Source organism: Eubacterium sp. AF19-12LB, from assembly GCF_003479125.1.
GTDB classification, from domain to species: Bacteria; Bacillota; Clostridia; order Lachnospirales; family Lachnospiraceae; genus Eubacterium_U; species Eubacterium_U album.
Genome location: NZ_QUGP01000011.1, coordinates 1 through 57,671 on the forward strand (window position 1 = coordinate 1; position 57,671 = coordinate 57,671).

Genomic DNA, 57,671 nt, shown 5'->3' on the forward strand with positions numbered 1-57,671 from the left:
AGAATTAAAGGACACGGTCATAAACGGAGCAGCAAACGGCTACATGTTTGCAGGAGCAGGGCTTGGAGTGGCAGGAATACGAAATGCTGCAAAGAGTGGAAAACTAGCAGGGTTTATGGCAGATGAAGCAGGAAGTGTGTCGTATGAGGGTGGTACAGGTTCTACTAGAAGACAAGTATTTAGAGAGGCGAAGGAAGCAACAGGTATTCCAAAGTCAGCAGAATATAAAACTCACAAGTTTGTGTTTGATGGAACATCAGAAAACAGAATTGTGTATGAATTTGATGTAAGTGGAGAAAAGAAATATATTATAGAACATCCTTTTGATAAGATGGGACGTGGAAATCATTTTCATGGTGCAGATGCTACAAAAGGAAATCCGTTCAGTAAAGGTAGATATAATCAATACCCAGGACATTTCCCAGAGGATTTTAATGGGTTTAAATAGGAAATGGAGATATAAATGGATAAAACAAGATTGGTTGAAGCCAAAAGAAGAAATGGAATACTACAAATCTGTAAAGAATGGAGAAATAATGGAATAGAAATAGCTATTGATGATTTTTATGATATTCATACTACTTTACAATTACAAGAAAAAATAATTGCTAAGTTAGATGATTTGGATACTCAGAAAAAGTATTTTTTTTGTAAAAAAACATATGAAATAGAAGATTTCTTGAATTATACAAGTAAAGTAATATGTAAATCAATGAAATATGTTTTTTTTGTGGAAAACTCAACAAAGTTTGGAGCAATAAAATTACAAGGAGATATTATTTCTAATAATATAGAATATATAATAAGTAAATCGGAACTCTTAAATGGTGGATGTAGCATATTCATTTGTTCATGTGGTTTAGAAAATGGTGTGTGTTTATGGAGAGGAGAGTATGATAGTAGAGTTTACTGTTGGTAATAGTAGTTTATTCTTTTACTTATTTTTTGGAGATACTGAAGTGAAAGAAGAGTTATGCTAAAAGAGATGTAATTGAACTGACACATCCTCTCACAAAGATAAAGTCAAGACTAGAAAATACTAAAATATTAATGAATGATTGAATTTTTCTAGTAAGGTTGTAGGGATTAGGATTTATAGGCCTATTATGAGCATTTGTATGAGTTACATTAAAACCAGAATTTGAAATATTATGAAAGGCTACATTTAATAATTACTTCGTATAATAATATATGAAGTAATTATTAGATATTTTTCTTTAAAATTAGAACGCATTGTTTTCATAGCACTTGGTGCTGTGGAGATGATGCGATTTTGCATTAAATGTCAGCATATTAAAATGACGGCCTTGGAAACAGAACAAAAGAAACAATTACAACAGGACTAACCAAAAAGAAAAAAGAGGAAAAAGAGTATGTGTGGGACTACACAGAAAAGTAGCCTATACTGCTTGAAGAAAAGGAATCAGATGGTACAATTGTAAGGTATACATATGCAGGAAACAGGGAAAGAGCATATGCGGATGTAACAAAAAACTTGAAAATACTAACAGATATGATAAAATATAAAAGTTCTTAATAAATACACTAAGAATCAAAAAATTTTTTAAATCGGTGCGTGGCTCAGTTTGGTAGAGCGCTGCGTTCGGGACGCAGAGGTCGCAGGTTCGAATCCTGTCGCACCGATTTTTTCGTGCAAAAATAAAGACAAATTATAAATGTGTAGAAGCCCAAAAGAAGTCCAAAAGAGGGCTGTAATGTTTGTAATTTTATGCCATATATGGTATTATAAAAAATGAGTATGGGCTTACGTAGAATTTAGAAAAATTCAGTAAAAGAGGCAAAAAATGGATACTTTAATTGTAAAAATGAATTCAGAAAAGATTGATAATGAATCAATTAAAAAAGCTGGAGAAATAATAAGAGAAGGTGGACTTGTAGCATTCCCTACAGAGACTGTATACGGATTGGGTGCCAATGCATTAAATAAAGAGGCAGCTAAGAAGATTTATGCGGCAAAGGGCAGACCGTCCGACAATCCATTAATTGCACATATAGCAAATGAAGAGATGCTTAAACCGTTGGTAAAAGAGATTCCGGAAGTGGCAAAGAAACTTATGGATGCTTTTTGGCCGGGACCGATGACGCTTATTTTTAATAAAAGTGACATTGTTCCTAAGGACACGACAGGAGGATTGGATACAGTTGCTATAAGAATGCCAAATCACCCAATTGCACAGGCACTTATTAAAGAATCAGGTGTTAGCATAGCTGCACCAAGTGCAAATTTATCAGGAAAGCCAAGTCCTACATTAGGAGAACATGTTATTGATGATATGGATGGCAGAATTGATATGATTATTGATGGTGGAATGGTAGGAATGGGGTTGGAGTCAACGATTATTGACGTAACAGTTGAGCCGCCTATGATTTTGCGCCCAGGATTTATTACAAAAGAAATGTTAAAAGAAGTAATAGACCAAGTAGAAACGGATAAGGCGATTCTTACAAAGCCTACGGACGGACTTAGACCGAAGGCTCCAGGTATGAAATATAGGCATTACGCACCTAAAGCTGATTTTAGAATGTACGATGGAGAAGAAGAAAAGGTTGCGAATGAAATAATTAAAGTTGCCAATGAAAAGGATTCACAGGGATACGTTACGGGAATACTTACATCAGACCAGAATAAACATTTTTATGAAGGAAAGGTAAATGATGGAGTAGTTATAGTGTCACTAGGGGATTTGGACAAGCCTGAAACAATTGCAAATCATTTGTTTAAAGCACTGAGAGATTTTGATAAGATGGAAGCTCAGTTTATTTTTGGAGAAACATTTTCCAGAAAAGATGTAGGTGATGCGATTATGAACAGACTTACTAAGGCAGCAGGTTATAACATAATAAACTTATAGTATATTTGGAGGCATAATGGATTATTCAAAGATTATCTTCGTAACGAAAGATGATACATCAAGAGGTCCGTTGGCAGCGGCTATTTTAAGACAGAAGATGCCAATAGAACCAATTGAGATTGAATCCAGAGGCTTGATTGTATTGTTCCCGGAGCCGATAAATCAGAAAGTTGAGGCGATAGCAGCGGCAAAAGATTTAGACGTAAAGGGATATGCATCACAACAATTAAGTGAATCGGACTTTGGAAAAGATGTGTTAGTTTTAGTATTTGAAGAAAGTTTAAAGCCTACTGTATATGAGGAATATGCGGAGGCACAGAATGTTTACACATTCAAAGAATTTATAAATGAGTCAGGAAATATTGCGGACCCTTATGGTGGAGAATTACAGGAATATGGTAAGTTATACGACTCATTGAATGAATTAATGAGAAAATTGGTTTACAAATTAAGAGTACCAAAATTAAGTTAAAAAGATGGAGGAAGTAATAAATGGCAAAGACAATGGTAATGGATCACCCATTGATTCAGCACAAGATTGGAATTATCAGAAGAAAGGAAACAGGAACAAAAGATTTCAGACAGTTAATTAGTGAAATTGCAATGCTTATTACATATGAAGCAACAAGAGAACTAGAATTAACAGACGTTGAAATTGATACACCAATTTGCAAGACAACAGTAAAAGAATTAGGTGGAAAAAAATTAGCAATAGTTCCGATTTTAAGAGCCGGTTTAGGAATGGTAGACGGAATGTTAGCAATGATTCCATCAGCAAAAGTAGGACATATCGGACTTTACAGAGATCCTGTAACAGTAAAACCTGTTGAATACTACTGTAAATTACCTGAAGATTGTGAAAAAAGAGATGTATTTGTAGTAGACCCAATGTTAGCAACAGGTGGTTCATCTGTAGCAGCAATTCAGATGTTAAAAGATAAAGGTGTAAAAAATATCAAATTTATGTGTATCATAGCAGCTCCTGAAGGAGTAAAAGCAATGCAGGAAGCACATCCGGATGTTGACATGTTTATCGGAGCATTAGACGAAAAATTAAATGAACACAGCTATATAGTACCAGGATTAGGAGACGCTGGAGACAGAATATTCGGAACTAAATAAGCACTGCATCAATAAGTAAAAATACGTTTTCTTGTGCTAGCACAAAAGAAAACGTATTTTTGCTTATTGATATAGCGCGCATGCGCGCGACCGAAATGAAGCGAAGCGGAATTGAGGTGCAGTGCTTATTTAGAAAGAAGAAGGCGCGCGACCGAAATGAAGCGAAGCGGAATTGAGGTGAAGTGCTTATTTAGAAAGAAGAAGGACTACAACCGAAGCGAAGCGGAATTGAGGTGCAGTGCTTGAGGTATAGCTTATGACAACAAGGAGGTACATGTATGCGAAGTTATAAAAGAAAAGACTATATATCCTGGGATGAATATTTTATGGGAGTTGCATATTTATCATCGATGCGCTCAAAAGACCCAAATACTCAGGTTGGAGCATGCATAGTAAGTCAGGATAATAAGATTTTATCTATGGGATACAACGGACTTCCTGTGGGATGTGACGATGATGAATTTCCATGGAATCGTGAAAGTGACAGCCCGTATGACAATAAATATTTTTACACAACACATAGTGAATTGAATGCAATATTAAATTACCGAGGTGGAAGTTTAGAAGGAGCAAAAATATACGTGACATTATTTCCCTGTAATGAATGCGCAAAAGCAATTATCCAATGTGGAATAAAAGAAGTTATTTACGATCAGGACAAATATGGAGATACACCAGGGGTAAAGGCGTCGAAACGAATGATGGACGCTGCAGGTGTAAAATATACTCGCTATAAAAAATCAAATAGAATTATAGAAGTGGATTTATAATTTGCACATATTTTAACTGCATAGAAAAGAGATATGCGAATACAAAAGAGGGAATTATCCAAATTAAATGACGCAAAGTATAAATTGTTTTTCATTATGATAGATGTCGATAAATTTAATAAATTTTCTAAATTTGGTTAATATAAAAATAAAAAGGATTTAGAAAATGAAAAGTATTGATACAATAAAGTTGTTGCAGGAATGCGATGCCGGGACCAAAATGGCGGTAGCGTCAATAGACAATATGCTTGATAAAGTAGGAAGTCAGCAGTTGAAAAATGTCCTAGAAGAAAGCAAATCGCATCATGAAAGTCTAGGAAATCAAATTCATGATATGTTAAATGAAAGAGAAGCTTTTGAAAAAGAACCAAATCCAATAGCAAAAGGAATGTCTCGTGTGAAAACAGGTGTAAAAACAACAATGGAAAGCGGAGATGCTACAATTGCGGATTTGATTACAGATGGTTGCAATATGGGAATTAAATCTTTGCACAAATATTTAAACCAATATGAAAAAGCTGAAAAAAATGCTAAAGAAATGGCAAAACAAATAATAGAAATAGAGGAAAAACTCAGGAGTGAAGTCGCAGAATATTTATAGTGGCAAAATTAATAATAATTGCATACAATGTAAATAGGCAAGAATACTTGCTAGATTTAAGCACGTCGTTACTTTGAATGCAAACTTTTAATTTAAGTGCTTCACTACTTTGAATGTGAACCTTTATTTTGAGCACTTGGCAGCTTAAAATGCGAATCATTATTTTTTTAGGGAGATAAAGTTCTTATCTCCCTGTTTTTGTGTATTATATGAATTAAATTTTATCGCTTGTAAAAACAAGCACGTCATTTACTATTGATTTCTTCTTTGAATTTCATATAAAAGAAGAACCATAATTGTATCTTTTAACCAATCATCTTCGGGATATATTATGCAGACATCATTTTCGCAGGCTGCATTTTCCATATGAACAATCTCAAAAATTCTATCCCTGATACCTAAAAGTCTGGTTTTATCAGGATATTCGTCGTACATAGGACTGCCGACATAATCCATTTTATCGCACTCTTCTTCTATAGTACTTTGAATTTTTGCAAAAGCTTTAGGGTACATTTCCTTAACATAATCAATTTTGTTAGAAAAAGAAGAATCCATCTTGATAAAAAAGCCTTCACTAAGTGAACTTTGCTGTATATAAACGGGTATATAATTATAAATCATTTTCAAATCCGACTATTTTCTTAATATATCTATATGACAAAATAAAAAATAACGTGATTGAAAAATAGACAAAATTCACATTAAAGCGTCAGAAAATTATTGTGGTAACGCATAAAGTAAAATTGCAAAAAAATGAAGGATGCTTCCAAGTAAAATAAATAAATGGAAGATAGAGTGCATATATCTGTGGTTTTTTCCAAGCCCATATAAAACAGCACCAACAGTATAAGCAATTCCACCGGAAACAAGTAATACAACTCCACCCATTCCCATAACTTCAAATGTCTGTCTTATAAAGAATATGATGCACCATCCCATGGCTAAATAGCAAATCATGGAAAATACGTTATATTTCTTTAAATCTATAGCAGTAAGCGTACATGCAACTACTGCACAACCCCAGACAATACCAAATAAAACCCATGCGATAACAGGATATTTAGGCATCATTGCAACAAGTAGTACAGGAGTATAACTTCCTGCAATTAAAAAGTAAATAGTGCAATGGTCAAGAACCTGCATAACTTTTTTGGCTTTGCCCGGTTTCAAACCGTGATAAATACTGGACATTGCATATAGGTCAATAAGAGTAATTCCATAAATGATACTACTTATTACACCGATAGCACTTCCGTGTTTAGCTGCCATAATAATACATAATACCATAGCTGCTATGCCTAATGCTCCCCCAACAATGTGGGATACCATATTAAAAATCTCTTCCCCTTTTGTGTAATCAGGGAGTTCTCTGTCGTCTAATTTAATTCTTTTAGCCATTTGACACCTCCAAAACATAACATGTAGTATTCAATACTACATCAGTATAACACAGTGAAATTTATAGTCAACAGTAAAATTCAAAAAGAAAAATAGAAAAAATTATAAAAAGGTATAGACAATTTGAAAATATGCATATATAATGTGAGTACACTAAAAACAACAAAAAGTATATAGAAAGGAACAAAATAAATGAAAACAGGTATGCTGGGAATTTACGATGTTGATAGCAACTATGCGAATTCGCTTATGGAGTACATAAGTGACAAAAGAGGAATACCGTTTCGCACGGTTGCATTTACAGAATTAGAGGCACTTAAGGAATTTGCAAAAAAAAGAGAGATAGATATTTTGTTGATATCTGCAACTGCAATGACGCATGATATTGCTGAATATAATATTGGAAAGATAATTTTGCTGACGGATGGTAACGTATTTGCCGAATATATAAGTTATGCATCGATTTATAAATATCAATCTTCAGAAAATATTATAAGAGAAGTAATAAATTATTATGTCGATATAAGCACTGCGGAAGGCGTCGGGTCAGTTTTGGTTGATGATGTTGAAGTAATTGGAGTGTATTCGCCAATTGGCAGAAGTGGAAAGACCACATTTGCAATTACTTTAGGACAGGTTTTAGCGAAAGAGAAAGAAACCCTGTATATAAATATGGAAGAGTTTTCAGCATTGTCAAAGATTTTTAATAAAGAATACAGCGGAGATTTGTCTGACCTAATGTATTTTTACAAGCAGAATCCGGAGTCGTTACCATTAAAACTTAAAGCGATAGTTAACAGCATAAATGAAATGGATTACATACCGCCTTCGATGTTTTCTAATGACTTGAGAAGTTTAGATAGTAGTGTTTGGTTAGGAATGATACAGGCAATTATTAATTCAGGAATGTATAAGACGATAATTTTAGATTTAAGTAATATGGTTAAAGACATTTATGAAGTGCTGGAGTTTTGTAACGTAATTTATATGCCAATGAATGATGACAGAATGTCGCTTATGAAAATATCTGAATTTGAAGAATTTATATTTAAAACAGAGCAGGAAGAGTTGTTAGATAAGATTGTTAAGGTAAAATTGCCTATTTGTAATGAAAACCAATGGGATGAAGATTATTTTGATAAGCAGATTTGGGGTAGTTTAGGTGATTTTATAAGAAAACTGTTAAAAGAGGAAGTGGCTTGAAAACAAAAGTTGATTTAGAAGAATTGCGTGAAAAAATAATTGAAGAGATAGACATGACAAGAAATCCTAATGATGAAGAGCTTCATGAAATAATTGATTATGTTATTGCAGGAGTTGCCAAGTGCAGACTTATGCCACTTTATGACAGATGGGAGATACATAGACAATTGTATGATTCAATCAGAGGACTTGGAATTTTAGAGGAACTTTTGGCAGATGATAATATTTCTGAAATTATGATTAATGGAGTGGACAATATTTATGCAGAAAAATTTGGCCGAATTGTAAAAATAGATGGGAAATTTCCTTCGGTAGAAAGGTTAGAGGACGTAATTCAGCAGATTGTTTCAGCAACAAATAGAAGGGTAAATCAGTCTGATCCTATAGTGGATACAAGATTGCCTGACGGTTCAAGAGTAAACGTGGTTTTGCCCCCTGTTGCGATTGATGGAGCCGCAGTAACAATTAGAAAATTTCCGGCTGACCAGATAACAATGGAAGATTTGATTAAATGGGGTTCTATCACAAAAGAGGCAGCCGATTTTCTTAAAAAACTTGTAGAGGGTGGATACAACATTTTTATAAGTGGAGGAACAGGTTCAGGCAAGACTACATTTTTAAATGCATTGTCCAATTATATTCCGCAGGATGAGAGAATTATTACGATAGAGGATTCGGCAGAATTACAATTGCTCAATACTGATAATTTGGTACGAATGGAAACAAGGCAGGCGAATACTGAGGGTGAAAATGAAATAACAATCAGAGATTTAATAAAGACAGCTTTGAGAATGAGGCCGGACAGAATAATTGTGGGAGAAGTAAGAGGCGCAGAAGCGGTGGATATGCTCCAGGCCATGAATACAGGACATGACGGTTCAATGTGTACAGGTCATGCAAACTCTGCACAAGATATGATGTACAGACTTGAAAACATGGTTTTGACAGGAATTGATATACCACTTGAAGCAATAAAATCACAGATTGGAGCAGCAATAGATATAGTGGTTCATTTGGGAAGATTAAGGGATAAGACACGAAAAGTTATGACCATACACGAGATGGTGAAAGATGAAAATGAAAAAATAAAACTTCAACCATTATATGTATATAAGGAAACAGGTGAAAGAAATGGTATTGTGCAGGGTAGTTTGGAAAAAACAGAAAAGAAACTAAAAAATAATGAAAAATTAGCAGCACATGGAATAGAAATATAGGTGTATAAATGGATTACGAAAAGTATGTGTTTAACAGGAAAGAGCTGTTTAAGTATCTGATAATGGCAATAGGATGTGTGCTTATGATTGCCAAATTATTTTATGGCAAATATTTATATGCAGTGCTTTTATCACCTTTAATAATAGTTATTTTAAGAATTAAAAAATTGCAATTAAAAAGAAAGCGTAAAGAAGAATTAGAGGCACAGTTTAAAGATATGCTAATGGGAATGGCTGATGCGATGAGTGCAGGCGCATCTTCAGTAACAGCATTAAAAGAAAGTTATAAAGAGATGTTGGGAATGCATGGTTATAACAGTTATATTTGCCAGGAATTAAGGATTATATTATCAGGAATTAAATTAAATGTTCCGTTAGAAAAATTGTTAAAAAATTTTGCAGAGAGGGCAAATATAGAAGATTTAAATTTGTTTGTAGCCGTATTTGAAATAGCGCAGAAAAAAGGTGGAAATATGATTCATGTTGTAAAAAACGTAGCTGATAATATACGACAGAAATCAGAAGTAAAAGAGGAAATAAGAGTAGCTATAAACGGAAAAAAATATGAACAAAAAATAATGAGTACAGTTCCCGTTATTTTAATTGGATATATGCTGATTTCTTCACCGGGGTTTTTAAATGTTATGTATGAAACATGGATGGGAAAAGGCATTATGACAATCGGGTTAATAGCGTATGTACTGGCAATCGTATGGGCACAAAGAATTATGGATGTTGAAATTTAATTATTTTATTGAAGATTATTGAGGTTGAGATTTAATGATTTTGGAAAGATGGATTATGGTAATGAAATATAGATTGTTAGATATCAGGGAAAATGATAGCGAATGAAATTGGAGAATAGATGGCAGGTATAGTGTTATGTAGTAGTGGTTTAGTAATTTTACTTATACTTTTATTAGTGACAGGAAGATACAAAATAAAGTATAGAAAAAGACTAAAAAATAAGTTGGATAAGGACGAGCATCCTTTGTTAAAACTTTATGGATTATGTTTTTGGATAAATGATAAATTTGTTGTGAAAAAATGCAAAAACCTATATAAAAAAAGTGATTCAAAATTAAAGAAACTATATGTCAGGGAAGACATAGATGAATACCGATATTTGTATATGAGTAAAAAGATAGCGAATAGTATCGCTGTATTAGTAATAGTTTTAATTGTTGGATTGGGTATAGGTGTTAATGAATATGGAGAAGCAAAAAATAAATTATCAGAAATACAAAGAAATAATCCGGGTGAGGGAGAAAAAGAGTATTCACTCATTGCAAAAGGTAAAGATAACAGTGAAGAAATAACTGTTAACGCTGCAGAAAAAAGTTTGACTATTGATGAATGTTATGAACAACTTGATAAAAAAAAGCCGGAAATATTAAAAAAAGTTCTAGGTGAGAACAAAAATGTTAATAACATTTCGAAAAAACTGAATTTAATAACAACTGATGATGATAAGGAAATTGATATAAGATGGGAAATTGATAAAAAAGATGTTATTGATTCATCAGGAAAAATTATTAAGGAAATAAATGATAAGGGCGATGATGTAAAACTTACAGGTTATTTGTCTTTAGAGGATGTAACGATAATATATGAAATTCCTTTGCATATCACCGGGAATGATGAAATTGATTCAGTACAGGATAAGGTTCAGGAAATAGCAGATGAAAATCTGTATGAAAAAACTATAAAACTACCCCGAAAAATAAATGGTAAAAGTATTGAATTTTATAGTGATGTAGACACCGTTGCAGATAAATTTATAATTATAGGGCTGATTTTTGCTATTGCAATATTCTTTTTTGAAGACAAAAATCTGGACAAAAATTTAAAGAAAAGAGAAAGTCAGATGGTAAGGGATTATCCTGAAATTATTAGTAAGCTGCTTTTATATAATGGTGCCGGCATGTCGATACGAAATGGTTTGGAAAGAATTGTTGCAGAGTATAAAAGAAATTTGAATTTAGGCTATAGATATGCATATGAAGAACTGGATTATACATTAAATGCAATGAATAGTGGTATTAATGAACAGCAGGCTATTAGTGAATATGGAAAAAGAAGCGGAATTCATTGCTATATAAAACTGGCAAATATTTTACAACAGAACATTAAACGTGGAACAAGAGAAATGGCAGTAGCTTTGCAGGAGGAAATGGATAATGCGTTAATTGAAAGAAAAAATAAGGCATTAAAAGAAGGAGAGGAAGTCGGAACGAAACTGTTAGGACCAATGATAATAATGTTGATTGTAGCAATGGGCATTGTCGTGGCTCCGGCACTTATGTCAATAAAAATATAAAACAGGATAGCAACATAAATAATGTAGAAATGGGAGAAATATATGAGAGGTTTAATAGATAAATTAAAGAAAAATTTAGTAGATTTTGGACAAGATGAGTCAGGTATGGGTGTAATTGAAGTTATTTTAATAATATTGGTTTTAGTTGGACTTGCACTAATTTTTAAGAAACAGATAGGAGATATTGCAGATGGAATATTTACTTCAATAAAAACTCAAGTAGGCAAGTTTTAATGAGATTAAAAGCAAGCGTAACTATATTTTTAAGCCTGGTTATAACTGTGGTTATAGTTGTTGTATGTACTGTAATTGAGTCAGCAAGAATAAGTGTTTCGCAAATGGAAGGAAAAGCTGCAACATATATGGCAGTTGAATCCGTTTTTGCAGGATATGGAAAACAGTTATATCAGGATTATGGAATATTACTTGCATGGGAACAGGAGCCGTTAGGTAATCAGGTTACAAGATATATGCAGGATAATATAAATATGGCAGATTTAGATTTTAAAAATTATGATTTTTCAAATATGGAGATAGAAAGTGTAAATATTTTAAAACAAAAATACGCCACAGATAAAGAAGGAGACTTATTTGTAAAACAAGTAGTTGATTATGCAAAATATATTGTGGGAATTGATGCTGTTAATAAATTAATTTCCGATTCCGAAGAAGAAAATAATAATAAGGAAACATGTAATGAAATAAAAGAAAATAGTAATGTTACAAATATAGCCAATGATGTTTCAAAAGAAATGATAGGAATCGTAGAAAAAATAAACACTCAGATTGATGAACTAAAAAACACAGAAAAGTTAAAAGGAAAAATGTCAGCGGTGTTTCAGAAATTTAATGATTTAAAAACAAATGTAACGGGTCAAAACCAGAATCAAAATATTCACGATAAAAAGGTTAAGAAGTTTTGGAATAAATATAAGAAACTAAAAAATCTATTGAAAATAGAAGACACTTTAATATCAAAAACTTTAACAGATATGGATACATATGTTGAAAATAAAAATGCTATAGAAAAAGAAATGAATGGCGATTTTTCAGGATATGAGGATTATATAGAAGTAGATAGAGAAAGTTTGAAAACAATAAAAAATTCAATAGAAGAAATAATGACAGCTTCAAATGTGGATGCAGATATTAATCAAAGTAATATCGGTGAAATAGAAAAATTGCTTGATAAGGTAAAAAGCATTGAAAAAGGTTTATGGGATCTAAAAAAAGGAAATTCTAATGGCGATGCTAAAGAAGAAAAAAACTTATATGAAAGAGCAAAAAGTTTAATAAGCGATGGTGTATTAGGAATTGTTTTAGAGGATGTAAACAATATATCTACAATGCAGATAAGAAATCTAAATCTGCCAACAACATTAGAAACAGATGGTAATAAGAAAGCAGATTTAATAAAGGATATTACAAACAAAGGAATCTTTGTGAAGTATATAGAATTGTACTTTAACAATTATGCAAAAATTTCTGAATATGGAAATGATGATACAGCCTTAAAGTACGAAATGGAGTACATTTTAAATGGAAATTTAAATGATAAAGACAATCTTACAGAGACTATTAAAAAATTAGTTGAAGTTAGAAATTTATCAAATGGAGCGTATTTAATAACGGATGGCGAAAAGATGCAGGAAATAACAACTTTGGCTGAAACGGTAGCCACGGCTATTGGAATGCCATTTTTAACGCCGGTTGCTCAGGCAGTAATAATAGAGGCGTGGGCACTGACAGAAGCGGTTATTGATGTAAGGCAGTTATTAAATGGAGAAAAAGTACCGATAGTGAAAAACAGTGAAAACTGGAATAGCAGCATAAAAAATATCGGGACATTTGAAGACGGACGTAAAAACAATACAGGGTTAACTTATACACAGTATTTGCAGACAATGATTATGACACAGAAAACAAAAAATACTGTTTTTAGAACTATGGATTTAGTGCAGGTAAATATGCAAAAAAGATATAATAAGGATTTTTTAATTTCAGAGTGTTTTGGAATGTGTGAAGTTGAAGCAAATCTTAGAATAGAACCGGTATTTACGTCGTTACCAATAGTGTCACATTTAATAGGTAACAATAACGAAAGTTATGTTTATAAAACCAAGATGGAATATGAGTACTGATTTAAAAATAGCGTTGAATGTAGAACGCAACATTAAAAACAACGTTGAATATAGAACGCAATATTAAAAACAACGTCGGACATAAAACGTAACATTAAAAACAACGTCGAACATAGAACGTAATATTAAAAACAACGTCGAACATAGAACGTAATATTAAAAACAACGTCGAACATAGAAAACAATATTAAGAATTATAAATTTAAACAGATAGTTGAGAGTTTTGTAAAAATCTGATTAGCAGAATAAATGTGAGGTAAATAATAATGCCCTTTTTCATAAGAACAATAAAGCCAAATAAAACAATAATAAAAAATAAAAATAATAACAAATGTGCATCTCTCCAAGTGCAAAAGCGTAAATTTTATAACTTGTCTGGAAAAAGGGTATTTTTATTTGCCTTACATAATGTAAATAACTCATGTAATATAAAAAGTTCAAATAATTTAAAGGGCTCATTAGCGATTGAGGCGGCGCTTGCCATGTCAGTATTTTTATATGCATCTTTTGCAATGATTCATTTTATTTTGATGTTTAACTGGCAGGTTTCTATGCAGATGAATATAAATAATATTGCAAAGGATACAGCAAAGAAAATGTATTATTTGGAAATTGCCAATAATATTACAAATAATGACAAAAACGGGGAAGAAACACGGAGAAGCATTAACAGTAAGTTTAAAGAATATGAAAATAAAAAGGATGATGTAGACAATGACGAAATAGGACAGGACAATAATAAATTTTGTCAGGAAAATGTAATAGGTGTAGCTTATTTATATGGAAAACTGGTTAAAGAAATAGGCGTGAAAAATAGTGCTCAAAAGCTGGTTGATTTGAGTAAAAGTAAAGTGGATATGAATGATGGTCTGGTAGACATAATAGCTATTTCAAGGTATAAATATCCCTATTTTTCTAAAGACAATCAGATTCAAATTGTTCAAAGAGCAAGAATGAAGGCATGGACAGGACGTGACTTAACACAACAGTTGAACCTTGTTTATATGACGGATGGAGGAAAAGTTTATCACACAAATATTGACTGTACATATTTAAATTTAAACATAGAAAAAACTTCTTATTTGGAAATGACACAAAGAAGAACCGGTAGCGGGAGCAAATATAAAGCATGCAGTATTTGTGTGAATAAAAAAATAGCTGATAGCCAAGTGGTTTTTATAACGAAGGAAGGAAAGAAATATCACACGGACATAAATTGCAGAGGACTTACAAGAAGGGTAATTACATTAGATATTTCTCAGGTAGAAACGAAAAATGCATGTAGTAAGTGTGGAGCAACAGAATAGGATGTTAAACATAGTGTAAGTTGTTCGTATGTAAATTTTAATTCAGTGTGAAACAATAGAGTAAGATGTTAAATTGGATAATTAGTGGAGTGTATTTATGTGGATGCACGATAATGGATATTAAAAAGAAAGAATTAAATTTAATATATTGCACAATATTTTTTATAGTTGGTATTGCGTATGCTTTGCTTTACTTAAATGGAAATATGGAGGGGCTGATATTTGCATTAATGCCGGGAATAGTTCTTCTGATTTTAAGTATGCTTTTCTCGTCGCAAATAGGAATTGGGGATGGAATTATGATAATAACATTAGGATTATTTATGAATGTAGTGTATTTACTTTCAGCATTGGTATGGGCTTTTATTTTTGTTTCATTAATAGCAATATTTAAAGTTTTGTCTAATAAGAAAACAACAATTCCGTTAGCTCCATTTTTACTAATAGGACAAATATGTGTGATAGTAAATAATTTAAGAGGGTGAGAATGTAAGATGAAATATAAAAAGAGGGTGGAGGATAGGGTGGAAGTTTATGGAAAAATTATAAACTTAAAGCAAAAATTTATAGACTTAAAACAAAAACCTAAGTTAAAAGGTGAAATGACAATAGAAGCAAGCCTTGTAATGCCAATGGTGTTTTTAATGCTGGCGTTTACTTTATTTATGGCATTTTATCTTCATGACATAGTTGTTACAAAGGTATATGTTTATGGTAAATGCATAGAAATGTATGATAAAAATGAGAAAACAGAAATGGAAAGGTTAGCCACAAAAGCTATAGATTCGATACCGGTATTTGTAGCGGATAATAAGATAAAAAAGGTAAATAAAAGTGCGGTTACGATAGAAAGTAAATATAATTTTCAAATGAGATGGATAAAAAATATTATGGATAATGATGAAGATATAGAAATTAAAATAGAGAAAAATATGGATGAGCAAAAGATGTATATTTGCAAGGCAGTTATTGATTCTAAAGCAAATTGATAAAGGCAGGTAAAGAAAGTTGAGGGTGTGAATGGAAATATCTTATAAGAAAGACGGAATAAATAATTATATGATTATAAGAAATCAGAAGGACGTGGAAAATGACTACAAACTTCAGATGTTGATTAATAATAAAATAGAAGGAATTTTAAGTATAAATATAAAGAAGATTAATAATGAAAACCAATTCTATTATGATATAACGTCAAAAAATTCCATGAGAAGTTTATTTGTAAAAAATAAAGTAGGAGCCAAAGATATTGAACAGTTTATAAACAGTATGGCGATAGTAGCAAAATCTATGAAGGAATATTTGCTTGATATTAACAATATAGTTTTTGATATGGACATGATTTACTGGGATTCAAAAAAGAAAGTATATAATTTTTGCTATTATCCATTTACTGAGCAGGGAATGAAAGAAGGTCTGAACGGACTTTTTTTAGAATTGTTAGAACTTTTAAATCATAATGATAGGGAAGCGGTTGTAATAGGTTATGGACTGCAACAGAAAATAATATCAGAGAATTTTACAATTACAGAGCTAAAAGAATATGTAGCTGAAAATATAAAAATGCCAGGAAATAATATTAATAAGTATTCATATGAAAAGGCTAAAAAATCCAATTATTATAATGAAAAGCAAAATGATGACTTGGAAGATTTGGATAATATTATAGAAGAAGATGCAGACGAATATTTTGATAGTACAGATTTTGAAAATGACAATATAAATAAAAGATTCAGCAATAAAAACGAAAAGGAAAGAAAACAAAAAGAGAAAAGGGCAAATAAGAAAAAAGAAAAAGAGAAAAATAGAAAAAAGAATAAAGAAATAAAGGAAAATATAAAGGATAGTGCAAAAAATAAGAATGGAAAAACAAACACAAAGAGTAAGAAATGGTGGCAATTCTGGAAGAGAAGTAAACCAAAGAAAAGAGAAGAACTTTTAGAAAATAATTTTATAAAATTAGAGGAGACGGATGGATTTGATGATATTGAAAAATTTGTAGCAAGTGAAATGCCTGTTAAAGAAAGGGATTCTATTGATGAAGAGGCTACGGTTCTTCTTACATCAAATGTTCATAGTACAGGTATTTTACTAAGGAGTACTGACATAGAAAATCCTGTAACAATAATTCCAAATGGATTTCCATGCATTATAGGTAAAAGTGGGAAAAGTTCAGACTATAAATTAGAAGAGCAGTTTATAAGCAGAGTTCATGCAAGAATATATGAAGAAATGGATGGATATTATATAGAAGACTTAAACTCATCTAATGGAACTTTTGTTAATGGCGAAAAATTAAAGCCACATACGCAGGTAATGTTTCAGTTAGGGGATATAATAATGTTAGCTGATATGGAATTTGTTGTGGAATAATAAAAGAAAAATGGTATAATGGTCTATATTATATGTTAAAAAGTCAGGAGAACCATAAGATGGAGGATAAGGTTGTACAACTAAAACAAATAATTGAAGAAAGTGATAATATTGTTTTCTTTGGAGGTGCAGGAGTTTCAACAGAAAGCGGTATTCCGGATTTTAGAAGTGTTGATGGACTTTATAACCAGAAATACAAATTCCCACCGGAAGAAATTATTAGTCATTCTTTCTATATGAAGAATAAAGAAGAGTTTTACAGATTTTATAAAGATCGTATGTTATATGAAGGTGCGCAGCCTAATGTCACACATAAGGCTCTTGCTAAATTAGAACAGATGGGTAAATTAAAAGCAATTGTAACTCAGAATATTGATGGATTGCATCAGATGGCAGGAAGCAAAGTTGTATATGAACTTCATGGCTCTGTAATGAGAAACTACTGCGAAAAGTGTGGAAGGTTTTATGACTTTGAATATGTAAAAAATTCAGAAGGTGTTCCACATTGCGAATGTGGTGGAGATATAAAGCCTGACGTAGTCTTATATGAAGAAGGACTTGACGAAGAAATCGTTGAGAAGGCTATTAAAGCAATAGAGGAAGCAGACGTTCTTATAATAGGAGGAACTTCCCTTATAGTATATCCTGCAGCAGGGCTTATTGATTATTACAAAGGGGACAAGCTTGTATTAATTAATAAGACAATGACAATAAGAGATTCAAGAGCAGATTTAGTTATTAATGACAGCTTAGGTAAAGTATTTAGCGAAATTATGGATATGTAAAACAAATAATTTAAGCCGGGTATATTTGTATAGAGATTAAAAGAAATAACATTTAAGTCTCAAATAGTCGGGAATACATTAAACCATACATAATTAATATAAACATAATAAGAAAATGCGGTTGACAGTGATAAGCTTTTTATAAATAAAGGCCCCATCACAGTTAACCGCATTTTTTCGATGAATGTCGCAAAAGAATTTTTACATATATTTTTACAAAACCTAATTTGACAAATTGTGCTTTTTTCATGTGCTATATTCTACAAGAAATAAATGTAGAGGAGGGCTCATGATAGAGATGGTTTATAATGGAAAAGAATCCAAAGGACAAAGTGAAGTAAGGTTGCCAAAAAACATTCGCCAAATTGGTGACAACAATTCTAAAAAGAAAATATATGTAGAAGATTATGTAATGAGCAACTTAAAAAAGGAACCGGAAAATGAAGATAACATAAGATATGGTGTTCTTCTTGGTGAAACAAAAAAGGTAAAAGGTTATTCATACATATTTGTAAAAGGAATGGCAGAAGTAAACGACGTAATCGAAAACAGCATAATATTTAACGATGAAATTTGGACAAACATATATAAAGATATAAAAAGATACTTTGACGAATTTGATATTGTGGGCTGGTTCATATCTGTTCCGTACAGAGTAAAAGATGATATGTCAGGAATAAAGAAAATACATCTTGATAACTTCGCCGGAAATGATAAAGTCTGCTTTTTAAGTGATAGAACGGAAAATGAAGACGGATTTTTTGTGTATGAAAATGGAAATTTGAACAGACAAAGCGGCTATTACATATATTATGAAAAAAATGAGAAAATGAAAAAATATGTGAGGGAGAGGGAACAAAATAAAAATAGTATCAATGAAAATATTAAGGAAAATATAAAAAATAATAAAAAAACAGATGGTAAAATAATAAAGGAAAATGATGAACAATTAATAAAAGAAGAGGCAAATAAATATAATGGAGAAAATGAAAATCATAGCGTTGTAATGAATAAAGCTTCGTCTAAAAGTAAAAACCAAAAATCAGAAAACGATGAGGAGGCAAACACAAAGAGCGGGCAGACGATAGAAATGCCTGACATTTTAGGAAAAAAGAAAAAGGACATATATGCTAATAAGCAGGTTGATAACAAAACGGAAACACCTGAAAAATTAAATGGAAAAAATAAGCAGAAACGCATTGCAGAAAAAAACAGCAGAATTTCGGATTCGTTTCAGCTTAGAAAAGCTATAAGTGAAAGAAAAAAAGAAATTGAAAACCAACATAAAAATGGAAGTGAAAATTCAGGCAAAGTTAGCAAAGTAGCGGTTGGAATCAGTGGTTTGCTAATAATTGCTCTTTTACTGTCAACAATTGTTATGCTAAATAATTATGGTGAATTAAAAAATATAAAAACATCATTGGAAAATATAAATGACAACAAAAATTCTCAGGCAGTAAATCAGATAATAGATTCACTATCAACATCAGAAAGCACGGAGAATAACAACGAAACAAAATCTGATAGTAAGAAAGAAAAGAATGACAAAAAGAATACACAGCAAAAGCAATCTGAAAATGGGCAGAACGATGATTCTTCACAGACCAATCCAGATGATGGACAAAATTCATCACAACCTAAGACAGATGATATGCAGAATGATAATTTATCGCAGACGCAGCAATCTGAATCACAGGATAATAGCGGATTAACGCAGCAGAATAATTCATCAAACACACAATCCGATATACAGGATAATGCCCAATCACAACCAAATAATGATGGAACAGGAACGGAAACTGAACCACAAAACAAATCAACAAATGTACAGGCAGGCATATATGGAGGAGCAATTCATACAGTAACTCCCGGACAAACCTTATATGATATCAGTATGACATATTATGGAAATAGTGATATGGTTGACAGAATAAAGGCTTTTAACGGAATAGGAGACGATTACAAAATAATAGAAGGTCAGCAGATAAAATTGCCATAAAAAAATATATATTGTATAATCTGAATAAAATGTACATTGTGCATTGAAGTATAAAAGAATATAATTGAGGAAAACTGAAACGCAGATAAGGTACAGGAAGTAAGAAAAGTGAAGTTAGCAAAGAAAAGAAGAAAACTCAGAGTGATTAGACCTGATACAGTAATTGAGTCAGAAAAATCACGGGAAGATAAATCAAGAAATCTAAAAATAAAGGTAATAACAATAATTGGAATTGTATGCGCATTACTTTTAGCAATATATTTATTTTGTGTTTATCGCACATACAATAACTACAAAGTCAGAAAGACAATAAAGATAGAAACAGGAACAAACAGCCAGTATCAGGCGTTTGGCGAATTTGTAGTAAAATATAGTAACGATGGAATTTCGTACATCAATGGAACAGAAACCATTTGGAACGAAGCGTATGAAATGAAATCACCAATAGTAGACGTTTGTGGAGATTATTTAGCGATAGCGGATAAGAATAGTAATACTATTTACATTTTCAATAAAAAAGGAAAAGTCGGTGAAGTAAACACAAGTTATCCTATAATTAAAATTGAAGTGGCACAACAGGGTGTGGTTGCGGCACTTTTAGAAGAAGCAAGTGCAAATTATATTGAATTATATGATAAAGAAGGAAATCTTATCGTTTCACACAAATCATTGCTTAGTGAAAATGGATTCCCATTATCGTTTTCAAATTCAAATGATGGTGAGAAAATGATGACATCGTACTTATCAATTAAGGAAGGAAGTACTGAAAATCAGGTAATTTTCTATAACTTCTCAAATGTAGGTAAAGACGAAGTTGACAGAGTGGTAGGCACATTTAATCAATATGGAGAAACTATAGTACCTGCAGTATATTTTGTGTCAAATGAAGATGCGATAGCGATTGGTGATAATGTTCTTACTATATATAAGATGAAAGAAAAGCCAACAATTAGAAAAGAAATAAAATTTGATAAAGAAATACAAAAGGTATTTTATAATGAAAAATATGTAGGACTTATATTTGAAAACTCAAAAGGGGATACTCCATATAAAATGGAAGTGTATTCTTTGAGTGGAGAAAAAATCATGTCTAAGGAAATAGAGATGAATTTGGACCATGTTAAATTTGCAGGAAAAAACGTGCTAATGTATGACGACGTTACATGTGAATTGATATCCCTTAAAGGCGTGGTTAAATTTAAACACGTATTTACAAAACAGTTAGACGCGATAGTTCCTATGGAAAGTACAAATACATTTTTGCTTATGACAAAAAATAAGATAGAAGAAATCAGTCTCAGATATAGTTTGAAGAGTCCGGTTACAAAGAATAAACAGACAGCAGAAGAATAAATAAACTGTTACAAGTTACAGATGAAAATAAATGGAGGAAAAATGGAAACAATATTAACAGTTGCAGTAATAGTATTTATCGCACTTATGATATTTATTGGGCAACATAGAGGAATGATAAAGATGATATTTTCGTTGGCATCGATGTTAATAGTTTTAATTTTAGTTCAGATATTAACACCAATTACGAAAGATTTTATAGAAACAACTCCGGTGTATGATGCAATTTCAAAGCAGGTTACACAATATGTGGATGAAAAAATAGTAGATGTATCAGACAGCATTTCCCAGACCGGAGAAACAGCTCAGAAAAATACAATTAACAGTTTACCGTTGCCAAAAAGTGTAAAGGAATCGTTAATTAAGAATAATAATGCTGATGGCTACATAGAATTAGGTGTAGAAAATTTTAGCCAGTATGTAGCAGAATATTTGATAGATTCTGTGTTAAATGCATCTACATTTATTTTGCTATTTGTTGTTTTGACGCTGCTGGTTCAGCTGGTGGTTCATTTGCTTGATATAATATCAAAGCTTCCGGGAATAAATATGTTAAATAAAGGAGGCGGAGCTGTTATCGGACTTATAGAAGCAGTCTTTGTACTTTGGATTGCATGTATAATAATTACAGCATTTAGTGCAACAAGTTGGGGACAGCAGGCATGCGATGCAATTGGAAATAGCGTATTTTTAAGTCTGATATACGACAATAATGCAATTCAGATGTTTTTAAATAACCTCAATCTTCTTGCATAATATTTATGAAAATGAGAAGAATATCAGTAGATATTGCGGATAAATATTTATGGAAATGATAAAAATATCAGTAAGCGTCGTGAACAAATGAGAATAATATAGAAAATAAATATTAAAAATATTTAAAATAATACAAATATTGAAAATAATTGTTGACAAACACGATACTATTTGATAAATTAAAAAAGCTGTAAAAAGTGGATTGGAAAAATCCACTAAGGCTCCATGGTCAAGCGGTTAAGACACCGCCCTTTCACGGCGGTAACAGGGGTTCAAATCCCCTTGGAGTCATTCAAGAAATTATTCTTGACTGAAAAAAGAACAGTTGCTATAATGTAATAGTTCTATATTTTATGGCGACATAGCCAAGTGGTAAGGCATCGGTCTGCAACACCGCTATCACCAGTTCAAATCTGGTTGTCGCCTCTCTATTTAAAGAAATCTTAGCAATAAGATTTCTTTTTTTGTTATACACAATGAGCCAAATACTTTTAGCTTTTTGCTTGCAAAAAAAACTAAAAGTATTTGGCGAATGTTTAATCACCGAAAAGAAGCGAAGCGGATTTGAGGTGTTTAAACATGGCGAAGCCAAGTGTATAACAAAATACAAGACGAAGAAACGAAGCCGATTTGAGGTGTTAAAACATGGCGAAGCCAAGTGTATAACAAAATACAAGACGAAGAAGCGAAGCGGATTTGAGGTGTTTAAACATGGCGAAGCCAAGTGTATAACAAAATACAAGATGAAGAAGCAAAGCCGATTTGAGGGGGTTACACATGGCAAAGCCATGTGTGTAATACAACTAACTGGTATTGTCAATTACATAAAAACTGACTATTTATCTAATACCATATATTGATAAAATTGTTTAAATAAGAATTATATTAAAAGAAAAAGGTCAGAAATAAAGCAAAGACGTTCATATATGCTTGATGGATTTACAGATTTCTGATTAAAACAGGAGGAAAATTATGAACAATTCAACTGAAAAAATTGTTAAGTTAGTTTTAGCTGCAATGTTTGCTGCACTTGGATGCGTAGCAACAATGATTATCAGAATCCCTACTATTGGAACATCAGGATATGTTAACATTGGTGATACAGTAGTTTTATTAGCAGCATGGGTATTAGGAACATTTTATGTAGGCAACAAAAAAGGCAAATTAGTAGATGAAAATCTTTTCTTTGCAGCAGCCGCAGCAGGATTAGGACCGGCACTTGCTGATTTAATTGCAGGATACACAACATATGTACCTGGAACATTTATTATTAAAGCACTTATGGGTATTGTAGCAGTTCTTTTATTTAAGATAATTGCAAAGGCAAATAAGCATTTGGCATTTGCAGTTAGTGCAGTAGTAGCTGAGTTAGTAATGGTATTCGGTTACTTCTTATATGAAAGCACACTTTTAGGATACGGAATGACAGCAGCAGCTTCAATTCCAAGTAATGGAGTTCAGGGAATTACATGCCTTGTATTAGGACTTGTATTAGTTGAAGTTTTAAACGCAAGCAATGCATTTAAGAGCGTATTAAAAGTTAACTAAATAACAAATTATTAAGCTAATAATAAATATAAAAGGAGTTGCTGTAATTTTAGTTGCGGTAACTCCTTGATTTTTTATATAATAAAGGAGTACAATCACTCGTAGAAAACAGGAGGCGATTTTTATGTACGAGGAAATTAGAAAACAGGCAGAAAATGTTGCCAATGAAATATGTGATGCAGGTAAATTAAAAAAAGGACAAATCTTAGTAGTAGGTTGTTCATCAAGTGAAGTTTGTGGAGATAAAATAGGAACAAACTCAAATCTTCAGGTAGCTGAAGCAGTTTTTGAAGGAATTTATAAGGTCACTCAGGAAAGAGGAATCTATCTTGCTGCACAGTGCTGTGAACATTTGAACAGGGCGATTATAGTAGAGCGTGAGGCTGTGCCAAATGCATATGAAGTAAATGTTGTACCGCAGCCAAAAGCAGGTGGCTCATTTGGAACTACAGCATATAACACATTTAAAGATCCTATAGCTATAGAAGAAATTCAGGCAAATGCAGGGATTGATATCGGTGGAACTTTAATAGGAATGCACATAAAGAAAGTGGCTGTACCTGTTAAAATGGAAAATAATATAATAGGTCAGGCAAGGGTAATTGCTGCACGAAGCAGAGCGAAATTTATCGGAGGAGGAAGAGCTCATTACAACGAAGATCTAATGTAAATGATAAGAATAGTTTATTGTAATAAAGAATAAATAAAATACAGGAATAATTTATTTACTGAAGGTTTATATATATGGAGGAATATTTAATGTTGAAAAATTATACTGAAAAAACATCGGTTGCAAAAACGATTATAGCACTAATAGTAGTAGCAATATTAGAATTTATTGCGTTCTACATTTTGTTACCGCCACTTAACATACATGATATAGGAAGCTGGATTTTTCAGGGATTCTTTGTACTATTGTTTTTGATTGCAACATTTTTTTGCAGTAAGGAAAATAATATTGAGCAGCTAAGTGTAACAATAGTATCAAAAATTGTAACGGCTGTTATCACAATTGGCGTGGTTGTGGTAGTGATTGGCGGATTAACATCTTTAGAAATATTTAACGCTTCAAGATATTCAAGTCTTATCAAAGTGAAAGAATGCAAATTTGAAGATGAAATCGCCCAGACAGACACAGTCAATGATATTGCGCTTATGGATACAAAGAGTGCAAGAGTTGTCGGCGAAAGAGCAATTGGCTCATTATCAGACCTTGTAAGTCAGTATGTAATTAATCAGGATTACAATCAGATAGATTACAATGGCCAGCCAAAGAAAGTAGCAACGCTAGAGTATGCAGATTTTTTCAAATGGTTTAACAACAGAAAAAATGGTATACCGGGATATATTTTGGTAGACCCTGTGGAATTTGAAGCAGAATATATAAAATTAGACAAACCAATTAAGTATACTTCTTCAGCACGATTTAATGATAAATTACAAAGAAAACTTAGATTTGAATATCCTACAGCAATTTTTGAAGGATATTATTTTGAATTAGATAATGATGGAAATCCATATTATATTTGCCCAACATTAACTGCAAAGATAGGCTTGTTTGGTGGTAAAGACGTAAAAGGCGTTGTCATATTTGACCCTTGCACAGGCAAAAGCAAATATTATGATGTAAAAAATGTGCCACAGTGGGTAGACAGAGTTTATGATGGTGATTTGGCAACGAGAAAATTCGACTGGTATGGAACTTTGTCAGACGGATTCATCAATAGCATAATAGGTCAGAAGGATTGTAAAATAACAACAGAGGATTATGGCTACAAGGTAATGGATGATGACGTATGGATTTACACAGGCGTAACTTCTGTTATTGACGATTCATCTAATATTGGATTTGTAATGATAAATGCAAGAACCGGAGAAACAAGATACTTCAAGGCAGCAGGTGCAGAAGAATTTTCAGCAATGGACGCAGCAGAAGGCCAGGTCCAGAATTTAGGATACAAGGCTTCATTCCCTGCAATCATAAATATAGGTGGCGAGCCAACATATTTCATGGTTTTGAAGGACAAGAGCAACCTCGTAAAACAGTATGCCCTTGTAAATGTAAAAAAATACAGCATTGTTGCGACTGGAACAACGCAAAGAGATACGCTTTCTTCTTATAATAAACTTATGAAGGAAAATAATTTAGGCAACAAGCAGGCAATCGATGACATGAACAATGATTTGCCAAATGTAAATATACAGGTTACTGATATTGAGTACATTACAACAGACGGTGAAACTTATGTATATATTTCTGATGAAAATAACAATGTATATAAAGAATTGTTTGCTGAAGATGAAAGCCTTATTTTCATCAAGCCGGGCGCACAGATAACAATTTATTATGAAGAAGATAAGAAAGATGGCAAGAAAAATGCGGACGAAAGTCAGAGCACTACAGATGGTGAAAGTCAGGAAAATGGCTTGGATAATGCAAAATATGACAGCCAGAATATAAAGACAATTGTTAAATGGAAAGCTCAGGGAGAATAAATATAACACATTCTAAAAATTTGAAATTCACGAATTTTAAGAATATAAGATTATATTCTAAGACTGTTTAACAAATTTAATAAATTAAAAAACAGGGAGGCGATTAAAATGGATTACAAATTAGGCGATAAAGTTGTATTGAAAAAAGGTCATCCTTGCGGAACAAACGAATGGGAAATAATTCGCGTTGGTGCCGATTTTAAAATAAAATGTCTAGGCTGCAATCATATAGTAATGCTACCTAGAAAAACATTTGAGAAAAGTGTAAAAAAGTACTTGGGGAATGAGTAGGAAATTGGTTAAATAATGTAAATTATAATTTGAATAATTATCATAAAATAAGAAGATATTTCAGCAATGGAATGTCTTTTTATTTTTTCCAAAATAAAAAAGAATACTAATCCCACCATGTAGTTAATAAAATATTAAGAAAATCATTTAAAAGAAATAGTTGACATTATAAATATATATTGTATATTTGTATTAAGTAACTAATACAAATATACAATATATTAATTTGCGTTATATAAGGAGATGAGAGAGATGCCTTGGAAATTTGAGAGTGACAGACCAATATATGCTCAAATATTAGAGCAGATTAAGGAACGCATAATTGTGGGAGAATATCCGCCTGGAAGCAGGCTTCCGTCAGTAAGGGAATTAGCTACAGAAGCAGCAGTTAATCCTAATACGATGCAGAGAGCGATGGCGGAACTTGAGAGAGAAGGATATGTAGTAACTAATAGAACGACTGGTAGAACAGTAACAGATAATGTGGGAGTAATTATGGAATCTAAGAAGAGTACAGCAATAGAATTAACACATAAATACATTGAGAAGATGGAACAATTGGGGTTTAGCAAAGAACAGATTGTGAAAATTATAGAGGAGGGAAAATAATGAGCATAATATTTGAATGTAAAGATTTGACTAAAAAATATGGAGCTTTTACTGCAGTAGAGAATCTTAATCTTTCTATTGAAAGAGGAAAGATAATTGGCCTTTTAGGACCTAATGGAAGTGGAAAGACAACACTTATAAAGATGTCTAACGGTTTACTTACACCGACTAAAGGTGAGATATTAATTGATGGAAAGAAAGTAGGAGTTGAAACAAAGAGCATAGTTTCATATCTACCTGAGAGAACATATTTGAATGATTGGATGAAAGTTAAAGAAATGGTAGGATTCTTTGACGATTTTTATGAAGACTTTGATGCTCAGTGTGCTTATAAGATGTTTGAAAGACTTAATATTAACATTAATGATAAGTTGAAAACCATGTCTAAGGGAACAAAGGAAAAGGTTCAGCTTATTTTGGTTATGAGTAGAAAGGCTCAATTATATTTCCTTGATGAACCGATTGGAGGTGTTGATCCGGCTGCGAGAGATTATATACTTAACACAATTATAACTAATTACAATCCGGAAGCTTCTGTTATTATTTCAACACATTTGATTTCAGATGTTGAGCAGATATTAGATGAGGTTGTCATGATTAAGAATGGACATTTAGTTATGCATAAGACAGTTGATGAGATAAGAGAAGAGGAAGGAAAGTCAGTAGATGAACTTTTCAGGGAGGTATTTAAATGTTAGGAAAATTATTAAAATATGAATATAAAGCAACTTCAAGATATTTTATAGGATTATATATAGTTTTGGCGTTGCTTACAATTGGTAATAAAATTATGCTCATAATTGAGGACACATCAGATGTACAGTTGAGAGTAGTTGATATATTGTTTGGAATCATAATGGCAAGTTATGTCATAGCTATTATAGCAATCGCAGTAGCAACTGTTGTATTAATGTTAAGAAGATTTTATTTTAATATGCTTAAAGATGAAGGATATTTAACATTTACACTTCCGGCTACAGTAGGACAGCACATTGCAAGTAAAATGATAGTTTGTATTACATGGGTTATAGCAACAGTAGTATTGACTGGAGTTTCGATTTTTGTAGTAACTTATAGTAAAGATATCGATTATGCAAGAGGTATATCTTATAGTGTGCAGAAATTAACTCAATTAGGTGCATGGGGATATGTTGCTGAAGGCATAATTGCAGCAATAGTGACAGTAATAGGTATGCCAATACTTATGTATGCATGCTTAAGCATCGGACAGCTTTATACTAAGCACAGAGTAGTTGGTGCAATATTAGCTTACATTGGATATTACATAATAAATCAAGTTGTATCATCAGTATTTTTGGTTATATGTATGCATAGTTTAGGTAATAGTTACGATATTAGTGCATTTGCAAATCAGATATTTATATTTGGTATAGTTTTATCAATTGTGGTTTCGATTGCAAGTTATATAGCAACTTATTACATATTAAGTAAAAAGTTAAATTTAGAATAAAATTTTCTTGCATTTGCTCTTGAATTATGATAAAATGTCAATTCGTGATATATATTAATTTTCCTTGCTTTCCTAAATGAAATAGGGAGGCCAGAGACCAAAAGGAGGTAAGAAAGCATGAACAAGTATGAATTAGTAGTTGTTGTTAGTGCAAAACTCGAAGAAGAAGAAAGAGCCGCTGAAATCGAAAAGGTAAGCAACCTTGTAACACGTTTTGGTGGAACAATTACTGACGTAGAAGAATGGGGTAAGAAGAAATTAGCTTACGAAATTCAGAAGATGTCAGAAGCTTATTATTACTTCATTCACTTCGACACTGATAACACAGATTGTCCTAACGAAATAGAAGATCAGATTCGTATTATGGAAAATGTTATCAGATATTTGTGCGTAAAGGTTGAGGCATAGGTTTTTGAAACATAAAGAGGTATAATATGAATAAAGTTATTCTTATGGGTAGATTAACCCGTGATCCTGACGTAAGATATTCACAGGGCGATAGCCCAATGGCAATTGCCAGATATACATTAGCAGTTGATCGTAGATTTAGAAGAGACAACGACCAGCAGACAGCAGATTTCATTTCTTGCGTAGCATTTGGAAGAAATGGAGAATTCGCTGAAAAGTACTTACATCAGGGAACTAAGATTGTAGCAGAAGGTCGTATTCAGACAGGAAGCTATACAAACAAAGATGGTAATAAAGTTTACACAACAGAAGTTGTAGTAGAAAATCAGGAATTTGCTGAAAGCAAAGCAAGTGCTTCTAATAATGAAGGTGGTTTCCAGCCACAGGCACAGTCAGCTCCAACAGCTCCAGCCGGAGATGGATTTATGAATATCCCTGATGGTGTTGAAGATGTAGGATTACCATTTAACTTTTAGAGATTAGACGATTAACATAAACATAGTTAATTAGTATTATAGGAGGTCAAAACTATGGCATTTAATAAGAGTGAAAGACCTGATTCTCCAATGAGAAGAAGAGGCGGTCGTAGAAGAAAAAAAGTTTGCGTATTTTGTGCTAGTGAAAACAACGTAATTGATTATAAAGACACAAACAAATTAAAGAGATATGTATCTGAAAGAGGAAAAATTCTTCCTAGAAGAATTACTGGAAACTGCGCTAAGCACCAGAGAGCTCTTACAGTAGCAATCAAGAGAGCAAGACACGTTGCTTTAATGCCTTACACAGTAGAATAAGGTTATATAAAAAGACTTTCCATGTGGAAAGTCTTTTTTTGTCTTATAAAGGTATTTATATAGATAAGGTTTTTTTTATTTCATATCTCCTTAAAAGTCTAAATAAGGCGAAATGTTACAAATTAATATGATAATTTTAATGGTATAATTTAAAAGTAACATGAATAAAATGAAAGAGTAGTGCGTAGAAAAATAAATAATTATAGTGACGCATGAAAAAAATCAGAGACTAAAAGGAGGAAATATGAGAAATTTTAAACAAGTGGCAGCCATGACTCTCGCAGGAGTTATGACGGTTTCTATGGCAGGAGTTCAGACTCCGGCTGCAACAAATACGACATTTAGTAAAGCAGTATCAATGATGGACGTAAGTAATGCTACAGGCAGTGGAAATGTGGGTATTGATATTGCGGGGGACGAAGTGTCGGAGAAAATCAATGAGATTTTGTATAGTGTATACCGTGAGGCTCACAGAAATGACGATGATACAAAAGGTGAGGATGGAAGAACGGCATATAGGGCAGCATGGGATGATCATTCACAAAAACTAGGATTGCTTGAAAGCTATGATGAAAAAGAAGATACATATAAGTACACCGACAGATTTACAATTAATGCTAAAGTTTCAACAGAAATAGTAACTACAACTCAGTTTTCAGTTGAATTGGCAGGAAATATTGCAAACGGAAAAGAGATGAAACTCACAAAAATTGAATATAATAATGGAAATGTAAAAATTGATTTAGATTCATTTGTTAAATTCATGTCAGAATATTGTGGCATGACAACAAGCAAAGTGTGTGAAGCACTCGAAATTCCGGCGTTAAAATCAATTGAATTAGATTCTGTTGCAGAAATTAATAATATGTTAAAGGATAAATGTGGAAAATATTATCCTATTATCGGAGTGGAAGTTGTTGAACAGAAAGACATTGATAATAAATTATTTGAACAGGATGAATTAGGAAAAGTAATTGACTTAAAATATGGAGAGGAAGCAAAAGAAGCTAACTTTGCATTAACAGGTGAACAGGTTGTTAATACAGTAATGAATCTTGCAAAATTAGTGCTGAACACAGCAGATTCTGCATTTGCTAAATTTGAAACAACAAATGGAACGAAGACAACTTTTAAAGTTACAGATGAGCAGGCATCAGAAATTGTATTGGCTATTGCAGATGCCTTATCTTCAAATTCAAAAACTATAGTTGATTTGGTATTCGGTCAGTTAAAAGCTCTTCCGGGATTTGATGAAATATTAACAATGCCTGTAGAAGCAGAGAAATATATTTCAGACAATATGATTGAAAGCCTCAATAAATTTGCACAAGATATTAAAGATATAGCTACAACAGTTACAAAAACTGATGAAGATAATAACGAAATTAAATATAATCCTTTACAGGAAAAGTTAAAAGAAGAAGGAATTAAATTTGATGTAACGGTTAATTCTGATTTGACAGGTGAAAAAGGTTATAGAGATTATAAGGTTGATGGAAATTTTAATTATTCATGCCCGGCTGAAACTGATGGAGAAAGTGTAGAGGTGAAACCGGATACAGTTATAGCTGTTAAATTTGATTTTAACCTTAAAGAAAATGGTCAGCCGCCAGTTGAAAATCCAGCAAATAACGACGGAAAAAATAATGTGACTAATAACAATGCAAACAATACAACAAACAATGATTTGCAAAACACACTTATTATTGTAAAAGGTAAAAAGTATAAAGCTACATCAGCTGCAAATTCAAAGAATCCTACAGTAACATTTTTAGGAAATATAAATAAAAAGGCGAAGAATGTAAAAGTTCCTGCATCAATTAATTATAATAATGTTAACTATAAAGTTACAGCGATTGCACCAAACGCATTTAAAAACAACAAGAACATAAGAAGTGTTGTAGTTGGAAAAAATGTAAGAGTTATCGGAAAGAATTCTTTCAAAGGATGCAAAAATCTTAAAACTTTAGTTATTAAAGGTAAGAAATTGAAAAAAATTAAGAAAGGTGCATTTAAGAATGCTAATTCAAAAATTGTTATTAAATGCGCTAAAGGACAGGGAAAGAAATATAGAAAATTAGTAAGAGAAAGCCGTTAGGTAAATATAAATAATTAGTATAAAAGGCGTTGTACGAATTTAAATAATAGCTCCAGTCATGTTGGTAATAAAATATTTCCGACATGGTTGGAGCTTTTTGATTTGCACCAAAATGCTAAAATTGTTATATATTAACATGGTTGGAACTTTTTTATTGACTGGCTTAATTAAGTTTACCCAAATGCTAAAATTGTTATTTACTAATATGGCTGAAAATTTTTAAATTTGCACCAATGCTAAACTTTGTTTTTTATTAATATGACCGAAATTTCTTCTCTTATTTGACCTAAACAATATGAGAAGAATGTTTTAATTTATATGACTTATTAAGAGGGAAATCTCCCTTATAAATTGATAAAAAAATAACAATGTATCCAACTAAAAATAAAAACGTTTCAATTTAAAGATGATTGAACTGTTTTATAATTTGAAATGCCGATAAATAAAGGAAAGTAGCAAAAAAATTAATTAAAAGTCTATAATAAATAAAAACATTTTTATATTGCCGGAATATAGCAATTATAAATTCAGTATGTTATAGTTAAAAACAACAATAGTATGTGATTTCGGGAGGAATTGTAATGAGCACAAATATGTTTGGAGTGCCGGTAGAGGGATTTGCTCAGAAGAGTAAAGAGGCTGCCACAGAAGGTATTGTATTGTTAAAGAACGAAGGCGGAATGTTACCACTTACACAGGAAGATAAGATTTCAGTATTTGGTCGACCACAGATTGAATATTATAGAAGTGGTACAGGTTCAGGTGGTGCGGTTAATGTTGAATATGCTACTAACATCTTAGACGGATTTGAAAACAGCAATCTTAACATTGATGAAACATTAGTTGAAAAGTATAAGAATTGGTTAAAAGACCACCCATTTGATAATGGTGGTGGTGGATGGGCATGTGAACCATGGTTCCAGAAGGATATGCCTATCGATGAAGCATTTGCTAAGGAACAGGCAGCAAAGACTAACAAGGCGTTATACATTATAGGTAGAACTGCCGGAGAAGATAAGGATAACGCAATTTGGCAGGGAAGTTATATTTTAACAGATGAAGAAAAAGAAAATCTTAGAAATATAACAAAAGCATTTGATAATGTATGTATCGTTTTAAATGTGTCAAATATTATTGATTTGAGTTGGATTAATGACGAAGAATATAACGGAAGCATTAAGTCAGTAATTATTGTATGGCAAGGAGGTATGGAAGGTGGAACAGCAGTAGTTGATGTACTTTCAGGTGCTGAAACACCAAGTGGTAAGCTTGCAGATACAATAGCATACAGTATTGAGGATTATCCATCAACAAAGAATTTTGGTAATGAATTTAAGAATCTTTATGAAGAAGATATTTATATCGGATACAGATATTTTGAAACATTTGCACCGGACAAAGTTCAGTTTGAATTTGGTTATGGATTATCTTATACAACATTTGATATTGAAACACAGACTGTAAAAGAAAAGACAGATTCAATCGAATTGAATGTTAAGGTTACAAATACAGGTGACAAATTTGCAGGAAAAGAAGTTGTTCAGGTATATTATGAAGCACCTCAGGGTGAACTTGGAAAACCTGCAAGAGAACTTATTGCATTTGCAAAGACAAAGAAACTTGCACCGGGCGAAAGTCAGGAATTGACATTAGAATTTAAGATTTCAGATATGGCTTCTTACGATGATTCAGGTGTTACAGGACACAAATCATGCTATGTTTTAGAAGCAGGCGAATATAATATTTATGTTGGTAACAGCGTTAAGAATCTTACAAAGATTAATACATACAATGAGGAAGAACTTGTTCTAGTTGAAGAACTTCAGGAAGCAATGGCTCCTACAGAGGCTATAAATATTATGAAGCCTGGTAAGAAAAATGCTGACGGAACTTATGAAGTTACATATGTACCTGTTTCAACTCAGACAGTTGACATGGCTAAAAGAATTTCAGACAATCTTCCAATGGACATGCCAATAACAGGAGATATGGGAATTACACTTCAGGATGTTCGTGACGGTAAAGCAACATTAGAAAAATTTGTTGCTCAGTTGTCTATTGAAGAAATGGCTATAATCATTCGTGGTGAAGGAATGAGTAATCCACGAGTAACAAGAGGAACAGCATCAGCATTTGGTGGAATGAGTGATAGCTTATTTAACTACGGCATTCCGGCAGCATGTTGTGCAGATGGTCCTAGTGGTCTTCGCATGGAAGGAAAAGCAACACAGCTTCCAATTGGAACAGCTTTAAGTGCAACATGGAATACAGAACTTGTTAGAGAATTATATACAATGGAAGGTCAGGAATTATACAGAAATCAGGTTGATACTTTACTTGGACCTGGTGTAAATATTCGTCGTAATCCATTAAACGGAAGAAATTTTGAATATTTTTCAGAAGATCCTTTCCTTTCAGGAAAAATGTCAGTTGCTTCAACAGGCGGAATTAAAGATGGTGGCGCCTGGGGAACAATTAAGCATTTTGCATTAAATGGTCAGGAATCACACAGATTTAAGATTGATGCTGTATGTTCAGAAAGAGCAATCAGAGAAATCTATTTGAAGAGCTTTGAAATGGCTGTAAAGGAAAAAACAGTAATGTCCATTATGACATCATATAATCCGATCAACGGACATTGGGCAGCTTCAAATTATGACTTATGTACAACTATTCTTAGAAAAGAATGGGGATATAAAGGTTTTGTAATGACTGACTGGTGGGCAAAAATGAACGACGTTGTAACTGGAGGAAAAGAGTCAAATCAGGATACAAGAGACATGGTTCGCGCACAGAATGATGCTTACATGGTAGTAAACAACAATGGAGCAGAAATTAATTCAAATGGTGACAATACAGAGGCAGCAATAATCGAAGGAAGACTTACAGTTGGAGAACTTCAGAGAGCTTCAATGAACATCTTAAGATTTATACTTGTAGCACCTGTTATCGAAAGAGAATTAATAGATACAAATGTAGCTGAATACTTCGAATCAGCATCAGATGCAAAATATGAAGTTCAGAAACTTGCAAATGATGCTAAGATTAAATTTGAAGGAACAGATAATGCTACAGTTGAAATTGATGAAGATGCTGAGTACACAATAATTGTACATATTTCATCACCACTTCCAAATCTTTCACAGTGTACAGTAAATGTTCATGCAAATGACAAGGTTATGGTTGTTATTCAGACAAGTGGTACAGATGGAAAATGGATTACACAGAAACTTTGCAAAGTAAAATTAGACAAAGGTTTCTACAACTTAGAACTTGAACATGTAATGGCCGGAATGAATGTAGGCTATATTGAGTTCAAGAAGATTCCTAAGAAGAAAGCTAGATAATAACTTGGAATAATTGAATTTAATCGAATTAGAAATAAATTTGTTAAGTTAGAAATGAATTTACAATAGTTTGAATTTAATAAAAAATGGGATGTAAAAATTCCTTAATTAACAGAGGTGCATTGGCGATTGCCAATGCACCTCTGTTTTTAATCTTAAGTCAATCCAAAAACACTTCCGTTATGGCATAAATCCAGCTGAAAAACAAGCAATCACTGCTTATAAATTACAAGCTTAAACATCTTTTCCATTGCGCTCATGGATTCGGCTAAACTGTATTTTTTTGTAAAATCAAGATATTCTAAACTTCTTTCATTACGTTCTTTTGGATGGTCGAGCCAATAATCTATCTTTTCAGCAAGGTCAGCAGCATCGTTATAATTAAACAAGTTTTTTTCATCTATTGCATAAGCAGGAGCGGCGGAATTAGGTGAATCGTTTATGATAGGAACAAGTCCGCATGTGGCCGCTTCGAGGCAGGCAATGCCCTCAGTTTCTTCGTTTGCAGCATGAACATATAAATCGCAAGTCGCAATAACTTCTAATAATTCAGGCCTTGAATATGTACGAATAATAGGTTGATTTATAAGTCCGCAGGCGTCACGCTCAATTGAAGATTTGTAATCTCCATCACCCGCAAAAATAAGTTGAATTCTGTTTTTATATTTACTCATGTTTACAGCGTTAATTAGTACTTTGTGATTTTTGTGTTTAGATAAACGTGCAATATATATAATTCTAAAATTGCTGTCTACAGGTCTGTGGCATGATACTTTTTTGCTAAAATCAGAACTAATTCCCGAGGAAATAATATAATGAGGAGTGTATCCGATATATTTTTCAAAATCTCTGCATAAAAACGCAGATGGAAAATGTATAGCCTGACAATATTTGTATACCTGTTCATAAAATTGTTTGTAAATTTTCTTTTTATATTTATCTTTGGAACCAATTCGAATAGGACGAATAAGCGAATCTGCCTGACATTGAAAAGTCGCCATTACAGGAATGTGGTGCTCCAAAGCGTATTTTGTAACATATTTTCCAAGAGAAAATGGCGTAATTATTAAAACCCCATCTGTTCCCAAAACAGCCTTCCTAATAACAGAACGCTTTGGCTTCGCAAATACAAGCCCCTGATTGGCAAAACGCTTTTCAATACTAGTTAAATGCTTTTTTTGAGGAACAATAAAACATGAATTTATATCAGACTTGTCTTTATCCGGACAAATAATATTTACAGAATGTCCGTGTCTTGTTAACCATTCAATTAAATTGTAGCAAAAAATTGTGGTACCATTGTTTTCCTCACCTAAGAAATCGCAAACCATTGCAATAATCATAAAAACCCTCCATAAAACTAAATACATAATAAAGGTTTAGTTTCGAATAAATTAGTCACAAATAAACCAAACGATGAAACTAAGTATTATAAAACAAGAGTTTACCTCACAAAATAAAAGGACAAACTCTCTATTTAGACACCCCTTTAGAAAGTAATATAAAACAAAAACTGCTAATTTACAATATAAGAAATTCGACGTGAATTAGAAATGTGTCTATTATGGTTAAAAACATCAATTATTAATGCAGACAAACGTCCGTCGGCATTGCATAAAAGGCTAAAAAAATGTATAATAAACTGAAATACATTCTGAGATTGATATGTATATTTAATGGCATTTAGGAGGACGATAATGATTACATTAAGTAAAGGTGGAGCTTACCTTTTAAACGGTAACGAAGTAATTGAAGTTGGGGACGATTCTGAAGAAATTTTAAAATCAAAATTAGGCCAGAATTATTTAACAAAAGAAGAAGCAGCTAAGAATACAATGGCATATAACATTTTAAACAGCCATAATACATCTGGAAACATGGAAAAACTCCAGATTAAATTTGATAAACTGACATCACATGATATTACATTCGTAGGAATTATCCAGACAGCAAGAGCTTCAGGATTAGAGAAATTCCCAATACCATATGTACTTACAAACTGTCACAACAGTTTATGTGCAGTAGGTGGAACTATTAATGAAGATGACCACATGTTTGGACTTACATGTGCAAAGAAATACGGTGGAGTTTATGTACCACCTCATCAGGCAGTAATTCATCAGTTTGCAAGAGAAATGCTTGCAGGCGGTGGAAAGATGATTTTAGGCTCAGATTCTCATACACGTTACGGTGCTTTGGGAACTATGGCAATGGGAGAAGGCGGACCTGAATTAGTCAAACAGTTATTATCTCAGACATATGACATTAACATGCCGGGTGTAATCGGTATCTATATGACAGGAGCACCTGCAAAGGGAGTTGGACCTCAGGACGTTGCTCTTGCAATTATTGGTGAAGTATTTGCTAATGGATATGTAAACAATAAAGTAATGGAATTTGTTGGACCTGGTGTAAGCAACTTAAGTGCTGATTTCAGAATTGGTGTTGATGTTATGACAACAGAAACAACATGTCTTTCATCTATTTGGAGAACAGATGAAAAGATTAAAGAATTCTACGACATTCACGGAAGAGTAGATGATTATAAAGAATTAAATCCTGGAGCAGTAACATATTACGATGGAATGGTATATGTTGAATTAGACAAGATTAAACCAATGATAGCTATGCCTTTCCACCCAAGTAATACATATACAATTGATGAGTTAAATGCTAACCTTGCAGACATTTTACACGATGTTGAACAGAAAGCATTAGTATCATTAGACGGACAGGTTGAATACTCATTACAGGATAAGATTAGAAATGGCAGATTCTATGTAGAACAGGGAATTATTGCAGGTTGTGCAGGTGGTGGATTTGAAAATATCTGTGCAGCAGCTGATATCTTAAAAGGCAATAACATTGGCTCAGATGAATTTACGTTAAGCGTATATCCTGCATCAATGCCTGTATATATGGAATTAATTAAAAATGGATGCGCAGCAGACATTATGGAAGCCGGCGGTGTAATGAAGACAGCATTCTGCGGACCATGTTTCGGAGCAGGAGATACACCTTCAAACAACGCATTTAGTATCAGACATTCTACAAGAAACTTCCCTAACAGAGAAGGTTCTAAGTTACAGAATGGACAGATTTCATCAGTTGCTCTTATGGATGCACGTTCAATTGCAGCAACAGCAGCTAATAAGGGATACCTTACAGCAGCAACAGATATGGATGTTGAATATAAAGGAAGAACATATCACTTTGACAGCTCAATTTACGCTAACAGAGTATTTGATTCACACGGAGTTGCAGACCCTGATACAGAAATTAAATTTGGACCTAATATTAAGGACTGGCCAAAAATGGAAGCTTTAACAGATAATTTATTGTTAAAGGTAGTTTCAGAAATTCATGACCCTGTAACAACAACAGATGAATTAATTCCTTCAGGAGAAACATCATCATATCGTTCAAATCCTCTTGGATTGGCAGAATTTACATTATCAAGAAAAGATCCTGAATATGTTAAGAATGCAAAGGATGTTCATAAGGCAGAACAGATTCGTGTTTCAGGCAAATGCCCATGCGAACACTCAGATGAATTTGGAAAAGTATGGAATGGTTTAAAAGAAGCCTTCCCTGAAATGAATATAAACAAAGAAACAGTTGGAATAGGAAGTACAATATATGCAGTTAAGCCTGGAGATGGTTCAGCAAGAGAACAGGCAGCAAGCTGTCAGAAAGTATTAGGCGGATGGGCAAATATAGCGCATGAATATGCAACAAAGAGATATCGTTCAAACCTTATCAACTGGGGAATGCTTCCATTTATCTATGAAGATATGGAATTACCATTTGCGAAAGGAGATTACATCTTTGTACCTGATATTGCAAATGCAATTAAGGAAAAGAAGTCTGACATCACAGCTTATGTAATGAACGGAACGGAAAAGAAAAAAATAACATTGAAGCTTGGAGAAATGACAGATGACGAAAGAGAAATAATCTTAAAAGGATGTTTAATCAATTATAACAGAGTATAAATAAGACGAACGGAGGGCCCATATGGAATATAAAAAAATAATAACAAAAGACGATTGTTATATGTTTGGACAAGGTACACATTATGAAATCTACAACAAACTAGGTGCTCATTTAATGGAGATAGACGGAGTAAAGGGCACGTATTTTGCAGTGTGGGCACCAAATGCTGTTAACGTCAGCGTAGTAGGTGAGTTTAACAATTGGATAGGATTTGACCACAATATGGAAATGGAAAATGACTCAGGAATTTGGGAGTTATTCATTCCGGGTGTGGGCGAAGGTGAAATGTATAAATACGTTATTTCAACGAAGAATGGTGACACCTTATACAAATCTGATCCGTATGGATTCTGGTCAGAAAAGAGACCTGGAAATGCATCTAAAGTAGCTAATATTGAAGACTATACATGGAAAGATAAAAAATGGCATGAGAAAAAGGAAAACCACTACGAAGAACCGATGTCAATATATGAAGTACATATGGGTTCATGGAAAAAAGACTTTGTAGATGAAAACGACGAAGACGGATTCTATGATTACAAGAGATTAGCAAAAGAACTTGTAGCATATGTAAAAGATATGGGTTATACACACGTAGAATTAATGGGCGTATTGGAACACCCGTTTGATGGCTCATGGGGATATCAGGTTGTAGGATATTATGCTCCAACAGCCAGATACGGTAAGCCTGTAGAATTTATGCATTTAGTTGATGAATTCCATAAGGCAGGAATTGGTGTTATACTCGACTGGGTACCGGCACATTTTCCAAAAGATGCACATGGTCTTGCAATGTTTGACGGCACTCCATTATATGAATATGCGGACACAAGAAAAGGAGAACACCCTGATTGGGGAACAAAGATATTTGATTACTCAAAGACAGAAGTAGTTAACTTCTTAATTGCAAATGCATTATTCTGGGTGGAAAAATATCATGTTGATGGCCTTAGAGTAGATGCAGTAGCATCAATGTTATATTTAGACTATGGACGACAGGACGGTCAATGGGTTCCAAATAAATACGGCGATAATAAGAACTTAGAGGCAATAGAATTCTTTAAGCACTTAAGCAGTATTATGAAACAGAGAAATCCACAGGCATATATAATTGCAGAAGAATCGACAGCATGGCCAAAGGTAACTGCGGACCCTAAAGACGGTGGACTTGGATTCTCTTATAAATGGAACATGGGATGGATGCATGATTTCCTTGAATATGTAAAATTAGACCCATATTTCAAGAAATTTAACCACAATAAAATGACATTTGGATTAACATATGCATTTAGTGAAAACTTCATATTAGTGTTATCACATGATGAAGTAGTTCATCTTAAATGTTCAATGTTAAACAAGATGCCTGGATATCCTGCAGATAAGTTTAAGAACTTAAAGACAGCATATACATTTATGTTTGGACATCCGGGTAGAAAATTATTGTTTATGGGACAGGATTTCGGACAACTTCAGGAATGGTCAGAAGCAAGAAGTCTTGACTGGTATTTACTGGAAGAACCTGAACATAAAGATTTACATGAATATGTTAAAAAACTATTACATTTATACAAAAAATATCCTGCAATGTATACTGAAACAAAAGGATACGATGCATTTGAATGGATAAACTGTAATGATAATGATAGAAGTATCTTTAGTTTTATAAGAAAGACAGGAGAAGAAAATTATAAGAATGCAATAGGATTTGTAACAAACTTTACTCCTATAGCAAGAGAAGATTACAGAGTGGGAGTTCCTAAAGCAGGCACCTACAAACGACTTCTCACAACAGAAGCAGGAGAAACAAAGGAAGTAAAATATAAAGCTAAAAAAGGTGAATGTGACGGAATGCCATATAGTTTGGACATGCCATTACATCCATTTGAATCAGTTATATTTGAATTCCCAAAAGTAGCAGCTGCAAGAAAAAGCCATGCAAAAAGCACTAATGGTAAAAAAGCTGTAAATAAAAAATAAATGGGCGAAGTGCCTTATGAATACGAAACAGGCGGGGAGAAATAGCTTCCCGTCTGAAGTCGTATTTAAGCAAATAAAATTTCGGCATATTGGAATGGGAAAGTGAGACATAAAATGAAAAAAAGATATGTTGTAGCAATTGTAATTGTTATATTACTGGTTACACTTGCTGTTTTTGGTATTACAAGAGGTAAAGTATTTGATAAATCATCGGATACAAAGAATAATCATACTACAAATGAACACGAATTGCTTCCTGAAGTAGATGCATATTATGGCTCAGAAAAGATAGCATCAATATTAGGATATAAAACAGAAGTAGGAAGTAACTATATAAGAGACAACATTGTTCCGGTGGAAAGTAGTCGTGTGATACCTGTAAAAATAATAAATAATGGCAGAACAATTGTCGGAATGAAGTATGAAGTGCGAAGCACGGAAGATTCCCGATTAATAGACAATGGGGAAGCAAAACAGACAGAAAATACAGAAAAGACTACATTGTATGAAATAAATGCCAGTGCTATTTTACAGTCGGGACAGGAATATCAGCTTGTTTTAACATTGGAAACAAATAATAATGAAAATATATACTACTATACAAGAGTCATGGTAATGAATGACAGTTTTGTAGATGGACAGATTGCGTTTGCAAAGCAGTTTAGCAGTAGCACATTAGGACAGGATACAGAATTAAATATTGCGACATATTTAGAGCCTGATGAAGATTTGAAAAATGATGATTTGGGATATACGACATTATCTTCAAGTTATAAAATGTTGCAGTGGAGTGAAATGAAACCTGAACTTCAGGGAAAGATAAATGTTTCAGCAAAAGAGTTTTGCATCAAAGACAGCGGAGAAGCAGGAACATATACACTAGAATATCAAGTGAAAGCAAGCAATGCAGAAGGTGTTGAAGAAACATATAACGTATCAGAAACAATAGTTGTATGGACTTTTTCAGGACAAAATTATGTATTGAATTATAATAGAGAAATAAATCAGGTATGGGAAGCAAATGACAACAATGTTGGAAAAGCTTTTATAGATTTAGGAATCCAGAATCAGAAAACAATAGACGTTGCTGAAAGTGAAAATGGACAGTACATTGGATTTGAAATTAATGGCGATGTTTATACAATGGATTTAACATCAAATGGAATGAAAAAATTATTTGCACTTGATGCCAAAAGTGTGTCAGAAAACAGAATGACAAAGGCAAAAATGATTCAGACAGATGATAAAGGCAATGCCAATTTCCTGGTTTATGGATACAGTCCAAGTAATGAACATTTAGGAGAAAATGGTATTTCAGTATTTCATTATGATAAAGAAAGTAATGAAAGTAAAGAATTGTTGTTTATTCCATTTAGCCAGCCTGCAGAGATGATTGACAAACAGATTCACAAATTATGTTATGTAAACGATGGAACAATTTATTTCATGTTAGATAACAGTTTATATTATGTTAATATAGGAACAAAGGAAAGTGGCAAAATTGTTGAAAATATGCCTGACGGTTCTTATGCGATAAATCAGTCAAAAACAGCAATTGCTTATAATACCGATTTGACAACAATGAATAGTGATAGTATTACGGTAATAGATTTGACGACAGGTAAGGAGAAAAAACTTACAGGAGAAAATGGCGAAAAGCTGTCAGCGTGTGGATATACAGGAAACAATCTTATCTATGGTATAACAAAACCTGAGAATGTTTCGGACAGTATGCGTATAGATACTTTAAAAATTATAGACAAAGATTATAACGAAATAACTTCATATTCTTCTGACAATACAGTTATTACAGGTGTTGAAATAACAGACACTATTATTAACATGAAGAGAGAAAAGAAGGGCAAAGCTATTTCTGATGATCAACTTATAGATAATACTGAAAAATTAGAAACAAAGACAAAATCAAGTTATTTTGCGGATACATTAAAGCTTAAAGAACTTGCAATTTCATTTGTAAACCAGTTAAGTGGAAAGAATGAATTAAAAGTAGAGGAAGCTTCCATTAAATACAAAAAATCAACAGAAGTAAATACAATAATAAAGCCTGCAGCACAGGACCAATATTTTGTATATGCGGGTGGAAATTTATTTGGAATATATTATAATCAAAATGAGGCAGAAACAGTAGCGAAGACAAATAAAGGCCTTGTTACAGATTATAATGGACAAAAAATTTGGACGTTTGAAGAAAATTATGAATAAAAGGAGAATCATTCAACATGCGGTTCATACACACAGCCGACATTCATCTAGGGGCAACGCCGGAAAGTAAAATGGATTGGGCAGTCCACAGGGGAGATGAAATGTGGGGAACATTTGAAAGATTAATAAAAAAAGTTAAGGAAGATGAAATAGAATTACTTATAATTGCAGGAGATTTATTCCATAGACAGCCATTGTTAAGGGAATTGAAGGAGGTAGACTACCTGTTTTCAACGATTCCGGATACAAAGGTTGTGTTGTGTGCAGGAAATCATGATGCAATAAAAAAAGGTTCGTTTTATAGAAATTTTGAATGGAATAAGAATGTTTATTTTCTTGATAGCAAAACAGTAGATTGTGTGCCTATAGATGATTTGGGCGTTGATGTGTATGGATTAAGTTATTATAAAAATGAGATAACAGAACCGCTGTATGATGATATACAAATAAAAAATCCATATAGGATTAACATTCTTGTAGCTCACGGTGGTGATGATAAGCATATTCCTATTAATAAAAGAAAGATAATGCTTGAGGGATTTGACTATGTGGCATTTGGACACATTCACATTCCGGATTTGGATGAAGCTAACAGAATGGCATATTCAGGTTCCCTTGAACCTATTGATGTAAATGAAATAGGCCCTAGAGGATTTATATATGGAGAAGTAACTAAGCAGAATTTGAATATAAGATTCCAGTCTTTTTCTAAGAGAGAATATAAACATGCGGAAATGACGGTAACTACAAATGCTACAAATATGGAACTGCGACACACTCTTATGGAATTTATAGAAAAAGAAGGTAGAGATAATATATATAAAGTAACAATAGTAGGTTATAGAAATCCTGATTTTGATATTGACTTAGAAGGTCTGGCTCAGGTAGGAAATGTAGTATCCGTAATGGACCGAACAGAGCCTGACTATGATTTTGAAGAATTATATGAAAGAAATAAAGATAATCTGTTAGGAATGTTTATTAAAAAATATATCGACCAGGATGTTCTCTCTCCAATACAGCAGAAGACCTTATACTATGGGGTTAAGGCGTTACTTGAGGCTATGGAGGACAAACAATGATAATAAAAGATATTCGATTGATTAATTTTGGCAAATTTCATGATACGGAAATTCATTTCGAAAGAGGATTAAACATTGTTTATGGTGAAAATGAAGCCGGAAAAACAACAATACACACATTCATAAGAGGAATGCTTTTTGGTATAGATAAACAGCGTGGAAAAGCCAGCGGAAAAGATACATATACCAAATATGAACCATGGATTAATCCTGAAGTATATCGTGGAATGATGCGAGTTGAAAACGATGGTAAGGACTATCGTTTTGAAAGAAATTTTAATAAAAATGAAAAATCATTTCGTGTCATAGATGAGGACCTTGGAAGAGAACTTGATGACAACGAAATAAAGCAGTTGTTTAGAGGCTTAGATGAAAGTTGTTATTATAACACAATTAGCATAAGCCAGATTGGAAGTGCAACTGATAAAGAATTAGAAAATATATTAAAGAACTACGCAGCAAATCTAGGTTCAACAAAGTCTATGGAAATTGATATGAAACAGGCTTTGACAAGTCTTGATGCTGAGCGTAAAGAAATAATAAGCGAAAATAAAGTAGGTTCTAAAGAATCAGTAATTCGTGATATGGAAGAAACCGCAGAAGAAATAGAGATGTCTAAAAGAGAGCAGGATACAATAATTTCTGAAATTGATTTAGACAGGAGTAAAGAAGCGGAGTTACTGGCAAAAAAGCAGGATTTGGCAGGAAAGGATGCTGTCAGATTAGAAGAAATGACAAAATACAGTGCCAGAAAAGAAAATCTTTACAATGAAATAATGCAGCTTAACCATGAAATTGATAAGGCTTCAAGAACTTTGACAGAGATAACGGCTCAAAAGGGAGAAATGGAAAAGCAGTTAGAGTCAAAAGGAATTCCAACAAGGGAAGTAATGGAACGAGTAAGCAACGCCTTAAATAAGGCGACAAATATACCAATTGTGTTCGCCCTTATAACAGTTGTATGCCTTGGATGTTCAATAGGTATGTTTATGGCAAATCCTGAATTACTTGATTTTTCAAGCAAAGGCATTTTAAAAATTGGAATACCGGCAGGATTAGCATTAGCATTTTTAATAGCAACAATTGTTAAGTTTTTTATGAATGTAAAGAGCAAAGAAAGACTTGCTGAAAATTTAAAAGAAACTAAACTTATCATGGATAAGTTAGATGCATTAAATAATGAAAAAACATATACAGAGCGTCAACTTGATAACAGAAGAGCTAATTTAAGTGTAGCTAAAGAATCTTTAAAAAATCTTGAAGAATCAGAATTATCAAGCGATGATTATAGTGAAGAGATAAAAGAACTTGATGAAGAATATGCAGTGCTTAAGGAAAAAATTGGAAAAGAGCAAGGTGTATTAGAGCAGAAGCAGGAACAGGATATTGAATTAGAAAAGCATATAGAGAATTTAAAAGCAAAACTTCAATCCATTAAAAATGCAGAGATTGAAATAAGAGCATTAGAGAATGCTAAAAGAGAAATTGAAGAAATAGCTTATGAAGTTAGAAACAGTTTTGGAAGACGACTTAACGAAAAGGCTTCCTGCTATATGTCAAAGATTACAAATGGAAAATACAACAATATTGTTATAGATGATAACTTAAATGTTTCAGTTAATGGTAGAAATGCTTTAATATCATCTTTTAAATTAAGTAAGGGAACTGTTGAACAAATTTACATGGCTTTAAGGCTTGCAGCAGCAGATATAATATTTGAAAACGATACAAAACCTATTTTGCTTGACGATACTTTTGCAATGTACGATAATAAACGAATGGGAAACACAATGAAGTTTATGGCAGAAAATCTTGACCAGGTAATAGTGTTCTCATGTCATACAAGAGAAAAGGTTATGGCGGACAAACTTGGACTTGATTATCACTTGAAGAAATTAGATTGATTAGTAGATGCTACATGCTAATCAATTTAAATAATAAATAATGAGATTGGTAATGTAATAAATTTGTGGGGATTGGGTTTACAAAAACAGGAAATAAAATTGAACAGGTTAAATAGGAGGAACAGACTATGACCACAAAAGAATGCTACGAAAAGATGGACTCAAACTATGAAAAAGTCCTAGGAAGATTAGGCAGTGAAATGATAATCAAAAAATTTGCAATTAAGTTTTTAGACGATTCAAGTTTCCAGAACTTAAAAGATGCATTAGCAGGCAAAAATTTGGATGATTCATTTAGGGCAGCACACACATTAAAGGGTGTATGTGTTAATCTTGGATTTGACAAGTTATATGAAGCAAGCTCAAAGATTACTGAACAGTTAAGAGCAGGAAAGCTTGAAGGCTGTGATGAAATGTTTAAAGATGTAGAAAAAGAGTACGAAATGACAATAAGCGTACTTAAAGAATTCGCAGAACAGAACTAGAGTTAACTGCAACAGATTTGTAATTGATTATAGCTAACTGCAACAGAAAGAACTGGAATTGACTATAATTAATTCCGACAGAATTATAATTAATTAAAACAAAACGGCTAGAACAGAGCAATTTGTACAAGAGATAAAGAATAAATACATAACAATTTAATGCATAAAAAATAATACATAAAAAATTAATACATAAAAATAAAACCTTCAAGAGATATGAGATGATATATCCAAAAAGTTTGTTCTTTGGAATTTCCTCAATATAATCTTTTGAAGGTTTTTTGTATTAAAAAAACTGTTGCATTTGCAACTATGGTTGTAAACACAACAGTTTAATATTATAGTAAATTAATTCAATTATTTATTATTATATTCATTAATCTTTTTAGTAATCTTATCAATTGGGTTTAAGATGTCACTAATTGATGCGTCATGGTTTAATCTGTCAATGAATAAAGCTGTAAATTTGCTTATATCAACATTGATGTACCATTCTTTTTCAAGAAGCTCTGGAGTCTGGTAAATACTGTTTGTAGTCATAACTCTGTAAATTAATCCCTGTTCATAAGCTTCATCGAATCTCTCTAAACCATTTGTAAATAAACCAAATGTAGAAGCAACAAATACTCTGTTTGCTTTTCTCTTCTTAAGCTGTTTAGCTACGTCTAACATACTATCACCGGAAGAAATCATATCATCAATAATTAAAACATCTTTACCTTCAACGGAATCCCCTAAATATTCATGTGCAACAATTGGATTACGTCCATCTACAACCTTTGTATAATCACGACGTTTGTAGAACATACCCATGTTAACACCTAAAACGTTTGCATAGTATACAACTCTTCCCATAGCACCTTCATCAGGGCTGATCATCATTAAATGGTCAGAATCAAGTTTAATATCAGGAACATTTCTTAAAAGGTTTTTAATGAACTGATATGTTGGCATAACTGATTCAAATCCACTAATAGGAATTGCATTATTAACTCGAGGGTCATGAGCGTCAAATGTAATAATATTATCAACACCCATATTTACTAATTCCTGAAGCATTACAGCGCAGTCCATAGATTCTCTAGATGAACGTCTATGCTGTCTGCTTTCATATAAGAAAGGCATGATAACTGTAATTTTACGTGCTTTACCACTTGCAGCAGCGATAACTCTCTTGATATCAGCATAATGATCATCTGGAGACATATGATTCTTTTGACCGCATACTGTGTATTCGATACTGTGGTTAGTAACATCATCAATGATGTAAAGGTCACAACCACGTACAGTATCTTTTAAAGCGCATTTTGCTTCGCCTGTACCAAATCTAGGAACGCTTACGTTTAGAAGATAAGAATCCTTAACATATCCTTTGAAGGTAATAGGTGATTCTTTAGCTTCAAGTCTTTCGCTTCTCCATCCGGAAATATAAGCATCAACTTTATCTCCGAGAGCTTTACTTCCAGGTAAAGCAACAATTGCAAGCGGACCTACAGGGATAGATTCGATAAATTTTTTGTTAGACATTTTTAGATTTCCTCCGTGTGTTAATTGTTAAATTTACTTTTTATTCTTATATCATCGCCAAAAATCTTCATAACAGTATAATTGCCAACTGCACGTGAAAAAATACGCTCAGTATAGTTTTGCTTCAATTCATCTACTGAAAGATTTGAAGAAATAATAGTAGATTTTTGACGTATAAGGCGTTCATTAAGGCAATTGAAAAGTGATGAGGCAGTAAATGAATTAGCCATTTCCGTGCCAAGGTCATCAATAATCAATAAATCACAGCTTAGAAGTTCTCTCATACTAATATGTTTATTTCCCGTAGATTTGTGGCTGTTAAATGATAAATCAGCCAACAGGTCAAATAATTGAACTGCAGATAAATAAATAACAGAGTAAGCCTGTTCTATAAGTTCTTTAGCAATGCAGTTAACTAGAAAAGTCTTGCCAACACCTGCATTCCCATAAATCAAAAGACTTTCATGACTGTCTTTAAAATTCTTAATAAAATACCTGCAATGGTCAACAACATCCTCAATATTTTCAAGAGGAGTTTTTCCCGTAATAGAATCTACTTCGCCACTATTGTAATAGTCAAAGTTAAAATTGTCAAAGTTTTCTCGCATAAGAATCTCTTTTAAGTTAGATTGTGAGTATAATTCCTCAACAACAGCCTTAGTAAAGCAGTGGCATGGTTCACCATTTATAAAACCTGTATCTTTACAGTCAGGGCATGTAAAGATCTCATCCAGATAATCACATGGAAAACCGGCGGCAAGTAAAGCAGCCTTCTTATCATCTTTTAATAAGACTAATTCCCTTTTTAGTGAATCAACTGCTGAAGAATCCCCGGCTAAAGCTTTCCTTCCGGCTGAAATGGCCAAAGAACTAATCTGGTGGCTTATTTCTTCAACTTCAGGGGCTTTTTCATAAACCTTGGCAATTCTCTCTTCTAATTCAATTTTATTGTTTAAACGGCGCATATTATACATATTGCTAATAACGTCGTATTGTTCTCTTTTTAAACCCATAATTTAAAACCTATTTTCTATTTGTAGATGAAAGTAACATTTTTTCTAACTCAATAGAATCGTATGTACGCTCGTCCATGTTTTTAAACTTCTTAAGACTTGCTGAGCATGATTTGTTAGAAGCCTTAGAAGTCTGAAGAGATGAAAACTTCTCAGAAACTTCTTTAGCATGTTCTTCATCTAACTGTTCAACTTGTGATAACTCTGTAATACCGTTATTATACCATCCTTTAAGGATGGTGTCAGCATAAGGAAAACTTGCTGTATGGGTATGTTCTATTGTACGGTTGCAAGCTTCAACAATAATATCTTCTGAAAAATTATAAGTTTCTGTCCATTTAGAAATGTAATTAACATCCTTCTTTGCTGCGTTCTGGTCAGTTAATCCAAATATTTTAAATACACTCTTATAAATTGATTTCCTGATTTTTGTATCAAATTTAATATCATCAATAGTTGTAATTCCACGTTTATAATAGTTGACAGCTGACTTTTCGATAGAGCCTAAAGTATTATTTCCTGATGAAATGCACATCTCCATAAGATATTCGATAAAATCAGAAGATAAATTTAAACCATCAATCATATATAAAATAGAATTAACATCATTACTGTTTAATGTCTTACCAAGATAAGTTTGGGCAAGAAATGTTAACTGCTGAACCCTTGGATCCTTGCTGAATGCGGAAATTTCTTTAGAAGTATATTTGTGCTTGGCAGGAATTGCATTTGCAGGTGCAATACTTTCGATTAATGCAGGCTCAGAATTAACATCTTCATAATTGCCATAAAAAGTATCACCAACAGCTCTTGCTGAAACCTGGCTTCCTGAAGAGTTTAATATTGATTTAACATAAAATTTATTAGTTGTATATGCTTCCATGCGAATTCCGTTAACATGCATGTCCTCATCTCTTGAAAGAGAAATAAGACCGAGGCGTTCCCAGTAAGATAACCCACGTTCAACATCACTTTCAGTAAAACATAAAAGATCAGCCAAAGCATCTGTTGTTATTTCAGTAGAATGTCCGGAAACTAATCTTAAAAGATATAAATATATTTTAACAAATTCGCCATTGGCATTTGGCATATATTCATCAATAAAAAGATTAGATACTGATGTTAAATCTGTAAAATTCCCTCTATCTATAACTAACTTACCCATGATAAAAACCTCTCAAATTCTCAAAATGTTATGTAAACCAATTTCTTGAGAAAGCAAAAAAATAATAAAGGTCAAAATCCTTTTTCTCTCTCAAGCAAGACAAAGTATAGCACAATAAATTTTATTTGAAAAGGGTTAAAAAACACTGAAACGCCTATTTTTAAAGGGGTTCAGGCAAATGTTAATAATGTTAATAATGTGAATAACTTTCGAAAATAATTTGTCGAAAATTGTAAAAAGGCTTTAAATAGGGCATTTATCAGGTTTAAAAATACAAAATGTTATGTAAACTAAAAATCCGTAAAAATGTTGATAACTTTTTACCACATTTTTACGGATAGTGTTAATAACTTTATTTACCTAGCAGCTTTTCGCCGATTTTATAGACATCTCCGGCACCCATAGTTATTAATAAGTCATTATCATTACAATTTTCTAATAAAAAATTTTCAATTTCATCGAAAGTTGGAAAATAATGTACTTCAGTACCTAATTTTTCTATTTCATCAGCCAAATTTTTAGAACTAATTCCTAAAGTGTTCTTTTCTCTTGCTGCATAAATATCTGCAAGAACAACAGCGTCAGCCTCTGATAATGCTTTTGCAAACTCAGGAAGTAGAGCCTTAGTTCTTGTATATGTATGAGGCTGGAATACAACCCATAACTTTGTATGAGGATAATGTTCAGCAGTCTTAAGCGTTGCAGTAATTTCATCAGGATGATGAGCATAATCATCAATAATAGTTATATCACCAAGTTTGCCCTTTAATTGGAAACGTCTGTCAGTTCCGCCATAAGCTTCAAGACCATTAAGAATATCTTCTTTATCAATATTTAAAAAGTGAGCAGTTGCAATTGCTGCAAGAGAGTTATAAATGTTGTGCATACCTGTTACCTTTAAAGTAACTCTGTGCTTAAATTCTCCTTCAACATACAAATCATAGCTTCCATGAGCAAATTCATCAAATGTAATATTTTTTGCAGTGTACATACTGCCTGATTCTTCAGAACCTACAGTAATAACTTTGCAGTCTAAGTCTTTTGTAAAATATTCGAGATTGTCGATGTCTCCGTTGATAATTAAAGCTCCGTTAGCAGGAAGTAACTCTGCGTATCTTCTAAAACTATGACGAATATCATCTAAATCTTTAAAGAAGTCAAGATGATCTGCGGCAACATTTAAAATGATGCCTACAGTTGGTGCAAATGATAAGAAGCTATTTGTGTATTCGCAGGCTTCAGTAATCATTGTTCCAGAGTGACCAACTCTGGTGTTACCTTTGATTGCAGGCATAATTCCACCGACTAAAATAGTAGGGTCAGTATTTGCCTGAAGTAAAATCTGTGAAATCATTGAAGTTGTAGTGGTTTTTCCGTGAGTTCCTGAAACACCAATTGCAACATCGTAATTTTTCATCATTTGTCCTAAAAACTCTGCACGTGTTAATGTTGGAATCCCATATTCTCTTGCAGCTACTAATTCAGGATTATCATTTTTTACCGCAGCTGTATAAATAAGTACATCAGTGTCAGGTGAAACATTTTCGTTACGCTGACCGTAGAAAATCTTTGCACCTAATGATTCAAGATGTGCTGTAATCTGTGAATTTTGATTGTCAGAACCTGTAACAGTGAAATGTCTTGATAACATAATTTCTGCTAAAGCACTCATGCTGATTCCACCAATTCCCGTAAAATGTAATTTACATGGTTCGTTAAAATTTAAAATATACATTTGTGATACCTCTTTTAATAAGTAATAAATTTTGGTTACTTTATATTAAGTAGTAACAAAATAAAAGTTTTCAATATTATAAGAAAGTAATTATTTTTTACTGAAAAAACGCCATATTTACTGAAAAATAAAGGTTAAACTCTCCTATTTGCTTTATAAGTATACTCTTAAAAAAAAGAAAATAAAAGGAAAAATTTAAGATTATGACATTAAAAGAATTGTTAAAAAAAAGACAAATTAGAAATTAACTGCAATAATATGACGAAAATTGTTGAAAATGCACAAAAAACTAAATAAAAACGTTTCGTATATAGAAAAATGTAATAAAAAAATCAAAGAAAATCCTTTAAATATGGGCGATTAAATGGTATAATTTAACTACTTTATAAAATTAGCAGCGAGGTGAACGACATGATTAAAAAAGAGATGATTGCCATGTTACTCGCAGGCGGACAAGGAAGCAGACTTGGAGTTTTAACATCCAAGGTAGCTAAGCCTGCGGTTGCGTTTGGAGGCAAGTACAAGATTATTGATTTTCCACTTAGTAACTGTATTAATTCAGGTGTAGATACTGTAGGTGTATTAACACAGTATCAGCCATTAAGACTTAATGCCCACATTGGCATTGGAATTCCATGGGACCTAGATAGAAATATCGGAGGAGTAACAGTATTACCTCCATATGAAAGAAGTGAGCATACAGATTGGTATACAGGAACAGCTAATGCTATATATCAGAACATTGATTATATGCAGAGCTATAATCCTGAGTATGTAGTAATTTTATCAGGTGACCATATTTACAAGATGGACTATGAAGTTATGCTTGACTACCATAAGGCCAACAATGCAGATATTACAATTGCAGTTATGCCGGTTCCTATTGAGGAGGCAAGTAGATTTGGTGTTGTAATTGCAGATGAAAATCACAGAATTACAGAGTTTCAGGAGAAGCCACCTGTACCTAAGAGTAATTTAGCCTCAATGGGTATTTACATATTTAGTTGGGATGTACTTAAGGAAGCACTTTTAGCACTTAAGAATCAGCCTAATTGTGACTTTGGTAAGCATGTAATTCCATACTGTTTTGATAAGGAACAGAGAATTTTTGCTTATGAATATTCAAGCTATTGGAAAGATGTAGGAACATTACAGTCATATTGGGAAGCCAATATGGAATTAATAGATATTGTACCTGAATTTAATTTATATGAAGAATTTTGGAAAATATATACTAAAAGCAGTTCATTGCCACCACAGTATGTAGCCAAGGAGGCATCTGTAGAAAGATGTATCATAGGCAACGGATGTGAGATACATGGTAATGTATCTAACTCAGTAATCAGTGCCAATGTTGTAATTGAAGAAGGAGCAATAGTTAGGGATTCAATTATTATGGACAATACGGTTATTAAGAAAGAAACTGTAGTGGACAAGGCAATCATTGCAGAGAATGTCGTTATCGGTGAAAAATGTACAATCGGAACGGGTGAGTATGCAGAAAGTAAACTTGATACAAGAGTTTATGCCAGTGATTTAGTAGTTATTGGTGAAAATTCAACCGTACCATCCAATGTTACAGTTGGAAGAAATGTAGCTATATCAGGTAAGACTGTAATTAGCGATTACCCTGACGGAAAACTTGAATCAGGAGACTATATAATTAAGGCAGGTGAAATTTAATGAGAGCGATAGGAATTATTTTAGCAGGTGGAAACAGTAACAGATTAAAAGAACTCTCAGCAAAAAGAGCCGTAGGGGCAATGCCAATAGCAGGTAGTTACAGAGCTATTGATTTTGCTTTGAGTAATATGAGTAATTCTCATATTCAGAGAGTAGCTGTACTTACACAGTACAACGCATGGTCATTAAATGAGCACCTTAGTTCATCAAAATGGTGGGATTTTGGTAGAAAGCAGGGAGGCTTATATGTATTTACTCCGTCAATTACATCTGACAATGGTTTCTGGTATAGAGGAACAGCAGATGCAATTGCACAGAATATAGGATTCCTTAAGAAGAGCCATGAGCCATATGTAGTTATTGCATCATCTAATGCAGTTTACAAGTTAGACTACAATAAAGTATTAGAATATCATATTGAAAAGAATGCAGATATAACAATTGTTACAACAGATTTACCGGATGGTAAGGTATCTAATTATGGAGTAGTAACAACTAATGATGATGGACGTATTGTAAAATTTGAAGAAAAGCCAATTGAAAGTGATGGAACTTTAATTTCAACAGGGGTATATGTAATTAGAAGAAGATTACTCATCCAGTTGATTGAACAGTGTATGGAAGAGGACAGATATGATATCGTATCTGACATTATACAGAGAAATAAGAATAATCGTAAGATTTACTCTTATAAGACAACTGATTATTGGAGGAATATTTCTACAGTTGATGGATATTACAATACAAACATGGATTTCCTCAAACCGGAAGTTAGAAATTATTTCTTTAGAACATATCCGGATGTATATTCAAAGGTAGAAGATTTACCACCGGCAAAATATAATCCGGGAGCAGATGTTAGCAACAGCTTAATTTCAGGCGGATGCATAGTAAATGGAAAAGTAGATGATTCGGTTGTATTTAAACAGGCTTACATCGGAAATAACAGTACGATAAAGAATTGTATTATACTTAATGATGTTTATATTGGAGACAACGTACATCTTGAAAACTGTATCGTTGAAAGTCACGGAACAATTAAACCTAATACAGAAATAATTAATCATGAAAGTGAACCTAAAATTATAATAGAGCGTAACTTTAGATACGGGTTATAAAAGTATTTGACGCATTGATATGTGATGATTGATGCGTAAAAATAAAAGTAATGTTCTACAAAACAATGAGGAGGCAAAAATATGAATATTACAGATGTAAGAGTCAGAAAGATGACAAAAGAAAGCAAGATGAAAGCGGTTGTTTCAATTACAATTGATGATGAATTTGTTATTCACGACATCAAAGTAGTAGAAGGTGAAAAAGGATTGTTTATTGCAATGCCTAGTCGTAAGGCAGCAGATGGAGAATATAGAGATATTGCTCATCCAATCAATTCACAGACTCGTAATTCAATTCAGGAAATTGTTTTAGCAGCTTATGAAAAAGCATTGTTAGAACCAGATCCAGAATAGACATAATGTAAATTGGAATAAAAATAGTTATTATCTTAAAATGGCATGACCGATTGTGGTTATGCCATTTTTAATTATACACAATTTTAGAAATTTGGCGAATGTATAATCGCTGAGAAGAAGCAAAGTAGCATCGAAGTTCTATGCACAACAGTCATATGTATAAAAAATTGTGTGCAGTTTAAATTAATTTATTGCCAAAAAGTCTTTAAATAAAGAGCAATAAAGGGTAAACTATAATAATAAAATGTAAAAGATAAAGAGATGGTAATGAATGAGAAGGTTTTTAGAAAAAATTTATAAAAATAAAGGAGAAAATACATGTACGCAATAGTAGGACTTGGAAATCCGGAAAAAAAATATGACAAGACAAGACATAATATAGGATTTGATGTAATAGATGAATTAGCATCTCAGATGGGAGTTCAGGTAAATACAAGAAGACATAAGGCACTTTGTGGAATAGGAATGATAGGAAATGAAAAGGTCATACTTGTAAAGCCACAGACATATATGAATAATAGTGGGGAATCTGTAAGAGAAGTAATGGATTTTTATAAATTAGACCCACAACAGGAAATAATAATAATAGCAGATGACATCAGTCTAGATGTAGGGAAGATAAGAATAAGAGCTAAAGGAAGTGCCGGTGGTCACAATGGGCTAAAAAGTATAATAGCCCATACCGGTACACAAAACTTTAAGAGAATAAAAGTTGGAGTAGGTGAAAATCAGGGAGATTTGGTTAATCACGTGTTAGGAAAATTCGGTAGCAAGGAAAGAGAAATCGTAGATGAAGCGGTACGAAACGCTGCATCAGCTGCTGAAGTAATGATTCTAGAAAATATTGAGACTGCAATGAACAAATATAACTAAATTAAAATGATGTTGAGGTTAAAAACTCACAACTTTGATGCCTACGGATTGTTTCATGCTACGCCGTCACAATTCTGGCATCATTAAAACAATAAGGAAGGACACAATGAATACATTTTTTTATCCACTACAAAAATTAAATGGGTTTGAACGCGCTAAGGAATGCCTTGATACAGGAAAAACATGTCAGGTAACAGGGTGTGCGGATTCTCAGCTTGCACATTTTATAACAGGATTAAGCGATGGCTACAAAAATAAAGTCATCGTTACTTTTAGTGGAACAAAAGCAAAGGAACTTTATGAAGATTTAAAAGCATTTGATAAAAATGTTGTATTGTATCCTGCGAAGGATTTCATATTCTTTTCAGCAGACGTACATGGAAACGTAATCCTGCAGCAAAGACTGGAATGCATAAAGAAACTTGTAGAAGATAAACCATGTACAATTGTGACTACAGCAGATGGACTTATGGATAAAATAATGCCATTAGACAGAATTAAAGAAAATGTTCTGGAAATTTCTGAAGGTAGCATTATTGAAATGGATGCAATAAGACATAAGCTTGTTCAAATGGGATACGAGGGAGCAGAACAGGTAGAGTCACCGGGACAGTTTGCTATAAGAGGAAGTATTATAGATATTTATACATTGACAGACGAAGTCCCATATAGAATTGACATGTGGGATGATGAAGTTGATATTATAAAAAGCTTTGAGGTAGAAACACAAAGATCAATAGAAAATCTTGAAAAAATAACAATATATCCGGCAACTGACTATGTATTAACAAAAGAAGAAATAAGAGCCGGAATTGATAAAATAAAAAAAGACTTAAAGAAAAATTCTGAAGCACTTAGAAAACAATTTAAAACAGAAGAAGCGCATAGACTTGAAGTTATAATAAAAGAATTTATAGATAATGAAGAAATAAATGAAAATGGAATGTCATTTGATAGTTATGTAAACTATTTCTATGATGGAATGGTAAGCTTTATTGACTATTTAAAAGATGCGGCGTTCTTTATAGACGAGCCAAAAAGAGTTGATGAGCAGATGAAAGCTGTTGAGACGGAATTTAGAGACAGCATGAGCAATCGTTTAGAAAAAGGTTACGTTTTGCCGGGACAGACTGACATTGTGTGGAGTAGAAAAACAATCGAAAGTAAGCTAGACTCAGTAAAGAAAGTGCTATTTACTTCATTAGATCAGACTGTAAAGAATTTTACAGTAGATGAAATTGCATCTGTAGAAG

At 32.7% G+C, this 57,671-nt stretch carries 52 protein-coding genes and 3 tRNA genes (1 of these 55 running past the window's edge); 48 read left to right on the top strand and 7 right to left on the bottom strand.

The window, feature by feature from the left end:
• The 8 genes from DWX29_RS10655 to DWX29_RS10690 all read left to right on the top strand — a co-directional run.
• A partial coding sequence (locus DWX29_RS10655; protein ID WP_199663689.1) for an HNH/endonuclease VII fold putative polymorphic toxin occupies positions 1-448 on the top strand: 448 nt, incomplete at its 5' end.
• Between the two features lie 15 nt (positions 449-463).
• A complete protein-coding gene (locus DWX29_RS10660) occupies positions 464-919 on the top strand; it encodes a hypothetical protein (RefSeq protein ID WP_118565825.1) in 456 nt (151 codons plus the stop codon).
• A gap of 651 nt (positions 920-1,570) precedes the next feature.
• Positions 1,571-1,644: transfer RNA gene (locus DWX29_RS10665), tRNA-Pro, on the top strand.
• A gap of 161 nt (positions 1,645-1,805) precedes the next feature.
• Entirely contained in the window at positions 1,806-2,873 is a 1,068-nt protein-coding gene (locus DWX29_RS10670) for an L-threonylcarbamoyladenylate synthase (protein WP_118565826.1), read from the top strand.
• A gap of 16 nt (positions 2,874-2,889) precedes the next feature.
• The gene (locus DWX29_RS10675; protein ID WP_022089447.1) at positions 2,890-3,345 is read left to right on the top strand and encodes a low molecular weight phosphotyrosine protein phosphatase; all 456 of its coding nucleotides are present in this window, start codon (positions 2,890-2,892) and stop codon (positions 3,343-3,345) included.
• A gap of 20 nt (positions 3,346-3,365) precedes the next feature.
• Positions 3,366-3,995, top strand: a complete 630-nt coding sequence (gene upp / locus DWX29_RS10680; protein ID WP_118565827.1) for a uracil phosphoribosyltransferase — start codon at positions 3,366-3,368, stop codon at positions 3,993-3,995.
• A gap of 278 nt (positions 3,996-4,273) precedes the next feature.
• Positions 4,274-4,765, top strand: a complete 492-nt coding sequence (locus DWX29_RS10685; RefSeq protein ID WP_022089449.1) for a dCMP deaminase family protein — start codon at positions 4,274-4,276, stop codon at positions 4,763-4,765.
• A gap of 166 nt (positions 4,766-4,931) precedes the next feature.
• Positions 4,932-5,366 (top strand): hypothetical protein, encoded by a 435-nt coding sequence (locus tag DWX29_RS10690; protein WP_022089450.1) that lies wholly within the window; start codon positions 4,932-4,934, stop codon positions 5,364-5,366.
• Positions 5,367-5,618: 252 nt separating this feature from the next.
• Here the strand turns inward: DWX29_RS10690 and DWX29_RS10695 are convergent, their stop codons facing one another.
• Together DWX29_RS10695 and DWX29_RS10700 are read right to left on the bottom strand one after the other, a co-directional pair.
• Positions 5,619-5,987, bottom strand: a complete 369-nt coding sequence (locus DWX29_RS10695; protein ID WP_022089451.1) for a hypothetical protein — start codon at positions 5,985-5,987, stop codon at positions 5,619-5,621.
• Positions 5,988-6,083: 96 nt separating this feature from the next.
• Positions 6,084-6,764 (bottom strand): hemolysin III family protein, encoded by a 681-nt coding sequence (locus DWX29_RS10700; protein ID WP_022089452.1) that lies wholly within the window; start codon positions 6,762-6,764, stop codon positions 6,084-6,086.
• Between the two features lie 192 nt (positions 6,765-6,956).
• Here DWX29_RS10700 and DWX29_RS10705 point away from each other — a divergent pair, with 192 nt between their 5' ends.
• The 29 genes from DWX29_RS10705 to DWX29_RS10845 all read left to right on the top strand — a co-directional run bounded on the left by DWX29_RS10705 (position 6,957) and on the right by DWX29_RS10845 (position 35,280).
• The gene (locus tag DWX29_RS10705; protein WP_118565828.1) at positions 6,957-7,967 is read left to right on the top strand and encodes a hypothetical protein; all 1,011 of its coding nucleotides are present in this window, start codon (positions 6,957-6,959) and stop codon (positions 7,965-7,967) included.
• Between the two features lie 53 nt (positions 7,968-8,020).
• The gene (locus DWX29_RS10710; protein ID WP_117910652.1) at positions 8,021-9,184 is read left to right on the top strand and encodes a CpaF family protein; all 1,164 of its coding nucleotides are present in this window, start codon (positions 8,021-8,023) and stop codon (positions 9,182-9,184) included.
• Positions 9,185-9,192: 8 nt separating this feature from the next.
• Positions 9,193-9,930, top strand: coding sequence for a type II secretion system F family protein (locus DWX29_RS10715; protein ID WP_118565829.1), 738 nt, complete (start codon positions 9,193-9,195; stop codon positions 9,928-9,930).
• Positions 9,931-10,049: 119 nt separating this feature from the next.
• The gene (locus DWX29_RS10720; RefSeq protein ID WP_118565830.1) at positions 10,050-11,504 is read left to right on the top strand and encodes a hypothetical protein; all 1,455 of its coding nucleotides are present in this window, start codon (positions 10,050-10,052) and stop codon (positions 11,502-11,504) included.
• Between the two features lie 42 nt (positions 11,505-11,546).
• Positions 11,547-11,738, top strand: a complete 192-nt coding sequence (locus tag DWX29_RS10725; protein WP_022089174.1) for a Flp1 family type IVb pilin — start codon at positions 11,547-11,549, stop codon at positions 11,736-11,738.
• Positions 11,738-13,645 (top strand): DUF5702 domain-containing protein, encoded by a 1,908-nt coding sequence (locus DWX29_RS10730; RefSeq protein WP_118565831.1) that lies wholly within the window; start codon positions 11,738-11,740, stop codon positions 13,643-13,645. Before DWX29_RS10725 ends, DWX29_RS10730 begins: the two co-directional genes overlap by 1 nt.
• Before the next feature lie 482 nt (positions 13,646-14,127).
• On the top strand, positions 14,128-14,952 hold the full coding sequence (locus DWX29_RS10735; RefSeq protein ID WP_147365050.1) for a hypothetical protein: 825 nt from the start codon (positions 14,128-14,130) through the stop codon (positions 14,950-14,952).
• 113 nt (positions 14,953-15,065) lie between these two features.
• Positions 15,066-15,437, top strand: coding sequence for a hypothetical protein (locus tag DWX29_RS10740; protein WP_158574539.1), 372 nt, complete (start codon positions 15,066-15,068; stop codon positions 15,435-15,437).
• Between the two features lie 9 nt (positions 15,438-15,446).
• Positions 15,447-15,941 carry a TadE family protein gene (locus DWX29_RS10745; protein WP_147365051.1) on the top strand — a complete coding sequence of 165 codons (495 nt, stop codon included), beginning with the start codon at positions 15,447-15,449 and terminating at the stop codon, positions 15,939-15,941.
• A 31-nt stretch (positions 15,942-15,972) separates the two neighbouring features.
• Positions 15,973-17,325, top strand: a complete 1,353-nt coding sequence (locus tag DWX29_RS10750; protein WP_118565834.1) for a DUF6382 domain-containing protein — start codon at positions 15,973-15,975, stop codon at positions 17,323-17,325.
• Positions 17,326-17,384: 59 nt separating this feature from the next.
• Complete coding sequence (locus DWX29_RS10755) at positions 17,385-18,110, top strand: NAD-dependent protein deacylase (protein WP_118565835.1); 726 nt, start codon at positions 17,385-17,387, stop codon at positions 18,108-18,110.
• A gap of 289 nt (positions 18,111-18,399) precedes the next feature.
• Complete coding sequence (locus tag DWX29_RS10760) at positions 18,400-20,109, top strand: LysM peptidoglycan-binding domain-containing protein (RefSeq protein ID WP_118565836.1); 1,710 nt, start codon at positions 18,400-18,402, stop codon at positions 20,107-20,109.
• Between the two features lie 108 nt (positions 20,110-20,217).
• A complete protein-coding gene (locus tag DWX29_RS10765) occupies positions 20,218-21,462 on the top strand; it encodes a DUF5711 family protein (RefSeq protein WP_118565837.1) in 1,245 nt (414 codons plus the stop codon).
• 42 nt (positions 21,463-21,504) lie between these two features.
• The gene (locus DWX29_RS10770; protein ID WP_022089183.1) at positions 21,505-22,218 is read left to right on the top strand and encodes a CvpA family protein; all 714 of its coding nucleotides are present in this window, start codon (positions 21,505-21,507) and stop codon (positions 22,216-22,218) included.
• A 219-nt stretch (positions 22,219-22,437) separates the two neighbouring features.
• Positions 22,438-22,509: transfer RNA gene (locus tag DWX29_RS10775), tRNA-Glu, on the top strand.
• A 64-nt stretch (positions 22,510-22,573) separates the two neighbouring features.
• Positions 22,574-22,644: transfer RNA gene (locus DWX29_RS10780), tRNA-Cys, on the top strand.
• 50 nt (positions 22,645-22,694) lie between these two features.
• Positions 22,695-23,078 (top strand): hypothetical protein, encoded by a 384-nt coding sequence (locus tag DWX29_RS10785; RefSeq protein WP_147365052.1) that lies wholly within the window; start codon positions 22,695-22,697, stop codon positions 23,076-23,078.
• A gap of 112 nt (positions 23,079-23,190) precedes the next feature.
• Positions 23,191-23,766, top strand: a complete 576-nt coding sequence (locus DWX29_RS10790; RefSeq protein ID WP_117910638.1) for an ECF transporter S component — start codon at positions 23,191-23,193, stop codon at positions 23,764-23,766.
• A 124-nt stretch (positions 23,767-23,890) separates the two neighbouring features.
• A complete protein-coding gene (locus DWX29_RS10795) occupies positions 23,891-24,436 on the top strand; it encodes a TIGR01440 family protein (RefSeq protein WP_022089185.1) in 546 nt (181 codons plus the stop codon).
• A gap of 89 nt (positions 24,437-24,525) precedes the next feature.
• Positions 24,526-26,262 (top strand): hypothetical protein, encoded by a 1,737-nt coding sequence (locus tag DWX29_RS10800; RefSeq protein ID WP_118565839.1) that lies wholly within the window; start codon positions 24,526-24,528, stop codon positions 26,260-26,262.
• Positions 26,263-26,364: 102 nt separating this feature from the next.
• Positions 26,365-26,553, top strand: coding sequence for a DUF951 domain-containing protein (locus DWX29_RS10805; RefSeq protein ID WP_117910636.1), 189 nt, complete (start codon positions 26,365-26,367; stop codon positions 26,551-26,553).
• 252 nt (positions 26,554-26,805) lie between these two features.
• Entirely contained in the window at positions 26,806-27,162 is a 357-nt protein-coding gene (locus DWX29_RS10810; RefSeq protein ID WP_117910635.1) for a GntR family transcriptional regulator, read from the top strand.
• On the top strand, positions 27,162-27,860 hold the full coding sequence (locus DWX29_RS10815) for an ABC transporter ATP-binding protein (RefSeq protein ID WP_117910634.1): 699 nt from the start codon (positions 27,162-27,164) through the stop codon (positions 27,858-27,860). Before DWX29_RS10810 ends, DWX29_RS10815 begins: the two co-directional genes overlap by 1 nt.
• Complete coding sequence (locus DWX29_RS10820) at positions 27,854-28,633, top strand: hypothetical protein (RefSeq protein WP_117910633.1); 780 nt, start codon at positions 27,854-27,856, stop codon at positions 28,631-28,633. Before DWX29_RS10815 ends, DWX29_RS10820 begins: the two co-directional genes overlap by 7 nt.
• Before the next feature lie 117 nt (positions 28,634-28,750).
• Positions 28,751-29,041: a 30S ribosomal protein S6 gene (rpsF, locus tag DWX29_RS10825; protein ID WP_022089191.1), complete on the top strand. Its 291-nt coding sequence runs from the start codon at positions 28,751-28,753 to the stop codon at positions 29,039-29,041.
• A 26-nt stretch (positions 29,042-29,067) separates the two neighbouring features.
• Complete coding sequence (locus DWX29_RS10830; protein ID WP_117910632.1) at positions 29,068-29,517, top strand: single-stranded DNA-binding protein; 450 nt, start codon at positions 29,068-29,070, stop codon at positions 29,515-29,517.
• A 54-nt stretch (positions 29,518-29,571) separates the two neighbouring features.
• Positions 29,572-29,835 carry a 30S ribosomal protein S18 gene (rpsR, locus tag DWX29_RS10835; RefSeq protein ID WP_022089193.1) on the top strand — a complete coding sequence of 88 codons (264 nt, stop codon included), beginning with the start codon at positions 29,572-29,574 and terminating at the stop codon, positions 29,833-29,835.
• A gap of 244 nt (positions 29,836-30,079) precedes the next feature.
• A complete protein-coding gene (locus tag DWX29_RS10840; RefSeq protein ID WP_117910631.1) occupies positions 30,080-31,933 on the top strand; it encodes a leucine-rich repeat protein in 1,854 nt (617 codons plus the stop codon).
• 581 nt (positions 31,934-32,514) lie between these two features.
• Positions 32,515-35,280 carry a glycoside hydrolase family 3 protein gene (locus DWX29_RS10845; protein ID WP_118565840.1) on the top strand — a complete coding sequence of 922 codons (2,766 nt, stop codon included), beginning with the start codon at positions 32,515-32,517 and terminating at the stop codon, positions 35,278-35,280.
• A 212-nt stretch (positions 35,281-35,492) separates the two neighbouring features.
• Here the strand turns inward: DWX29_RS10845 and DWX29_RS10850 are convergent, their stop codons facing one another.
• On the bottom strand, positions 35,493-36,623 hold the full coding sequence (locus DWX29_RS10850; RefSeq protein WP_158562712.1) for a glycosyltransferase: 1,131 nt from the start codon (positions 36,621-36,623) through the stop codon (positions 35,493-35,495).
• Between the two features lie 354 nt (positions 36,624-36,977).
• Here DWX29_RS10850 and DWX29_RS10855 point away from each other — a divergent pair, with 354 nt between their 5' ends.
• The 6 genes from DWX29_RS10855 to DWX29_RS10880 all read left to right on the top strand — a co-directional run bounded on the left by DWX29_RS10855 (position 36,978) and on the right by DWX29_RS10880 (position 46,947).
• Positions 36,978-39,275, top strand: a complete 2,298-nt coding sequence (locus DWX29_RS10855) for a hydratase (RefSeq protein ID WP_118565841.1) — start codon at positions 36,978-36,980, stop codon at positions 39,273-39,275.
• A gap of 22 nt (positions 39,276-39,297) precedes the next feature.
• Positions 39,298-41,253 carry a 1,4-alpha-glucan branching protein GlgB gene (glgB, locus tag DWX29_RS10860; RefSeq protein ID WP_118565842.1) on the top strand — a complete coding sequence of 652 codons (1,956 nt, stop codon included), beginning with the start codon at positions 39,298-39,300 and terminating at the stop codon, positions 41,251-41,253.
• Between the two features lie 114 nt (positions 41,254-41,367).
• Complete coding sequence (locus DWX29_RS10865; RefSeq protein ID WP_022089199.1) at positions 41,368-43,476, top strand: hypothetical protein; 2,109 nt, start codon at positions 41,368-41,370, stop codon at positions 43,474-43,476.
• Between the two features lie 17 nt (positions 43,477-43,493).
• Positions 43,494-44,558, top strand: coding sequence for a DNA repair exonuclease (locus DWX29_RS10870; RefSeq protein WP_022089200.1), 1,065 nt, complete (start codon positions 43,494-43,496; stop codon positions 44,556-44,558).
• Positions 44,555-46,462, top strand: a complete 1,908-nt coding sequence (locus tag DWX29_RS10875; RefSeq protein ID WP_022089201.1) for an AAA family ATPase — start codon at positions 44,555-44,557, stop codon at positions 46,460-46,462. The genes DWX29_RS10870 and DWX29_RS10875 overlap by 4 nt, the downstream gene beginning before the upstream one ends.
• 128 nt (positions 46,463-46,590) lie before the next feature.
• The gene (locus DWX29_RS10880) at positions 46,591-46,947 is read left to right on the top strand and encodes an Hpt domain-containing protein (protein WP_117910624.1); all 357 of its coding nucleotides are present in this window, start codon (positions 46,591-46,593) and stop codon (positions 46,945-46,947) included.
• A gap of 357 nt (positions 46,948-47,304) precedes the next feature.
• Here the strand turns inward: DWX29_RS10880 and DWX29_RS10885 are convergent, their stop codons facing one another.
• The 4 genes from DWX29_RS10885 to murC form a co-directional block, all read right to left on the bottom strand.
• Positions 47,305-48,474 (bottom strand): ribose-phosphate pyrophosphokinase, encoded by a 1,170-nt coding sequence (locus DWX29_RS10885; protein WP_022089203.1) that lies wholly within the window; start codon positions 48,472-48,474, stop codon positions 47,305-47,307.
• Positions 48,475-48,494: 20 nt separating this feature from the next.
• Complete coding sequence (locus tag DWX29_RS10890; RefSeq protein WP_022089204.1) at positions 48,495-49,487, bottom strand: ATP-binding protein; 993 nt, start codon at positions 49,485-49,487, stop codon at positions 48,495-48,497.
• 10 nt (positions 49,488-49,497) lie between these two features.
• Positions 49,498-50,652 (bottom strand): DnaD domain protein, encoded by a 1,155-nt coding sequence (locus DWX29_RS10895; RefSeq protein WP_118565843.1) that lies wholly within the window; start codon positions 50,650-50,652, stop codon positions 49,498-49,500.
• Between the two features lie 352 nt (positions 50,653-51,004).
• Complete coding sequence (murC, locus tag DWX29_RS10900; protein WP_118565844.1) at positions 51,005-52,387, bottom strand: UDP-N-acetylmuramate--L-alanine ligase; 1,383 nt, start codon at positions 52,385-52,387, stop codon at positions 51,005-51,007.
• Between the two features lie 411 nt (positions 52,388-52,798).
• Between murC and DWX29_RS10905 the strand changes: the two genes are divergently transcribed.
• The 5 genes from DWX29_RS10905 to mfd all read left to right on the top strand — a co-directional run.
• Entirely contained in the window at positions 52,799-54,070 is a 1,272-nt protein-coding gene (locus tag DWX29_RS10905; RefSeq protein WP_118565845.1) for a glucose-1-phosphate adenylyltransferase, read from the top strand.
• The gene (gene glgD, locus DWX29_RS10910; protein WP_022089208.1) at positions 54,070-55,188 is read left to right on the top strand and encodes a glucose-1-phosphate adenylyltransferase subunit GlgD; all 1,119 of its coding nucleotides are present in this window, start codon (positions 54,070-54,072) and stop codon (positions 55,186-55,188) included. The genes DWX29_RS10905 and glgD overlap by 1 nt, the downstream gene beginning before the upstream one ends.
• Positions 55,189-55,269: 81 nt before the next feature.
• Positions 55,270-55,542 (top strand): septation regulator SpoVG, encoded by a 273-nt coding sequence (gene spoVG / locus DWX29_RS10915; protein ID WP_022089209.1) that lies wholly within the window; start codon positions 55,270-55,272, stop codon positions 55,540-55,542.
• Positions 55,543-55,863: 321 nt separating this feature from the next.
• Positions 55,864-56,418, top strand: a complete 555-nt coding sequence (gene pth / locus DWX29_RS10920) for an aminoacyl-tRNA hydrolase (protein ID WP_118565846.1) — start codon at positions 55,864-55,866, stop codon at positions 56,416-56,418.
• Between the two features lie 106 nt (positions 56,419-56,524).
• Positions 56,525-57,671, top strand: partial view of a transcription-repair coupling factor gene (gene mfd, locus DWX29_RS10925; protein ID WP_118565847.1) — the 5' portion only. The gene runs 2,366 nt beyond the window's last position; only the first 1,147 of its 3,513 coding nucleotides appear in the window; its start codon is at positions 56,525-56,527; the stop codon falls past the right edge of the window.

Bases quoted from the DNA above. Each gene is read 5' to 3' on its own strand.
- DWX29_RS10660 (WP_118565825.1), top strand. From the start codon at position 464: ATGGATAAAACAAGATTGGTTGAAGCCAAAAGAAGAAATGGAATACTA.
- DWX29_RS10670 (WP_118565826.1), top strand. From the start codon at position 1,806: ATGGATACTTTAATTGTAAAAATGAATTCAGAAAAGATTGATAATGAA.
- DWX29_RS10675 (WP_022089447.1), top strand. From the start codon at position 2,890: ATGGATTATTCAAAGATTATCTTCGTAACGAAAGATGATACATCAAGA.
- upp (WP_118565827.1), top strand. From the start codon at position 3,366: ATGGCAAAGACAATGGTAATGGATCACCCATTGATTCAGCACAAGATT.
- DWX29_RS10685 (WP_022089449.1), top strand. From the start codon at position 4,274: ATGCGAAGTTATAAAAGAAAAGACTATATATCCTGGGATGAATATTTT.
- DWX29_RS10690 (WP_022089450.1), top strand. From the start codon at position 4,932: ATGAAAAGTATTGATACAATAAAGTTGTTGCAGGAATGCGATGCCGGG.
- DWX29_RS10695 (WP_022089451.1), bottom strand. From the start codon at position 5,987: ATGATTTATAATTATATACCCGTTTATATACAGCAAAGTTCACTTAGT.
- DWX29_RS10700 (WP_022089452.1), bottom strand. From the start codon at position 6,764: ATGGCTAAAAGAATTAAATTAGACGACAGAGAACTCCCTGATTACACA.
- DWX29_RS10705 (WP_118565828.1), top strand. From the start codon at position 6,957: ATGAAAACAGGTATGCTGGGAATTTACGATGTTGATAGCAACTATGCG.
- DWX29_RS10710 (WP_117910652.1), top strand. From the start codon at position 8,021: ATGACAAGAAATCCTAATGATGAAGAGCTTCATGAAATAATTGATTAT.
- DWX29_RS10715 (WP_118565829.1), top strand. From the start codon at position 9,193: ATGGATTACGAAAAGTATGTGTTTAACAGGAAAGAGCTGTTTAAGTAT.
- DWX29_RS10720 (WP_118565830.1), top strand. From the start codon at position 10,050: ATGGCAGGTATAGTGTTATGTAGTAGTGGTTTAGTAATTTTACTTATA.
- DWX29_RS10725 (WP_022089174.1), top strand. From the start codon at position 11,547: ATGAGAGGTTTAATAGATAAATTAAAGAAAAATTTAGTAGATTTTGGA.
- DWX29_RS10730 (WP_118565831.1), top strand. From the start codon at position 11,738: ATGAGATTAAAAGCAAGCGTAACTATATTTTTAAGCCTGGTTATAACT.
- DWX29_RS10735 (WP_147365050.1), top strand. From the start codon at position 14,128: ATGTCAGTATTTTTATATGCATCTTTTGCAATGATTCATTTTATTTTG.
- DWX29_RS10740 (WP_158574539.1), top strand. From the start codon at position 15,066: ATGGATATTAAAAAGAAAGAATTAAATTTAATATATTGCACAATATTT.
- DWX29_RS10745 (WP_147365051.1), top strand. From the start codon at position 15,447: ATGAAATATAAAAAGAGGGTGGAGGATAGGGTGGAAGTTTATGGAAAA.
- DWX29_RS10750 (WP_118565834.1), top strand. From the start codon at position 15,973: ATGGAAATATCTTATAAGAAAGACGGAATAAATAATTATATGATTATA.
- DWX29_RS10755 (WP_118565835.1), top strand. From the start codon at position 17,385: ATGGAGGATAAGGTTGTACAACTAAAACAAATAATTGAAGAAAGTGAT.
- DWX29_RS10760 (WP_118565836.1), top strand. From the start codon at position 18,400: ATGATAGAGATGGTTTATAATGGAAAAGAATCCAAAGGACAAAGTGAA.
- DWX29_RS10770 (WP_022089183.1), top strand. From the start codon at position 21,505: ATGGAAACAATATTAACAGTTGCAGTAATAGTATTTATCGCACTTATG.
- DWX29_RS10785 (WP_147365052.1), top strand. From the start codon at position 22,695: ATGAGCCAAATACTTTTAGCTTTTTGCTTGCAAAAAAAACTAAAAGTA.
- DWX29_RS10790 (WP_117910638.1), top strand. From the start codon at position 23,191: ATGAACAATTCAACTGAAAAAATTGTTAAGTTAGTTTTAGCTGCAATG.
- DWX29_RS10795 (WP_022089185.1), top strand. From the start codon at position 23,891: ATGTACGAGGAAATTAGAAAACAGGCAGAAAATGTTGCCAATGAAATA.
- DWX29_RS10800 (WP_118565839.1), top strand. From the start codon at position 24,526: ATGTTGAAAAATTATACTGAAAAAACATCGGTTGCAAAAACGATTATA.
- DWX29_RS10810 (WP_117910635.1), top strand. From the start codon at position 26,806: ATGCCTTGGAAATTTGAGAGTGACAGACCAATATATGCTCAAATATTA.
- DWX29_RS10815 (WP_117910634.1), top strand. From the start codon at position 27,162: ATGAGCATAATATTTGAATGTAAAGATTTGACTAAAAAATATGGAGCT.
- DWX29_RS10820 (WP_117910633.1), top strand. From the start codon at position 27,854: ATGTTAGGAAAATTATTAAAATATGAATATAAAGCAACTTCAAGATAT.
- rpsF (WP_022089191.1), top strand. From the start codon at position 28,751: ATGAACAAGTATGAATTAGTAGTTGTTGTTAGTGCAAAACTCGAAGAA.
- DWX29_RS10830 (WP_117910632.1), top strand. From the start codon at position 29,068: ATGAATAAAGTTATTCTTATGGGTAGATTAACCCGTGATCCTGACGTA.
- rpsR (WP_022089193.1), top strand. From the start codon at position 29,572: ATGGCATTTAATAAGAGTGAAAGACCTGATTCTCCAATGAGAAGAAGA.
- DWX29_RS10840 (WP_117910631.1), top strand. From the start codon at position 30,080: ATGAGAAATTTTAAACAAGTGGCAGCCATGACTCTCGCAGGAGTTATG.
- DWX29_RS10845 (WP_118565840.1), top strand. From the start codon at position 32,515: ATGAGCACAAATATGTTTGGAGTGCCGGTAGAGGGATTTGCTCAGAAG.
- DWX29_RS10850 (WP_158562712.1), bottom strand. From the start codon at position 36,623: ATGATTATTGCAATGGTTTGCGATTTCTTAGGTGAGGAAAACAATGGT.
- DWX29_RS10855 (WP_118565841.1), top strand. From the start codon at position 36,978: ATGATTACATTAAGTAAAGGTGGAGCTTACCTTTTAAACGGTAACGAA.
- glgB (WP_118565842.1), top strand. From the start codon at position 39,298: ATGGAATATAAAAAAATAATAACAAAAGACGATTGTTATATGTTTGGA.
- DWX29_RS10865 (WP_022089199.1), top strand. From the start codon at position 41,368: ATGAAAAAAAGATATGTTGTAGCAATTGTAATTGTTATATTACTGGTT.
- DWX29_RS10870 (WP_022089200.1), top strand. From the start codon at position 43,494: ATGCGGTTCATACACACAGCCGACATTCATCTAGGGGCAACGCCGGAA.
- DWX29_RS10875 (WP_022089201.1), top strand. From the start codon at position 44,555: ATGATAATAAAAGATATTCGATTGATTAATTTTGGCAAATTTCATGAT.
- DWX29_RS10880 (WP_117910624.1), top strand. From the start codon at position 46,591: ATGACCACAAAAGAATGCTACGAAAAGATGGACTCAAACTATGAAAAA.
- DWX29_RS10885 (WP_022089203.1), bottom strand. From the start codon at position 48,474: ATGTCTAACAAAAAATTTATCGAATCTATCCCTGTAGGTCCGCTTGCA.
- DWX29_RS10890 (WP_022089204.1), bottom strand. From the start codon at position 49,487: ATGGGTTTAAAAAGAGAACAATACGACGTTATTAGCAATATGTATAAT.
- DWX29_RS10895 (WP_118565843.1), bottom strand. From the start codon at position 50,652: ATGGGTAAGTTAGTTATAGATAGAGGGAATTTTACAGATTTAACATCA.
- murC (WP_118565844.1), bottom strand. From the start codon at position 52,387: ATGTATATTTTAAATTTTAACGAACCATGTAAATTACATTTTACGGGA.
- DWX29_RS10905 (WP_118565845.1), top strand. From the start codon at position 52,799: ATGATTAAAAAAGAGATGATTGCCATGTTACTCGCAGGCGGACAAGGA.
- glgD (WP_022089208.1), top strand. From the start codon at position 54,070: ATGAGAGCGATAGGAATTATTTTAGCAGGTGGAAACAGTAACAGATTA.
- spoVG (WP_022089209.1), top strand. From the start codon at position 55,270: ATGAATATTACAGATGTAAGAGTCAGAAAGATGACAAAAGAAAGCAAG.
- pth (WP_118565846.1), top strand. From the start codon at position 55,864: ATGTACGCAATAGTAGGACTTGGAAATCCGGAAAAAAAATATGACAAG.